Source organism: Saprospiraceae bacterium, assembly GCA_026129545.1.
Classification (GTDB): Bacteria; Bacteroidota; Bacteroidia; order Chitinophagales; family Saprospiraceae; genus M3007.
This window is the reverse complement of the sequence record JAHCHX010000001.1, coordinates 1,342,754-1,400,424: the sequence shown is the minus strand read 5'-3', so window position 1 is coordinate 1,400,424 and position 57,671 is coordinate 1,342,754. Positions and strand designations below refer to the sequence as shown.

At 48.6% G+C, this 57,671-nt stretch carries 50 protein-coding genes (2 of these 50 running past the window's edge); 10 read left to right on the top strand and 40 right to left on the bottom strand.

All coding sequences use genetic code 11. The features are described from left to right. Together KIS77_05180 and KIS77_05175 are read right to left on the bottom strand one after the other, a co-directional pair. A protein-coding gene (locus KIS77_05180) for an SLC13 family permease (protein ID MCW5921715.1) crosses the window boundary here: on the bottom strand, positions 1-1,640 show its 5' portion. Its footprint begins 133 nt before the window's first position; the window shows 1,640 of its 1,773 coding nt (coding positions 1-1,640); it begins with the start codon at positions 1,638-1,640; its stop codon lies off the left edge, out of view. Positions 1,641-1,642: 2 nt separating this feature from the next. After that, positions 1,643-5,110 carry a hypothetical protein gene (locus KIS77_05175; GenBank protein ID MCW5921714.1) on the bottom strand — a complete coding sequence of 1,156 codons (3,468 nt, stop codon included), beginning with the start codon at positions 5,108-5,110 and terminating at the stop codon, positions 1,643-1,645. A 110-nt stretch (positions 5,111-5,220) separates the two neighbouring features. On the opposite strand from KIS77_05175, the gene KIS77_05170 reads away from it, so the two are divergent. Then, positions 5,221-6,150 (top strand): hypothetical protein, encoded by a 930-nt coding sequence (locus KIS77_05170; GenBank protein MCW5921713.1) that lies wholly within the window; start codon positions 5,221-5,223, stop codon positions 6,148-6,150. Positions 6,151-6,218: 68 nt separating this feature from the next. Next, positions 6,219-6,770: a cytochrome c oxidase subunit 3 gene (locus KIS77_05165; protein MCW5921712.1), complete on the top strand. Its 552-nt coding sequence runs from the start codon at positions 6,219-6,221 to the stop codon at positions 6,768-6,770. A gap of 151 nt (positions 6,771-6,921) precedes the next feature. Here the strand turns inward: KIS77_05165 and KIS77_05160 are convergent, their stop codons facing one another. From KIS77_05160 to KIS77_05055, 22 genes are all read right to left on the bottom strand, one after another. Further along, entirely contained in the window at positions 6,922-15,957 is a 9,036-nt protein-coding gene (locus KIS77_05160) for a hypothetical protein (GenBank protein MCW5921711.1), read from the bottom strand. A gap of 389 nt (positions 15,958-16,346) precedes the next feature. Next, positions 16,347-18,758 carry a TonB-dependent receptor gene (locus KIS77_05155; GenBank protein ID MCW5921710.1) on the bottom strand — a complete coding sequence of 804 codons (2,412 nt, stop codon included), beginning with the start codon at positions 18,756-18,758 and terminating at the stop codon, positions 16,347-16,349. Positions 18,759-18,833: 75 nt separating this feature from the next. Next, positions 18,834-19,373, bottom strand: a complete 540-nt coding sequence (locus tag KIS77_05150; GenBank protein MCW5921709.1) for a hypothetical protein — start codon at positions 19,371-19,373, stop codon at positions 18,834-18,836. Then, positions 19,280-19,708 (bottom strand): hypothetical protein, encoded by a 429-nt coding sequence (locus KIS77_05145; protein ID MCW5921708.1) that lies wholly within the window; start codon positions 19,706-19,708, stop codon positions 19,280-19,282. The genes KIS77_05150 and KIS77_05145 overlap by 94 nt, the downstream gene beginning before the upstream one ends. Before the next feature lie 12 nt (positions 19,709-19,720). Further along, positions 19,721-20,242, bottom strand: a complete 522-nt coding sequence (locus KIS77_05140) for a hypothetical protein (protein ID MCW5921707.1) — start codon at positions 20,240-20,242, stop codon at positions 19,721-19,723. A gap of 11 nt (positions 20,243-20,253) precedes the next feature. After that, positions 20,254-21,117, bottom strand: a complete 864-nt coding sequence (locus tag KIS77_05135; GenBank protein ID MCW5921706.1) for a hypothetical protein — start codon at positions 21,115-21,117, stop codon at positions 20,254-20,256. Further along, the gene (locus KIS77_05130) at positions 21,104-21,490 is read right to left on the bottom strand and encodes an IS1 family transposase (GenBank protein ID MCW5921705.1); all 387 of its coding nucleotides are present in this window, start codon (positions 21,488-21,490) and stop codon (positions 21,104-21,106) included. Before KIS77_05130 ends, KIS77_05135 begins: the two co-directional genes overlap by 14 nt. A gap of 11 nt (positions 21,491-21,501) precedes the next feature. Continuing rightward, on the bottom strand, positions 21,502-21,816 hold the full coding sequence (locus tag KIS77_05125; GenBank protein ID MCW5921704.1) for an IS1 family transposase: 315 nt from the start codon (positions 21,814-21,816) through the stop codon (positions 21,502-21,504). Between the two features lie 21 nt (positions 21,817-21,837). Further along, on the bottom strand, positions 21,838-22,356 hold the full coding sequence (locus tag KIS77_05120; protein MCW5921703.1) for a hypothetical protein: 519 nt from the start codon (positions 22,354-22,356) through the stop codon (positions 21,838-21,840). A gap of 103 nt (positions 22,357-22,459) precedes the next feature. After that, positions 22,460-23,083 (bottom strand): hypothetical protein, encoded by a 624-nt coding sequence (locus tag KIS77_05115; GenBank protein MCW5921702.1) that lies wholly within the window; start codon positions 23,081-23,083, stop codon positions 22,460-22,462. After that, positions 23,070-24,353, bottom strand: a complete 1,284-nt coding sequence (locus KIS77_05110) for a hypothetical protein (GenBank protein MCW5921701.1) — start codon at positions 24,351-24,353, stop codon at positions 23,070-23,072. The genes KIS77_05115 and KIS77_05110 overlap by 14 nt, the downstream gene beginning before the upstream one ends. A 109-nt stretch (positions 24,354-24,462) precedes the next feature. Then, positions 24,463-24,945: a hypothetical protein gene (locus KIS77_05105; protein ID MCW5921700.1), complete on the bottom strand. Its 483-nt coding sequence runs from the start codon at positions 24,943-24,945 to the stop codon at positions 24,463-24,465. A 127-nt stretch (positions 24,946-25,072) separates the two neighbouring features. After that, complete coding sequence (locus KIS77_05100; GenBank protein MCW5921699.1) at positions 25,073-26,014, bottom strand: hypothetical protein; 942 nt, start codon at positions 26,012-26,014, stop codon at positions 25,073-25,075. Between the two features lie 373 nt (positions 26,015-26,387). After that, entirely contained in the window at positions 26,388-26,972 is a 585-nt protein-coding gene (locus KIS77_05095) for a hypothetical protein (protein MCW5921698.1), read from the bottom strand. Positions 26,973-27,183: 211 nt separating this feature from the next. Next, a complete protein-coding gene (locus KIS77_05090) occupies positions 27,184-28,116 on the bottom strand; it encodes an RHS repeat-associated core domain-containing protein (GenBank protein ID MCW5921697.1) in 933 nt (310 codons plus the stop codon). A 346-nt stretch (positions 28,117-28,462) separates the two neighbouring features. Continuing rightward, on the bottom strand, positions 28,463-29,047 hold the full coding sequence (locus KIS77_05085) for a hypothetical protein (protein ID MCW5921696.1): 585 nt from the start codon (positions 29,045-29,047) through the stop codon (positions 28,463-28,465). A gap of 69 nt (positions 29,048-29,116) precedes the next feature. Continuing rightward, positions 29,117-30,436, bottom strand: a complete 1,320-nt coding sequence (locus KIS77_05080; protein ID MCW5921695.1) for an RHS repeat-associated core domain-containing protein — start codon at positions 30,434-30,436, stop codon at positions 29,117-29,119. A gap of 1,049 nt (positions 30,437-31,485) precedes the next feature. Further along, positions 31,486-32,097, bottom strand: coding sequence for an RHS repeat-associated core domain-containing protein (locus KIS77_05075; protein MCW5921694.1), 612 nt, complete (start codon positions 32,095-32,097; stop codon positions 31,486-31,488). Positions 32,098-32,325: 228 nt separating this feature from the next. Further along, complete coding sequence (locus KIS77_05070) at positions 32,326-32,805, bottom strand: hypothetical protein (GenBank protein ID MCW5921693.1); 480 nt, start codon at positions 32,803-32,805, stop codon at positions 32,326-32,328. Positions 32,806-32,807: 2 nt separating this feature from the next. Continuing rightward, entirely contained in the window at positions 32,808-33,695 is an 888-nt protein-coding gene (locus KIS77_05065) for a hypothetical protein (protein MCW5921692.1), read from the bottom strand. Positions 33,696-34,102: 407 nt separating this feature from the next. Next, positions 34,103-34,540 carry a hypothetical protein gene (locus KIS77_05060; GenBank protein ID MCW5921691.1) on the bottom strand — a complete coding sequence of 146 codons (438 nt, stop codon included), beginning with the start codon at positions 34,538-34,540 and terminating at the stop codon, positions 34,103-34,105. Between the two features lies 1 nt (position 34,541). Further along, complete coding sequence (locus KIS77_05055; protein MCW5921690.1) at positions 34,542-35,558, bottom strand: RHS repeat-associated core domain-containing protein; 1,017 nt, start codon at positions 35,556-35,558, stop codon at positions 34,542-34,544. Between the two features lie 463 nt (positions 35,559-36,021). On the opposite strand from KIS77_05055, the gene KIS77_05050 reads away from it, so the two are divergent. Together KIS77_05050 and KIS77_05045 are read left to right on the top strand one after the other, a co-directional pair. Further along, positions 36,022-36,336: an IS1 family transposase gene (locus tag KIS77_05050; GenBank protein MCW5921689.1), complete on the top strand. Its 315-nt coding sequence runs from the start codon at positions 36,022-36,024 to the stop codon at positions 36,334-36,336. 11 nt (positions 36,337-36,347) lie between these two features. Next, on the top strand, positions 36,348-36,734 hold the full coding sequence (locus KIS77_05045; GenBank protein MCW5921688.1) for an IS1 family transposase: 387 nt from the start codon (positions 36,348-36,350) through the stop codon (positions 36,732-36,734). Between the two features lie 59 nt (positions 36,735-36,793). Here the strand turns inward: KIS77_05045 and KIS77_05040 are convergent, their stop codons facing one another. The 14 genes from KIS77_05040 to KIS77_04975 all read right to left on the bottom strand — a co-directional run bounded on the left by KIS77_05040 (position 36,794) and on the right by KIS77_04975 (position 49,374). Beyond that, positions 36,794-37,228 carry a hypothetical protein gene (locus KIS77_05040; GenBank protein MCW5921687.1) on the bottom strand — a complete coding sequence of 145 codons (435 nt, stop codon included), beginning with the start codon at positions 37,226-37,228 and terminating at the stop codon, positions 36,794-36,796. A 10-nt stretch (positions 37,229-37,238) separates the two neighbouring features. Continuing rightward, complete coding sequence (locus KIS77_05035) at positions 37,239-38,276, bottom strand: RHS repeat-associated core domain-containing protein (GenBank protein MCW5921686.1); 1,038 nt, start codon at positions 38,274-38,276, stop codon at positions 37,239-37,241. A gap of 320 nt (positions 38,277-38,596) precedes the next feature. Continuing rightward, positions 38,597-39,217, bottom strand: a complete 621-nt coding sequence (locus tag KIS77_05030; GenBank protein MCW5921685.1) for a hypothetical protein — start codon at positions 39,215-39,217, stop codon at positions 38,597-38,599. A 12-nt stretch (positions 39,218-39,229) separates the two neighbouring features. Further along, positions 39,230-40,231 (bottom strand): hypothetical protein, encoded by a 1,002-nt coding sequence (locus KIS77_05025; protein ID MCW5921684.1) that lies wholly within the window; start codon positions 40,229-40,231, stop codon positions 39,230-39,232. Positions 40,232-40,540: 309 nt separating this feature from the next. Next, on the bottom strand, positions 40,541-41,140 hold the full coding sequence (locus KIS77_05020; GenBank protein ID MCW5921683.1) for an ISAs1 family transposase: 600 nt from the start codon (positions 41,138-41,140) through the stop codon (positions 40,541-40,543). A 245-nt stretch (positions 41,141-41,385) separates the two neighbouring features. Further along, a complete protein-coding gene (locus tag KIS77_05015; GenBank protein ID MCW5921682.1) occupies positions 41,386-42,153 on the bottom strand; it encodes a hypothetical protein in 768 nt (255 codons plus the stop codon). Between the two features lie 20 nt (positions 42,154-42,173). Next, positions 42,174-43,238, bottom strand: coding sequence for an RHS repeat-associated core domain-containing protein (locus KIS77_05010; protein ID MCW5921681.1), 1,065 nt, complete (start codon positions 43,236-43,238; stop codon positions 42,174-42,176). A 212-nt stretch (positions 43,239-43,450) separates the two neighbouring features. Next, positions 43,451-44,170: a hypothetical protein gene (locus KIS77_05005; GenBank protein MCW5921680.1), complete on the bottom strand. Its 720-nt coding sequence runs from the start codon at positions 44,168-44,170 to the stop codon at positions 43,451-43,453. Continuing rightward, positions 44,170-46,008 (bottom strand): hypothetical protein, encoded by a 1,839-nt coding sequence (locus tag KIS77_05000; GenBank protein ID MCW5921679.1) that lies wholly within the window; start codon positions 46,006-46,008, stop codon positions 44,170-44,172. The genes KIS77_05005 and KIS77_05000 overlap by 1 nt, the downstream gene beginning before the upstream one ends. Next, complete coding sequence (locus KIS77_04995; protein MCW5921678.1) at positions 45,983-46,612, bottom strand: hypothetical protein; 630 nt, start codon at positions 46,610-46,612, stop codon at positions 45,983-45,985. The genes KIS77_05000 and KIS77_04995 overlap by 26 nt, the downstream gene beginning before the upstream one ends. 57 nt (positions 46,613-46,669) lie before the next feature. Then, the gene (locus KIS77_04990; protein MCW5921677.1) at positions 46,670-47,317 is read right to left on the bottom strand and encodes a hypothetical protein; all 648 of its coding nucleotides are present in this window, start codon (positions 47,315-47,317) and stop codon (positions 46,670-46,672) included. After that, positions 47,268-47,813 carry a hypothetical protein gene (locus KIS77_04985; protein ID MCW5921676.1) on the bottom strand — a complete coding sequence of 182 codons (546 nt, stop codon included), beginning with the start codon at positions 47,811-47,813 and terminating at the stop codon, positions 47,268-47,270. Before KIS77_04985 ends, KIS77_04990 begins: the two co-directional genes overlap by 50 nt. 302 nt (positions 47,814-48,115) lie before the next feature. Then, on the bottom strand, positions 48,116-49,027 hold the full coding sequence (locus KIS77_04980) for an IS3 family transposase (GenBank protein MCW5921675.1): 912 nt from the start codon (positions 49,025-49,027) through the stop codon (positions 48,116-48,118). After that, entirely contained in the window at positions 49,024-49,374 is a 351-nt protein-coding gene (locus tag KIS77_04975) for a transposase (GenBank protein ID MCW5921674.1), read from the bottom strand. The genes KIS77_04980 and KIS77_04975 overlap by 4 nt, the downstream gene beginning before the upstream one ends. 361 nt (positions 49,375-49,735) lie before the next feature. Here KIS77_04975 and KIS77_04970 point away from each other — a divergent pair, with 361 nt between their 5' ends. From KIS77_04970 to KIS77_04955, 4 genes are read left to right on the top strand one after another with little or no spacing between them, the layout of a single operon-like run. Continuing rightward, a complete protein-coding gene (locus tag KIS77_04970) occupies positions 49,736-50,257 on the top strand; it encodes an RNA polymerase sigma factor (protein MCW5921673.1) in 522 nt (173 codons plus the stop codon). Positions 50,258-50,296: 39 nt separating this feature from the next. Next, positions 50,297-50,914, top strand: a complete 618-nt coding sequence (locus KIS77_04965; protein MCW5921672.1) for a hypothetical protein — start codon at positions 50,297-50,299, stop codon at positions 50,912-50,914. Positions 50,915-50,961: 47 nt separating this feature from the next. Next, entirely contained in the window at positions 50,962-51,510 is a 549-nt protein-coding gene (locus KIS77_04960; protein ID MCW5921671.1) for a DUF4252 domain-containing protein, read from the top strand. An 8-nt stretch (positions 51,511-51,518) separates the two neighbouring features. Further along, positions 51,519-52,040, top strand: coding sequence for a DUF4252 domain-containing protein (locus tag KIS77_04955; protein ID MCW5921670.1), 522 nt, complete (start codon positions 51,519-51,521; stop codon positions 52,038-52,040). Positions 52,041-52,273: 233 nt separating this feature from the next. Here the strand turns inward: KIS77_04955 and KIS77_04950 are convergent, their stop codons facing one another. Beyond that, on the bottom strand, positions 52,274-52,870 hold the full coding sequence (locus tag KIS77_04950) for a TraR/DksA family transcriptional regulator (protein MCW5921669.1): 597 nt from the start codon (positions 52,868-52,870) through the stop codon (positions 52,274-52,276). A 266-nt stretch (positions 52,871-53,136) separates the two neighbouring features. Here KIS77_04950 and KIS77_04945 point away from each other — a divergent pair, with 266 nt between their 5' ends. Next, entirely contained in the window at positions 53,137-55,524 is a 2,388-nt protein-coding gene (locus tag KIS77_04945; GenBank protein ID MCW5921668.1) for a transketolase, read from the top strand. Positions 55,525-55,761: 237 nt separating this feature from the next. Continuing rightward, positions 55,762-57,243, top strand: coding sequence for a DUF1501 domain-containing protein (locus KIS77_04940; GenBank protein ID MCW5921667.1), 1,482 nt, complete (start codon positions 55,762-55,764; stop codon positions 57,241-57,243). A gap of 156 nt (positions 57,244-57,399) precedes the next feature. On the opposite strand, the gene KIS77_04935 is transcribed toward KIS77_04940, so the two are convergent. Further along, positions 57,400-57,671 carry the 3' portion of a DinB family protein gene (locus tag KIS77_04935; protein MCW5921666.1) on the bottom strand. It continues 250 nt past the right edge of the window, so the window shows 272 of its 522 coding nt (coding positions 251-522); its start codon lies beyond the right edge, outside the window — the gene reads right to left on this strand; the stop codon is at positions 57,400-57,402.

Genomic DNA, 57,671 nt, shown 5'->3' with positions numbered 1-57,671 from the left:
CCGATGGGTGTTAGGAATGCGCAAGATGCGCCCAGTGCCACCGTCATCAGAAATGGGTCAACCGACGCGCCCAAGCCATTGGCTACACTGACGCTGACGGGTGCCATGAGCACCACAGTTGCCGCGTTGTTGATGATGTCAGACAGGAACATGGTGACCACCAAGAGCACGGCAATCATGCCCCACACGGGAATTTGGTCACCCAATCGCAGTATTTGGGCGGCTATTAGGTTGGAGCCGCCTGTCGTCTCCAACGCAGTGCCGACAGGCAGCAATGACCCCAGCAATACGACTACTGGCCAGTCAACACTCGTGTATATTTCCCTCACAGAAATTACTTTGGTCAAAACCATCAGCAAGGCGGCCAGCGTGAAGGCTATTTGCACCTGTGTGACATTGGTGATGATGAGAAAAAGCGCCAAGGCAAAAATGGACAGCGCCAACACGATTTTTTGCGGCTTTTCGATGATGTACCCCCGGTCGGCCAATGGCAGACACCCCATATCGTTCAATGTGTCGTGGATTTTGTTCGCGTCGCCCTGAAGCAACAACACATCACCAGCCCTGAATATCACATGGTCGAGTCGCCGACGGATTCGACTACCCTGACGGGATATGGCCAGCAAATTCACACCATAGCGCGAGCGCATCCGAAGCCCAGCGGCTGTTTGGTTGAAAATGGGCGCGTTGGCCATCACCACCACTTCCACGGTAGTGATATGCTCTCCTCCAATCGTCTCGTCGTCACTGCTTTCCCCTTTGCCTACCAATTTGCCCTTGCTTTTTTCCACGAAGGTTTTTAGTTCCTCCGAATCCGCTTCTATCGTGACGATGTCGCCCGGGCGTAGCACCATGCTCATGTCCGGCGCGTGGATGAGGTGATTGTCGCGCACAATGCGCAACACTTGAACATCACATTCGGTGAGACCGCCTATTTCGCTGAGGGGATGTCCATTGAGTTTCGACTCTTCTGTTATTTCTATCTCTGTAATATAGTCTTCTATGTTGAACTGTCCTTTGTCTTGTTCCTTGCTGCCTCTTTCAGGCAACAAGCGCCAACCTATTACTGAGATAAATGCAAGCCCAGCAACAGAAAGTCCCACCCCAACGTAAGCAAAGTCGAACATCTGGAAAGGTGTCCCTAATGTCTCTTGTCTAAAAGCGGCTACTATTATGTTCGGTGGTGTGCCTATCAAAGTCGTCATGCCGCCCAATAGTGAGGCGAAGGCTATTGGCATCAGGATATAGGAAGGGGAATGCTTGCTTTTGTTGGCTATGTGTATGGCTACTGGCATCAATACTGCCAAAGCGCCCACATTGTTCATAAACGCAGAAGCAACACAAACTATGGCGGATAGCACAGCAATTTGCAGCACAAGGCTATCGCCCAATTTCATTACCCAATGGCCTATTACATCTACGAGGCCGGACTTCTGCAAACCATTGCTTACTATCAATATAACGGCAACTGTAATGACAGCCGGATGCGCAAAGCCCATGAACGCTTCGTTGGCAGGCACCACTTGCGTGAACACCAATACCAATAGACAAATAATAGCAACGATATCGTGACGAATTTTACCCCACGCAAACAAAATCAGTGCGAGGGCCAAAGTTGAAAAAACGATTGTTTGTGCCATTATTAAGGAGTATAGACGAGCTTGCCGTTTATTGTTTTTTCACCAGTTATTTCATAAAAATAAGTGCCAGCGGCGGAAAAAACATCTGCCGCAATGAATATCCTTTCCGCACCTGCCACAGTGCGTTGCAACACAAGGCGGCGCTCTTGGTCAAAAACGCTTAGGGTGGCATCAGCTTCCATGCCTTTTGTTTCAAGCCAAACGCCTGTGGCACCAAAAGGGTTGGGCCACACACGCACGGATGGCGACTGCAAAGTAGGGGCGACTTGCATTTCCAATACGGGCTTTAGGCTCGTCCCATCTGGTTGGAAAGCAAGCGAACGGGTGGGGGACTCGTCCAGTTGCAAGCTGCGGTGCATGGTTCCATCGGATTTTGCTTTGAAGACGACCCTGAAAAGGGGCTTGGGCGCTTGGTTTGTATGCAAAGGCTTTTTTATTGCGCTCATGTTTTCAAAGCAGGCTGTCAAAATACCATCGGCTACTCGGTGAGTGCCAAAATTTTCGCTCGTCAATCCCGGTAGAAGCGGTTCCACTTTCAAAAAATCCAACTTATCGGTGTCGAAACAGAGGGTAAACTGTATGCCAGCCAATTCGTCAACGGCTCCGCTTAATTCGGCCACCGCGATTTTATCTTTCTCGAAATCAATTGTTTGATAGTAAACAGGCCACTCGCCCGAGATGCGCTCCTCCGCCGCGCCGGACAAGTTGGCAATGGCCGAGCCGTTCACGTCGCCGACCTTGATGGCCGTAAAATCCAGCCCGTTGACAGATGCGTCTTGCACAAAGACTTCGAGGTTTTCGGGAAAATGGGTTTGGAAAGGGTTGGCTTGGTTGGGGAAGAGGAAGGACTTGGGCACAAAACGCCAAGAGGTGTTGTTTGAGATAACCGTGTCAATGCCAAGAATGAGTTTGCGCAACGTCACAATGTCGAACGTCGTCACGGAATTGCTTTTGTTTGCATCGGCGGCAATTATTTTATAGGGCGAGTTCAGGGGTTCCAAACCGAGTATGTGCTTGGAAATCAGCACTAAGTCAAACGTGCTGACCCCATTGAGCGGAGTGTCGTCTCTGTAAGGGGCAAGCGTGTAGGATTGGCAGCCCGGCACGTTGGCGAGGCCGAAAACGCCGCTTGCGTTGGTCGTTTGGCCATTCACGTCCGTGAAAGCCACCCCTTCGCCTGCTTCTGTTTGTATAGCTCCGCCTACGTTGACCAATGCGGCGGGTGTTTGCAGAAAGACCGAGTCGAGCGGGAATGTCCAAATACCTCGCGCATATGTGGCTGCCACGAGTTCCTTGCGCACGGGGTTATGTTCCAAATCGAACACGGGGACAAAGGGTATATTGCCACCCAATCGTCCCCATGAGCCACCCCCGTTAAGGGTGAAATATACGCCCGCATCAGTTGCCGCAAAAAGGATAGAGTCGGCGTGTTGGGGCAGGATGAGCAAGTCGTTGACCGGTATTTGGGGAAGGTTGCCGGAAATGTCCTTCCACGACTGCCCGTTGTCATCGGAGCGATGAACGTGGGGTATATAGTCGTTGTCGCGGAAGCCGGAATGACTGACAAAAATGCGGTTGGGCAGGGTCGTGGAGCCATGCACGGAAGTGACATATCTGTCTGGCAGGCCGTCGGTTATGTTGACCCAGCCTGTATTAGGCTCGCGCCGCCACACATTGCCATCGCTTGTGCCCGCATAGAGTTTTTGCGGCAATACGGGCGATTCGTTGAGGGCAGAGATGGTATGGAAACGCGGCCCATAAATGATGCCATCGGTCAAATCGCCAGAGATGGGCGACCAGATGTTGCCATCGGAGGAAGCATAGACACGAAAAGTGGCGGCATATTGGATGTCGGGATTATGGGCGCTCATGAAATAGGGGGTGTCCCAGTTGCAGCGGTCCCCCGTGCCAAGACAGGTTTTGCCTGTTTGCCATGTCGCGCCGCCATCGGTGGTTTTGTTGATGCTGCCATTTTGAATTTCCACCCAGTAGGTGTTGGGGTCGCTGGGGTGAAACACGCTGCGAAAGCCATCGGCAGGATAGACACTTGCCCAGTTGTTGATGGCCGTGCCATTGCCTTTGTTGATGCCGTTGTCCTGCGCACCGCCCCAATAAACGTTAGGTGTGTGAGGGTTGTAGTTGGTGTGGTAGAATTGCGTGGTTGGCAGGTTGTTGCAGCGTATCCAATAGGGTAGGTTGAGTTCTTTTCGATACACACCCCCGTCGTTGGCCCAATATCGCCTGCCGGAAGGGGTGAACGCGAGGTCGTGGCTGTCTGCGTGTCCGCCAGCTGCTGTCATCCAAGCGGAGCCGTTGGCGGCTTTCCGCCACATGATGATGGCATGAAAGTAGATTTCCTCGTCGTCGTCGGGGTGTAAGTCTATTTTGCCAAAATACCAGCCAAAATCGGCGCATTTGTCTTCCAAGGCATCAATGTTGACAGATGTCCACGACGTGCCGCCATTGGTGGTTTTGTAAAGTCCGCCCGGCGTGGAGAGCGAATCAATGTAAACGACGTACAATTTGTCGGGGTTTTGAGCGGACATAGCCAACCCGGTGCGGCCCATGATGCCAGTAGGCAACCCGCCGCCGAGATGCGTCCAAGTAGCGCCTCCGTCGGTGGTTTTATAGACACGGGCATGAGGGCCATAAATGACCGACTCTTGATTGTTGCGAATGCGGTCCCAAAAAGAAGCGTACAGTATTTGCGGGTTGTTTGGATTGATGACAAGGTCGCTCGCGCCAGCCTGATTGCTCACAAAAAGCACCTGTTGCCAAGTGAGGCCGCCATCCGTTGTTTTGTAAATCCCGCGCTCGTTGTCGCGCATAAAGGGGTTGCCCATGGTGGCGACGTATATGATTTTGGGGTTGGTGGGGTCAATCTGAATTTTTGACACGATGCCCTGTTGCTCCAATCCAAGATATTGCCAAGTATCCCCCGCGTCGGTGCTTTTGAACACGCCATCTCCGTTGAACACGATGGAAGGGATATTGGGGTCGCCGGTGCCGGCGTACACCACGTTTGGATTGGTGGGGTCAAAGACAATGTGACCAATGGAGAGTTCGATATGTTCGTCGAACACGGGTTTCCAGTTGATGCCGCCATCCGTGCTTTTGAAAATACCCCCGGCGGAAAAGCCCGCCAACACTGTGTACTCGTCGTCGGGTTTTACGGCAAGGGTGTTGACGCGCCCTCCGATATTGGCAGGCCCTTGCAGGGTCCAGTTGGTGGTGTTGCCCACGCACCCCGTGCCATTGCGTTCCTGCACGGCCCATTCTGCTTCGCGGGCAGCGTTGATGGCTTTTTTCCAGCCTTTCCAATCAAAATCGCGGTCGGGGAAAGAACGCTGAAAGGCAAATTGGTCATAAGGTTCCGACTTTTTTTCAAGTCTGCTGCCAACCGGAACACTCGATTTTTGACAGGAAAAAACACACAGCAAGATGAAGACGTAGCAGTAAATGTGTCGCATGGAACGGATTTTTTTGATTAATGCTTCGCAAACCTACATAAAAGCCCAAATATGCGCTCGACAAAGCGCAAAAGCATAACATACCTTTACCCGTCCAAAATTTTCGAATCATGTTTTATTTGCTGTTGGCGGTGGCCTGTTCGGTGTTGCTTGGTTTCATCTTCAAACTTTTCGTCCGCTTCCGGGTGGATGGCTTCCAAGCAATCGTGTTCAATTACGTTACCTGTGTCTTGTGTGGATGGCTGCACATCGGGCACTTCCCGCTCTCTTTTGCCAATGCTGCCAAACCTTGGTTTCCCTATTCAGTGGTGTTGGGTTTGGTGTTCATAGGGGGCTTCAATGGGGCGGCGTTGACTGTGCGCTATTTCGGGGTCATGGTCAGCCAAATCATGCAAAGAATGTCCATTTTGATGACCGTGCCATTTGCGGTTTTGGTGTATGGCGAATCTGCTGGCACGGGGAAAATTGCGGGCTTTTTATTGGCCTTGGCCGCGATTGTCTTGGTGAACTGGCCCCATGCGAAACCGCCCGTTCAGTCGCATAATGATAGCACCCTGCCGTCGGTTGAACAACAACCAAACACGCTGACTTGGAAGGGGGAAAAAGTGTTGTTGTTGATTCCGTTGCTCACATGGCTGCTGGCGGGGGTTATCGAAATACTGTTTATAAGGGTTCAAAAAGAGGGGATGGCCGACCCGAACGACCCTGCGTTCATCAGTGCCGTGTTTGGCATGGCAGGTATCATAGGGCTGTGCGCCGCCATTTACGGCTGGTGGAGCGGGCGATTGATTTTTTCATGGCGCAACGTGGCGGCGGGCATTGCGCTTGGTATCCCCAACTACGGCAGCATGCTTTTTTTGTTGATGGCGCTAGGTAGTGGGTTGGAAGGTTCGTTCCTGTTTCCCGTTCTGAATGTGTGTATCATTTTCATCACAACCATCGGCGCGGTTTGGCTGTTTCAGGAGCGGCTTTCGCGGCTTAATTGGCTTGGTATAGTCTTGGCTTTGTCAGCCATTGTCCTCATGTCTCAGTCTTTTTAATTTCTCACATCGTGCAGCAAAATCAAACACAACAAAGAGACGAATTCATTTTTCATCCCAACAACGTCATGTTGTTCATCCTGCTGTTTGGCCTTTCGGCGCTATTTTTGGCGCTCACTGTGTCATACGTTTACACGCGGGTGACAATGAACGTGCCGCCAGTTCAGATACCCTTTTTGTTTGTTTTCAATACGCTAATTTTGCTGAGCAGCAGTTGGACCATGATTCGCGCCAAACGTTGCTACCTCAATGATGACACCGAAGGTTATCAGCAAAACTTAAAACACACAATATGGCTCTCTTTGCTCTTCATGCTGATGCAGACCGTCGCTTGGTGGTGGTTGTTTAGCCACAATGTCGCCCTCAATACTTCTACCACGACGGCTTATCTCTATGTCATTTCCTTTGTTCATCTTGCGCACGTGGTGGCGGGGCTGCCATTTCTAATGCTGTTTTATCGCACCGCAAAAAAACGCATGGTGGACCCCGTCACGGTATTGGTCTATTTTTCCGACCCGGAAAAAAGGCTGAAGCTCCGCTTGTTGACCCTTTATTGGCACTTTCTCGACGGGCTTTGGATTTATCTCGTTTTGTTTTTCGGCATCAATTATCTGATTTGAAACGAGCATTCGCCGGACACAACAATAGCCTGTTCTTCCAATACAAATGCCCCGACCGCGTCACCACGAAGTCGGGGCATTTTCTTTTGTGCATTCGTCGGACGATTTCAATTCGCCCGACGAATCAGGTATCCTCCCAGCCCATTCAACCTCACTTCGTCTGCACCATTTTCTTGGTTGCCGAGTCGGTGGAGGTCTCCAGTTTGTAGTACATCAGGCCGCTGGTGCCCAGCAGGGCGCGGTCGACGGCGATGGCGTTGTGACCCTTGGCGAACGAGCCTTTCTGCACGAACAGCAGGCGGCCGCTCTCGTCGAACACCGTCAGCGTGGCATCCGCCGCCTCTGGCAGGTGGAAGCCGATGACCGTCTTGTTCACGAACGGGTTGGGCTGGTTCTGGTACAGCTCGAAGCCGACGCCCGCGATGGTCGCGCCGCCCGCGCCGTTGAAGCGCAGCGCCACCTCCATGCGGTCGCTCGACAGCGAGTAGGCCTCCGCCCGCGTGATGCGGCTCGAAACGCCCAGCATCTCGCTCAAGCGGCCGGCCCTCGCGGCGCGGAACGTCACCGAGAACTCGGCCGCGTCGCCGTCAACAGAAGTGGTCAGCGCGTCGGCGAACACGCCGAAGTTCGACGCCCGCACCTTCTCGCCCTCCTCGATGGAGGCGACCTCGAGGCCCGACAGGTTCAGCGTGAACTGCCAGCCCTGCACGCGCTCGGCGGCGCGGAACGTCACCGTCGCCAACTCGCCCGCGCGCAACTCGCGGTCGTCCACGTCGAACAGCAGCGTGCCGGCCGTGCGGTCGTCGCCTGACAGCAGCGAGCTCGGTATCGCCGTGCCGTTCACGTCGCCAACCTTCACCGCCACGAAGTCCTCGTTCAACTGGTCAACCGCGGAGCCGCTCACCGTCTTGATTTCGGGGAACTGCGTCTGGAACGGGTTGGCCTGGTTGGGGAACGCGAACGACTTGTCCACGAAGCGCCAAGAGGTGTTGTTCGGAAGCTCGGTGTAGATGCCGAGGATGAGCTTGCGCAGCTCCACGATGTCGAACGTCGTGATGGAGTTCGACTTGTTCGCGTCCGCCGCTATCATCTTGTACGGGCTGTTCAACGGCTCGAGGCCCAGGATGTGCTTCGAGATGAGCACCAGGTCGAACGTCGAGACCCCGTTGAGCGGGTTGTCGTCCTTCGTCGGCGTCACCGTGTACGGCGCGTTCTGCGCCACCAGGCCGTTGAACTGGTACTTGCCGTCGGCGTCCGTCATCGCGAAGTGGCTCATCGCGCCGCTCTGCAGGTTCACGTTCGCGTCCTCGAGGCCTTGCGCGTCCTCGGTCTTCAGCGCGCCGGCCACGTTGATGTTGTTGTTGCCGCAGTTGCCCGCGTTGTCCTGCACGTCAAGGTACGTCAGGCAGAAGTCGGCGTTGCCCGCCAAATCCTGCACCCACAGTTCCACCGGCTGCTGGCCCAGCTCCGCGCAGGTGAACGTCACCGACGTGATGGGGTTGCCCTGCGCGTCGACCGGGAAGCCCGTGCCCTGGCCAGCCTTGCGGATGCCGTACTTCAACAGGTTCGACGGCGTGCAGTTGTCCTCGCCGTACTGCAAAAAGTCGGATGCCCACAGCGTTATCATCTTCGTCGGCATGATGTTCACCGACAGGCCGTGCAGGCACACCACCGTCGGGGCCTTGCAGTCCTTCACCACGAAGTGGTACTCGCAAGTCTCCTCGTTGCCGCAGCCGTCGGAGATGGTCCACTTGATTTTGTGCGTCCCGTAGGGCAGTTGCGGAACCACGCCGGACGTGCCGTTCGGGTTGGCCGGCGTCGGCAGCTGCGCCTGTGTCTTCCACTGCACCGCAGCCGTGCGGGACGTGCCGCTCGTCGTGTAGTGCACCGCCCAGCGGTACACCTGCGCGGCCGGAACCGGGCGACCGTCGAACACCCGCGGCGTGCCGCCAGAGTAGTTCGGCGTGCCGAGGTTGTTGTAGTTCACCGTGCCGGGAGCCGGCGGGTTGTTGCTCGACACCACCGTCTCCATCGAGCCGTCGCCGTCCAAGTCGAGGAACAGCAGGTAGGTGATGTTCACGTTCGCGCCGGAGCAGGCGTCCGTCGCCGTGATGCTCAGCGGGGCGTCGCCCTCGCAAAGGTCGTGCGACACGCCGTCCCACCAGTACGACTGGTTCCACAGCAGCGGGTCGTTCGCCGACAGGTCGCAGTACTCCACCGGGGAGGCCGGGCAGTCAACCGTCGGCTTCTGGTTGTCTATTATCTTGATGATTTGCTTGTACCGGTAGCAGTTCGCCGTCGCGGACCAGAACGTGCAGAAGTTCGTCGGCGCCTGGCCGGGGGCGATGGCCACGTTCGTCGGAGCCCACGGGGCGGGCGTGCCGCACGGCGACACCGTCGGGCCCGTCAGGTTCTGCGGTGAGTTCGCCGTCGCGTTCGGCTCCGGGTTCGGAACCGTCACGCAGTTGGCGTTCGGGTTGTAGGTGCACCAGTTGATGATGGTCCACGTCCGCTCTATCTTGAAGCAGGCGTCCGGAACCACCGTGAACACCTGATCCTCGAACGACACGCCCAGCAGCTCGCAGTCCTGGGCGCCGTTGAACGTCGGCGCGCCGTAGTTGCCCGTGCCGTCGCACACCGTCACGATGACGTCGTTGGGGAACCGTATCCAGTAGTCCTGCTCGTACGTCACCACGATGCGCTGCGTGCACTGCGTGGACTGGCCGTGGCAGTCGTACACGCGGAACGTCCGCGTGATGGTGCCCCGGTTGCACAGCGTGTCGAACAGCGCGTAGCTCGCCGAGTGCTCAAGGCCGCACTGGCCCTGGTACACCCGGTTCTCGTCGAGGCAGCAGTTGTCCTGCACCGTCGGCTTGCCGTACGCCCACAGGCTCGGGTCGAAGGCCTCGCACGAGACCGTCACGTTCGCCGGCGAGATGCACACGGGCTTGATTTTGTCCTGAACCAGCACGTCTATCATGCAGGTGTTGTGTATCGGAGTGCCGTCGGGGCCGATGGCGAAGTTGCCGAAGGCGTCCAACTGGTACACGCGCAGTATCACCGTCTGCGTCGTGCCTACCTCGCAGCAGTAGAACTTGATGGAGTCCTGTTCCGCCACCGCGCGCTCGAACTCGCTCGGGAAGTCCGGGAACTGGTCGTCGCACGGCAAAAAGCCGTTGATGGAGTTCAGCGAGTTGATGCAGTCAGAGTACGGCGCCATCCGCTGTATCGTGAACTTGATGTTGTTGCAGTTGTCGTACGAGCCTTGGTCGAACGTCGAGGCCTTCACCCACGTCACGCCGCCAAACTCGCAGTCGCCCAGGGCGGGCGGCACGCCCAGGAAGCCCCCGGGGCCGTAGCAGTCGTACGGGTCGTCAACACCGATGCTCACCACCGTGAACTCGGTGCAGGCCGCCACCGGCGGAACGTAGTCGCGAACCGTCAGGCGGAACGAGCACGTCGAGGTGTTGCCGCAGTCGTCCTCGGCCTGGTAGATGACCGTGTGCGTGCCGGCGGGCAGGCACGGCGTCAGGCCAAAGGCGCCCAACGTGTCGAGGTCCCACAGGTTGTTGCCCGGGAAGTTGGTCAGCTGGCCGCCGATGGGGAACATCCCGATGGTGTCCAGCGTGAACGGGTCTATGCCGATTATCATCCCGCCGATGTTGTTGATGCGCGAGCAGTTGTCGCGGATAATCACGTCGGGAAGGTTCACGATGGCGCAGCACGAGAACGGGTCGGTCGAGACCGTCAGGTCGGCTGGGCACGAGATGGCGGGGCCGGCTTCATCCACTACTTTTATCAGCTGTACATGGAAAATGGGGTTTGATGCGCCCATTGGGTCGCACCAGTCGAGAATGGTCCATGTGCGCAAAATTTTGACCGTTCCATCGCAGATTTTGATGATTTGGTCTGTGAAGATGGCGTTCAATTCGCAGTAGCCTGCATCAGGATAGAGTGGAAATTGTTGGCCAAACGCATTGATAAACGGCGCACCTGTGACGGCAATGTTTCCACTATTATCGTTGGTACAGCTTACTGTCACATCGGCCGGCAGATTGATGCTGGATGCATTGATGCGGGGGAAGTAGATGTACTGAATGCAGGAGGATGTGTTGTTCCAGATGTCTTTGGCTGTCCATTTGCGTGTGATGTAGCCGCTCAGGTTGTTGAAGCCGTTGAAGCTTTGGTTGCAATCCAAGTTTGTCCAAGTATCAATATAGGAGGAACTGGCCGGGGAGCAATCAATGACATTCGGGAAGGCGGTCACGATGCCCAACACGCCCGCCAAATAATTGGGGGAGGCGTTGGTGATGGCGCAGTTGAGGGTAATATCCGCGCATTGGATGGTGGGAGGTAACTTGTCTTCCACCTTTATGTTTCCCCAACATTTATTTCCACTCACCAAATGGGTCACGGTGGCGACGAGTGTTTGACCCACGTTGGCAGATGTAACGGTGTTGCCCACATTTTGACCAGTTGTGGTTTTTAGGGAAACGGTGTAGTCGTCGAAGCATCCATAAGTGCCGTCCAGAATCATGTCTGGCGTGACTTCTGTGACACAATCCGGCCCCAACGAGACATACACCAAGTCGTTGCACGCCAGATTGCCGGGCGTTGCCACTACGTTGACAAATACCGTTATTTTTTGGATGCAGCCGGGGTCGTCGGGGCCTGCTGCTTTGGGTACGCCGCCATTGACCGTGTATTCTATGACATAAGGCCCTACGCCTGCACCGGGGTTGAAAACGGTGGCTGGCGCGCCATTGACGGTGAAGCCTTGGCTGACAATGTTGTTGTCGCCGGGTATGCCTGTTAGATTGACTGGCTGGGAGTAGAGGCAGAACGGCCCGCTCAAATCAGCGGTGATTTCAGGATTTGGGTATTTGCAAGAGTTGCCGACGGTAAGCACTTCGCCGCTCTCGCTCTGGACGGTGATGGAATAACCGAGGTCGTCAATGTGTACGCCGCTCAGGAAATAGTCGCCGCTGTTCAGCGGGTTTTCGACGAACTGTGTGCCGATTTGAATGGGGAAGGGGGCGGAAGGCGGCGGCGGGCTGTTGGCTGCGAACAAGCCGTTCACCGCGATGATCGTCCAAGTTTTTCCAGCTAAGGATTCGATTTTGAGTGTTTCCCCAAATTGGCCGTTAAACAACGTGGTTGCGTTGTTTTTGCAGACACACGGGTCGGAAATCAGGATTTTTGGAACACAGCGCGGGAAGGGCAGTATGGTCACTTGCGCTGTGCAAACGCCGACATTGCCGCATGGGTCTGTCACTTGCAAAACGTATGGCTGGGTGGTACCAGCCTGTGCGCAGGTGAAAGTCACCGGGTTGGCCAACACGTTGAGGTTGGCTGGTGCCGCGCAATTGTCCGTTGCCGAAAAGCCAACCGAAGCGCCCGTGATGGTCACGGTGCCGAAGTTGTTGAGGCTGACCGTGATGTTCTGACAATTGACGACGGGGGCTTGATTGTCCTGCACCGTGATGATTTGGGTGCTTGCGCCCACGTTGCCGCACACGTCGGAGGCCGACCAAGTGCGCGTGATGGTGTAAGAGTAAAAATTGCAGTTGGCGGGGTTCGCGCCTTTTGTGCTGACTTCGTTGAAAATCACAGACGAAGTGGCGGAGCAATTGTCGGAGGCGGTTACGTTGGTCGGGGCAGCGGGTATGGGTTGTGCGCAGCTAAGCGTCACGTTGGCCGGAACGCCATTGAACGTCGGCGGCGTAATGTCTTGAACGGTAATCACTTGGACATGGGTGTTGCCGTTGCCGCAATCATCCTCCACCGTCCAAGTGCGCGTGATGGTGTAGTTGTAGAAATCGCAGGATTCAGGAGAGTCGCCTTGGGTATTGGTTTCCTCAAAATTGACTTGCAGGCCAGTCTGCACCGGGGTAAAGAATTGGCCGGTGTTGATGGCGTTGGGGGTTGCGGGTGCGGGAGGGTTCCAAGTGAAGTCTGAATACTTGTTTCCGGTGCCGCTTAGTCGGAGTGAAAATCCAATCGGGGTGTTGCCGTCTTCTTCCACGCCAATGTCGGTGGAAAGCAGGCCATTGGCCGGGCCACCTACTGCCACGAACGTACCTTCATAACTCAAAAATTGCACGACCATGCCACCCGTCACCAATGCCATGCCGTCTGGCGAGCCATTTTGCAGGCCGTTGACGGGGTAGAAAAAGGCGACTGTGCCAAATCCGTTGCTTTGGTTGGGAATGATGCCGCTCAGGGTCATGGAGCCGTAGGTGCCGCCGCCCGCGCCGTTGTAGAGGAACAAAGAGTAAGCGGAGAGGTCAACACCTGCCGTGCCAGCGATTTCGATAAATTCATTCACGTCGTTGCCCACGTTGTCGTAGTGAATTTCATTTATCCAAACCATCGCCGGAGCGCCGGAGCCGTCGTCGCAGAAATCGGTGGCGAGCAAATCGGCGGCGGGTGGCACGGGGTCGCTGCAGCTAATCGTAATATCCTGTGGTATAGGGGGGACAAAATTCGGGGCATCGTTGTCCGACACGAAAATCGTCTGCGTGTGTTGGGCGCTGTTGCCGCAAGCATCGGTGGCCGTCCATGTGCGCACCACGAGCATTTCGCCCGCGCAGTCGCCCATCATCGAGGTTTCTTCCAACGTGGCCAGAATGGTGCCCGGCAGGGGTTCGAGTGACTGGCCTGCATTGAGCGAGCCGGGGGATTCGGCTACTGGGCCAACCCAATTGAAATCGCCATATTGCTGGCCTGCGCCCGTGAGTTGGAGTGAAAGGCCGATGGCAGGGGGCGGCTCTTGGGCCACACCAATGTCTATTGAGGTGAGTCCGGCGGCTGGGCCGTTGGTGGCGACGAACGTGCCTTCATAACTCAAAAACTGAATCACGGTGTTGGGCAGTTTGATAAGCGCCATGCCATCGGGTGAGCCGTTTTGGATGCCGTTGACGGGATAAAAGAAGGCCACCGCGCCGAAGCCGTTGCCCTCGTCGTCAATGATGCCGCCCAATGTTCTTTCGTCGTACACCACGCCGCCGTTGCCGTTGTACAGAATGAGTTGATATTGAGACAAATCAATGCCTGCCGTGCCAGCGATTTCGATAAACTCGCCCACGTCGGTGCCGACGTTGTCGTAGTGGATTTCATTAATGAAAATTACTTCCGGCACCGCGCCTTGGTCGCAATTGTCGGATGCGGTCACGGAGGGTGGGGTAGGGAGGGGGTCGGAGCAGGAGACGGTGATATCCTGCGGCAAGGGAGCGTTGAAAATGGGGGCTTCGTCGTCGGTGACGGTGATGGTTTGAACGAAGGAAGCCATATTCCCGGAACAGTCGGTTGCCGTCCAAGTGCGCGTGATGACTAATGGGCACGCTCCGTTGTCGGTTTCAGAAATAGAAACTTGAACATCCGGGTCACAATTGTCGGTAGCTGTCACTCCCGATGGGGTGGGCAACGGTTCGTTGCAGTTGATGGTCAAGGAAACATCGTCTGGGAGGTTTTCCAAAGTGGGCGGGGTGTCATCGTGAATGGTGATTGTTTGGGTGTGTTGAGTTGAATTGCCGCAGTCGTCGGTAGCAGTCCATGTGCGGACGATGGTAGAAGTGCCATCACACGACCCCGGTATTTCATTTTCCGAAAACGTTACTTCAACGTCTTGGTCAACATCGTCTGATGCGGTAAGCGTAGCGGCATCTGGCACAATGTCCCCGCACTCATAGTTTTCATCTTCAGGCAAAGGGCCGTTAAAGACGGGCGGTACGCCATCCCCGGCGTTCACCGTCGCTATGCCGACATCCGTGCAATCGGGGTCCGCACTATCGCGCACTTTTACATTGTAAGTATTAGGTGAGAGGCCTGTGAAAACATTGTCCGGTTGATAATTGATACCGCCATCTATAGAGTATTCAATAGACTCGCAAGTAGTGCAGACGGCATTAATCGTTATAGAGCCATCATTGTCGCCCGGACAGGTTTCATCAATTGTTTCTATACTGACTATGTCAATATCGCAGTTGCAACCTTGTGCTTGTTCCAATGTGACAGATGCGTTCGCTTCACACCCATTCACATCCGTCACCAACACTTCGTAGGTGCCCGCTCCCAAGGTTGTCTGGTCTTCGTCGTCGGGGTTCAGGCCACTGCCTCCATTGGTTGTCCACAAATAATCATAGGGGGACGCCCCTCCTGTCACGTTGATATCAATAGTCCCATCATTGTTTGCGCACGATGGGTCGCTTTGGGTGACAATTTCAATCTCCGGCAAAGTTTCCGACACATATCCTATTGCGTTGCCACTCAAGTCACCCGCCGCGCATCCGCCCGCATCCTCCACAGAAACCAAAGTAAAGGTTGTGTTGATGTTGACGGTCTGAACGGGGGTGGTGCCGCTGATGAAATCTGTTTCAGTAAATTCATTGACTCCATCTGTGTAAACCACTGTGTAAGGGCTAGTGCCGCCCACTATATCAATAGTGATGGGCAATTCGCCCTCTATGCAAAAATTGCCCAAACCGCTAATAAGCGCCACTATCGGGGTTCCGTTGATTTCAATATCATCTATGCCTACCCATTCGTCGCTACCCGCCGCGTCGGTGGTCATAATGCGCAGATAAACAACAGATTGGTTGTTCGCAGCGGCAGGCAGCACCACGCTGATGGGTGTAACAAGGGTTGCCATGTTGGGGCCAGTGGTGGCATCTGGGATGTAGGCTTCGGGTATGTTCGTGTAGTTTCCGCTATTGCCCACGCGGTAGTGCAGCGCCACTTGTTGCACCGCGTTGTCCGCCGAGCCGTCTATGTCGCGCACATTGTATGACACGGTGATGTCGGAGAGACAAAGGGTGTTGATGGCGATTAGGATATAAGGCGCTCTGGCCGTGCCGGAGCCTTGCAATGCCACCACCGGGTTGATGATTTCAAATTCCGCGACCCCGCCCGTGGTCAGGCCGTTCGGGTTGGTTTGGTTGGCGATTACGTTGACCACGCCGGGGTTGTTGTCCACCAAAATGGTTTGGGGGTCAACGCCCGTTGCGCCGGCAAGTCCATCGCCCCGAAAGCCAATGATGCCGGGCACCCCCGTCCAGTCATTGTTGGTGGTGATGAGGCTGGTATTCGACCAGTTTTGCGAAAAAGGAAGCGGTTGCGCCGAAGGCAATTGTCCAAAAATTCGGAAACAAACGACAAGGGCGGTGACAAGGAGTAAGGCTCTTTTCATGAGAGAAGTGTGATTAGGATGTTCGTTTTGTGTTGTTTGAGCATTAAAAGGGGCTAAAACAGAGATGGCCGCAAGCGTGGCAACGCGTCGCTACATCGTTTTGAAAAAAAAACAGACTTGGGATGTTCGGATACTTCGAGGGGAACGGGAACCTATGCGAGGAGAGCCTGTTCGGCCAAAGCCGAAGTATTCATGAGATTAGGATTAAAAATTCTTGCGCTGCAAAAATAGCATCGCGTTGCCGAAACCGAAAAGGCATTTTGGGTTTTTCCCAAAAACTTAACGTTGGGAAAAACGGGCATCGAAAATTAGGTGTGGCATGACCACTTTGGGTCAATAATATAGTAGGATTCCCATGAGCGGTCATGCCACGCCTAATTGGTTATGGCCTAAAACTTGGCTCGCAGCGAAAGAATAAAATTCCGCCCCGCTGCCACCAACCCCGAGCTGTAGGGCCGGTATCGCTGGTCGGTCAGGTTTTCCACGCCGCCGCTCAGTGACCAATTCTCGGAAAATTGGTACATCGCCTTGAAATTCAGTGTGTACCACCCCGGTGAGAAAGGGTTTCCTTCGCCATCAATGGCGTAGATGTATCCTTTGCCCCGCTCTTCTTGCGGCATTTCGGTGAAAGGCACTTTTCCGCTGTACATGGAGTAAAAATCAAGGCTAAGCCGCGGCGCGGTATAGGTCAGGTGCGTGGCCCCAAACCATGGCGCTGCATGGCGCAACGGACTGATGGTGCCGTCGTCCAACTCTTCCTCGCCTTTCTGATAGTTGATTTGAGAACTCAAACCGAACCCGCCCGTCAGTTTGAGTTCCATGCTGGCTTGCAAGCCATACACCGTTGCTTTGGCCGCATTCTGAATGGCCAACACTTGGCTCAACTCGCCCGCATAAATAATGCTGTCTTGCCCGTTCAACGTAAAGGGGCGCCGCACAAGCGCGTTTTGGAGTATCGTGTAGTAGCCTGTCACGTCAACTTTCAACCTTTTCCCAAACACTTTGGCAATGTCAAACTCAACATTGTAGGCATACTCGGCATTCAGGTTGGGGTTCGGCACCATGACCGCTCCCGGCTCGGAGTCGAACACTTTTCCCAAATCGTCCACATTGGGCGAGCGAAAACCCGTGGAGGCGTTGAGCGCCAGCGACCACGATTCGGCAGGGTCGTAAACCATGCCGACGCTACCCGTGAGCGCCCCATTGTTCAGGTTTGCCGTGGTATAGGGAAATGGGTAAAAAGTAGTGTCGAAGGTGGCGTTGAGCGCAAATTGATTGTACCGCGCTCCCGCTTGGAGCAGCAATTGCTTGGAGAGCCGATGCTGATAAGTGGCAAATGCCGCGTACGATGCCCAGTCGGAACGCGGATAGCGTGCTGGCCCTGCCACTTCCTCGTTGGTAGTGATGTTTTTGTCTGTCCCTGTCGAACGGACATCGTTGTACACGGCCTCCAAGCCATAAAACAACTTTTGGCGTTGGCCTATTTCCTTGAAAAAATCAAGGTTGGCGGAGTAGGCTTGCACCTTTTCCACGCGGCTGCGCCGTAAGGCATTGCCGAAGTTGCGGTCAATGCGGCTTTCCTCAAAAAATTGATGCGCGAGGCGAATGGTCATGCCATCAAAAAGCCGATTGCCAGTCCCATAGTTGGCGGTCAGGTTGTTCATGGCCCAAGTTTGGGGGCCGTAGAGCCATTCGGCGCTGTTCGGCAGCCCGTTGGCACGCACGCGCAGCAATCGGTCGTAGCGCGAATAGTCGGTAGTGGTGGAATAGTGGAAGCCGTAGTTGAAATCCCATTTGTCGTTTGGCACAAACCTTACTTTTTGCATCAGGTTGATTTGCTCATAACCAGTCGGGCGCTGCACGAGCGGGTCTTCGTTCGTGACCATCACATCCGCATTCGCTTGCCGCTGGACAAAAAAGGCTCGCAGATACTCCCTCGGCCCATGTGTGCCCATGCGCAAATCGCCAAAATCGTGGTGCGAGAAGCTGCTGACGAAAGCCCATTTCTCCCAGCCGACATTTATGTCGAAATGTCCGGTGCGCTCATTGTTTGCCGATGCCATGCGGGCCACGGCGTTTCCGCTCACAAAGGTTTTATCCTCCGTTGCCAATTGCGGCGTGAGGGTTTGGAAATTCATGGCGCCACCAATGGCATCGCTCCCAAACACCACCGAGCCGGGGCCAAAAAACACCTCCGTGTTTTCGATGGAAAACGGGTCGAGCGAGATGACGTTCTGCAAATTGCCGCTGCGAAAAATGGCGGTGTTCATGCGCACGCCATCCACCGTCAGGAGCACGCGATTGGTGGAAAACCCTCGAATCATGGGGCTTCCCCCGCCTTGCTGACTTTTTTGGATAAAAACCTCACCCGAACCGCCGAGCAAATCGGCGGCGGTTTGTGGGTTTTGCAAGGCCACTACCCTCGGTGCGATACGGGTGATTTTCGATGGCACCTCTCGCTTCGATTGGTTCCATCGGGTGGCTGAAATGACGACCTCTTGATTGAGGGACAGACCTTCAGCGGAGAGATAGACCAAGAAACCGGCGCTTTCCAACTCGACAAAGCTATATGCGGCGGACTTGTAGCCGAGCAACCGCACTTCGATGCGCGCTGCCCCACGAAATGCCGACAAGTCGGCCTGCCCGGCGGCATTGGTTGTCCGTTGCGCTTTGGGTGCCTCACTGATGATGGTGGCTACTTCCAAAGGCTGTCCAGAGTCGCGGTCTTTCACGGTCAATATCTGTGCATAGCCAAGGCTACCCGCACACAGGAGCAGCCCCAGCAAGAAAGATTTTTTCATGCTGTGATAGTGATTGGATGAGAAAAAATGAGCAAACTGAAAAGATGAGGTTGGCGGGCGCTCATCGGCGCACGATTAGCCCATTTTCCCATCGGGCGGCGGCGACGGTGGCGGCGACTCCATGATGCTTTGCAAAGTGTCGCGTTCTGGTGGTGTCCTCACATACTCCATGAAGATGCACGGGAGATGTGCGTTGAGTATTTCCACGAAAAAAAGGGAGAGAAAAAAACACACCAAACGCCGCTCTTTTTCATGGCGGCGTGGGTCGTTGTTTTGGCTTTTTGCGAGCAGTTGTCGGAGTTGTTTGTTCAATGCTGTTTCCTCATGGTCCCACCAGCACCAGAGCAGTATGGAGTCGCCTTGCTCGATTTTTTTCACCACGTCGTACATTTGTTTTTCGTACTCAAATTCCCGCTCATGTTCCCAGCGAAGGAGTGTTTCGCTATCATGTTTGGAAAACTGGAAAAAAACGAGGTCGGCGCTGTCCACCCCTGCCATCAATCGTTTTTTGACTTCTTTTTTCACACGGCGTTTTTCCTGACGCAGGCTCGCATACGTCCCGACAAGCGGGGCGGCCAATACGAACAGAAGCAGGATGCCAAGAATGGTGCGCATGTGGTGTGGTATCGTCTCGAAGGGCACAAAGAAACTGTGTTTAAACCAACCTGATGCAGTGTGGAACGGACTTGTTGCGGTGGAGGGCCTAAGCGCTCGATGCCGGCGACATAGTTTCTTGTTTGGCCGCTGGCGACTTTGGTGAGTTTTTCTCCGCCGTCGGTGTAAGTGAGGGTGATGTAGGAGTCAGCGGAGTTGTTGATGGAGTTGGGGAGGTTGAGGTGGTTGTGGCGGGAGGTATTGGCACGCGGGTGGGCTTGGTCAGAAGGCGCAAGTACGGCGGTGGGAAGAACAAGCAAGGCGGACTCGGGACGGCGGTGGGGAAGACCAAGCAAGGCGGAAAATTTTCATTTCTTAATAAAATTATCATCATCCCCCATACTATTTGCCCGCAAGCAAATTATCCTTTCTACGGATGCACTATCAATTTTTATACAGAAGATGTATTCATATCTGACATTTTCTTCCATTATGCTTGGAGCATCTACAAAGCATTTTGTAGATGCTCCCTTTTGAAGCGTTAATATCTTGTCTGGGCCGCCCAAAAAGATAGTCTCAGAATAAATAACCTTGAAGGTGTCATTTTCCATTAAGTATTTAGTTATTAGCGAAGGGCGCATTGCGAACAATGAGTCGCAATTTGTTTTATACAATCCTATGAAGAGGGTGTCATATAAATAGTTTTTCAAGGTTGTGGTAGAAAAATCTCGAAAAAATGCATTATTAGTTGTATCATAATGACAGGTGGGTGCTGGAGTATTTTCGTTAATTTTATTTAGAGTTAAATAATGAATCTCTGATGCAACTTTAACTCTGGCAGTATCGCATCCTATCAAAATTAAAAAAATAGCCATGGCAAATGTTTTCATATTCCTAAGTTTTAATCGTTTAGAAAAAAGGCATCAATATAATTCTTTCGGCTCACGGGGATTGTTTCTGCTGGGTGTAGGCCCTCTTTTAGCAATCCATTGGGAATGTTGACCCATCCTCCGGGAAAGCTTAAATTCTGCCCCCCTTCAGAAGTATGCCCTACATCACCCCAATATTTTTCGTACGGGGCACCGTATTGATAATAATTCGCCATTGCAATCATTTGATGTAGAATCTCATGTGCCATAATATACCCTGCAGCATAGGAAGGATTAGCGTGGAACTTTATTTGGCTATGGCCGACATTGACATAAGACAACCAACCCTTCTGTCGCTCATTATCTTTGTCAAAAACTCCTACTCTTCCATTAGGTGAAACCGTAGAAATACCGGGCGGATAAGGCGATGGGCGATTTGGATCTTTAGGTGTTTTGTCTGTAAAAGCAATGAAGAGTTGATACTCATAAGCTTCTTTGTGTTGTTTGGCGATACTTGTTGAAACGGGTCTAAATTTGAATTTTTCATAACCTTGTCTCGCCCAAATTGTCGTCGCCGTGAGTATTGCCTTTACGAGTTGTTGGGTAGTTAATGCATCATTTGTGTACCAAACATCGGGCAATTTTTTATTATTACTTTTTGCATTTTCGATTTCTTTTCGGCGATTCTCTTTCTTGTACTCGCCTGCTTTGTTTCTATCTCCCGGCTTGGATGACTTAATCCATTGTTCATTTGTCAACCCATCGGCGCCAACGGCTGACATACCATTAGGATCTACTAAAGCCATCGGATTATTCAAGACATACGCATACGTTGACACACTTACTGTGCCACTTGCCAACGGATCCAGGTAGTGGAAATATTTAACTGATGACATTTAAGTTGTAGTGGTATGCGAATAGTTTGAAGTGCAGATTGAGCATATACTCCTTTTTGGAGAAGGAGAGGGTTTTTCGGACGAATCGGCTGATACGCTGGCGCAAGGTGTTGTTCAGCCTTTCAACATGGTTTGTCAGACCGGTCTCCTTGCCGACCATGTAGTGTGTTTCGTTGGGCAAGCATTGGTACGCCGTCCAAAAATCGCTGAAACTCAAGCATTTTTGGTACTCGTAGGGTAGTTTTCGCCAAAGGCGCTTGCAGGAGTCCATCGAGCCATCGCCAATGAAAAAGGAAAGTATCTGCCTAGTTCTACAGCACTGGACAATCCAGACCCGTACTTGATTGATTTTCACGGCGATGTAAGTGAACATTTCGTCCGCCTCTAACTGGTCGTCGGCTTGTCCTTCCTCAATGGTGGTTTTGAATGGGGGGAGTTGCCGGGCTTTTTTTTTAACCAATTGAGTACCGTCCGATGCGAGACATTCAACAAGCGCCCCGTGCCTCGAAGGCTTTGCCGCTCTTGGTAGGCACGCTCCACCAGTTCGGGGTCCATGTTCCTGCTGGGTTGCTTGCTGTCCAATACCCGGCAGCAACCACAATCTTTGCACTTGTAGGTTTGGGTGCCGGAGCGGTTTTTCCCGTTTTTGACGATGTTGCTGCTTTCACAGCGGTGGCAACGACGAACTTCCGTTATCATGGCGCAAAATTACATTGTCAGTTAAATATTTCCACTACCCGGATCCACACTCCACCACCTTCCCAGCGCTGCATCGTACCACCGCGCCCCATAATCACTTAGATTCAACCCCAAGTCATCGTTCAACTCCTTGCCGTTGTACTTGTTCACCGTCACCGCCGCTGTGCCGATGCCTTCCATCAGCATCCCAAAAGGATAGTAGTGCGTTTCTTCGAGGAAAGTCACCGCCGTCCCGTTGGCGCGGAAATTCACCCTTGCGTTGCCCAAGTGGTCTTTCAGCGTGTACTCGTAGTGGAAGGCTGTGGTGCTGCCGTTGGGAGTACAGCGCCCTTCGGCGTGGTAGATGGCGTCCAAGTTCGCGCCAAGATACTCGATGCCGGCGACGTAGTTGCGGGTTTCGGCAGGACTTATTTTGGTGAGTTTTTCCCCGCCTTTGGCGGAAGTGTAGGTCAGGGTGATGTGGGAGTCTGCGGAGTTGTTGATGGAGTTGGGGAGGTTGAGGTGGTCGGGGCGGGCAGCGTCTTCATAATGATAGGTCAAAAAATCAATGTTCCCATAACTTGAGACGCTGAGCCAGCCGTGAAGTGCGGTGACTTAGCCGAGGCGTTGTACTTGAAGCCTTTGGTGGCACTGGCGGCAAAATTCAGTCACAAAGGGATACGTTCTTAAAAAAACCAATTATATTTTGGATGTTTTCAGAGTATGGAGGTTTCTCTACAACCTTTATATGTTTGTAAAAAGTTTTTATTTCAATGTAAACGTATTCCCCATCAATGTCGGAAGAGAATTCATATCTATTCTCTTTAATTTTATCCATTCGAAAAGTGTCCATTAGATAAACCCAGTTTTCATTACTAATTTCTTTTTTACAATAATTGTATTTCATTATCACGTTATCAGAACGTACAAGAGGGTTATAGTATTGATGCGGTATTACCTTTGTAGTTAAAAAGATTGAGGGGGCGCTTTTTTCAAAGAAAAAAAACAAAACATTGTCAAACGATTTGTTGTGTATTACCCTAATCAAGGTGTCGCTTGATGAGGCCGATATATTCTCAAAATGTTGTTCTTCCAACAACGAAAATGTTATTGAGTCGTGATTAACCCAAGCACTTATTCCAAGATTGCCATTCTCTTTATGACGATTAATTGTTTTATCATCCATGCATTTAATGAAAAACATCAATGCAAAAAACAATAAATATTTATTAATTTTGTAGGCTATGCCCACCTCCAAAACGATTTGCGTTGAATTAGTTCTCATCATCAGACAGGTTAAAAATTTTCTTCCCAGAAAAATTGTAAATTGCAGGACTAGGGCCTCCTTCATAAGTATCTGGGCTGTAGGAAGGGTCAGCTGTGGTATAGATCACATACCCATATCTAGTTGCCAAGATGCTAGGATTATTACCTACCCCACCATCAATAGGGTTAACAATGCCTAAGCTATTATAATCACCCGGGTATGAAGGACTGTGTAATCCAGGCATATCAAAATTCGAATTTTTATCATTTCTCTCTTGAGGGTGGGTATGACCAAATCCAATTATACTTAAATTTGAATTGTCTTTTATAAGACTTGTAACAGCAGCTTCGGCCTGACTCGAATTCAGATGCTCACTAGACCTATCACTAATCTTTGAGGTAAGGTCAGTGGCTCGTAATTCTTTATTGCTCGAAGTATATGAGAGGGCAAATAGCCTTTCTTTTTTTTCAGAGGCTGATACTGATGAGATTTTGTTAAGGTCTTTTCTTGTATTAGCTCCTATAAAATACTTTGAGCCACCTCTTACAACTGTCGCTGCTTTGTTAGCGGTTTCCTTGGACTTGTTTGCTTCTTTAATCAATCTCTTTTGTTCGCGGACACCTTTTCGCTTTAGACTGACAAAGTGTTCTTGGTTTTCCTCTGAATCATTAATTGTCCCTACATACTTGCCATGGGTTGTATAAACTCTTGTTGTATCTCCGAGGGGGTCTGAAAGAGAAAGCGGATTATTCGCCAACCCACTATAACAACTTGTAGAAAAATTAGGCTTAGGATCAACCTGCCACCACCTGCCCAATGCGGTATCATACGACCTGTAAAAAGCCAAGCCCAGATTCAACCCCAACTCTTCGTTTTGCTCGATGCCATTGAAACGATATTTGTTCGGGTTTATGGTTGCTACTGTGCCTATGCCCTCCATCAGCATCCCGAAAGGATAGTAGTGCATTTCTTCGAGGAAAGTCACCGCCGTGCCGTTGGCGCGGAAGTTCACCCTTGCGTTGCCTAAGTGGTCTTTGAGGGTGTATTCGTAATGGAACGCCGTCGCGCCGTTGGGCGTGCAGCGCCCCTCGGCGTGGTAGATGGCCTCTAAGTTGGTGCCAAGATACTCAATGCCGGCGACATAGTTGCGCGTTTCGGTGGGGCTTATTTTGGTGAGTTTTTCTCCGCCTTTGGCGGAAGTGTAGGTCAGGGTGATGTGGGAGTCTGCGGAGTTGTTGATGGAGTTGGGGAGGTTGAGGTGGTTGCGACAAGAGACATCACGCACGAGCACGCTTGGTCAGAAGACATCCCGAAGCCTCGGGACGGCGTAGAGGAAGACTAAATGAGGCGGAAAAATCGACATCGTCACTAACCTTGACACAATTCCGTGAACACAACCTTTAATCACCACTACTCATAAATGAGTATATGCTATTTTCTTGTTCAATAGTAGGAAATAACACAGCCTTAACCCACATATTTTCACCATTAATCTCGGTAAATATAATTTCACCAAAACTGGTATAACCTTTATTACATAACGTAGACATTCGCTTCAATTTAGTATAATCATGTTTAGATTTCTCAAAAGGACGAAGATCCCCTTTTACCCAGAATGCGCCAATATACCTATTGTGTTTTAGCCAAAAAACTATAGTTTCATTACTGTATACTTCACCGGAGGTTTCACTTGTAATAATACATATTGTTGCGTTTTTTGGTTTTTCTCCAACAAATTCAAATACTTTTTCAAGAGAAAATTCATCCCATGCAGGGTTTTGTCTCTCTGTTTTTAAAGCAACGCTATCAATATATTCCTTAAATTCTGAACAATTATTATTTTTTTTATATTTAGAATGCTCTCCTTGAGAAGGTGCCTCCATTGTTGTAAATTGAATTCAACAGTCGGTATAATATTGCTCTCATGTCGAACAATTCTGCGCGTACAGCCTGTTTCGGAAAAAAGGATTGCCGAAATAAAAAATAATATCAATTTTGTCATCTCAATTCTCAATTGTTGTAGTTATTTGGTGTAGGTATAATAACTCTTGGTGCCTCACCTTGCTCTGATCTAAGGTTGTTTTCAAAAAACCTTACATCAACTTCTGTTTGATTAATCGGTTGTTGAACTAAACTCCCTTCTTTATTTCTGGTCGTTTCGACTCCTGCATTTGTTGAATTATTAAGTCCAAGCAAATTAATTGCAGCGTGAATCAGCTCGTGCCCTAAGCCTATGTGGGTTGGTCGCTTCTCATTTGAATCAATATCAACGCCTCCTATTTCATCGTTTATATTAAACCTAATAATTGAGCCTTGGCCTAAACCAGGACTACCATCTGGCTTCAGATTAGCATCACTAGTGTTTACTGTGTAAGTGAGATTTCCTTGTTTTTCCGAATCTTTCGGAGCGCCTATGAAAATATTTTTATCTCCTGAATTCACTAATAGTCGAACTAATCCCGTTCCAAAGGTTAGGTCTTTATTGGAATTGTGCGCATCTTTTTCCCCGATTACAATTATAGTATTCCCAGACTTATCCTTCCCCCAAGCGAGCTTATCGTTGGTTAATTTTTGAATACTGTTGATAATCGTTTTTTGGTACGCTTCAGTATTTACTCCGCCATTTCTATTTTTGCCTAATGGCACAACAATGCTTTTGCCATCTGGATCGGTGAACCGAATCGCATTATTTATTCCATAATTATAGGGTGAACAACTCCAATATTCCTCCGCCAACGGATCCACGCTCCACCACCTTCCCAGCGCTGCATCGTACCACCTCGCGCCATAGTCCGACCAGTTCAGCCCCAAGTCATCGTTCAATTCTTTGCCGTTGTAAAGATATTTGTTCGCAGGGTTTTGTGTACCCATGCCCTCCATTTGCATTCCAAACGGGTAGTAGTGCATATCTTCAATAAACACCACCGCCGTCCCGTTGGCGCGGAAATTCACCCTTGCGTTGCCTAAATGGTCTTTGAGGGTGTACTCGTAGTGGAAGGCTGATGCGCCATTGGGCGTGCAGCGCCCTTCGGCGTGGTAGATGGCGTCCAGGTTCGCGCCAAGATACTCGATGCCTGCGACGTAGTTTCTTGTTTGGCCGCGTTGTTGATGGAGTTGGGGAGGTTGGAGTGGTTGTGGCGGGAGGCATCACACGCGAGTGCGCTTGGTCAGAAGACATCCCGAAGCCTCGAGACGGCGGTGGGGAAGACGAAGCGAGGCGGAAAAAGCGGACACAGCCCGATGGATATTTTGTCAGGATGCCGTAGCATCGCGCCAACGGGATAAGGAAGACCGAGCGAGGCGGAATGGGAATGAATAAAGCCTGCTAATCACAAAAATTAACATTAAAACTGTCAACTGATGCTTTGTAATAATTATTATCTTTAAGCCAGTTATTTGGGGCAAAGTAACAGGAATCAATTTTAATTATTTTATAGAACGGAATGTTTAATGTATCAAGTGTAATAGGGCATGAATAATTACTATAAATCCCGTATTTTCTATCATTTGGCACCTTATTTATCTGCAAAACAGTCCCTTTGAAATTGAAAATAATAGATATTTCATCTTTGTCGGAAAACCAATTGTATATGTATGGCGAATAATATACTTTTTCGTTACTCGACTTGCTATAAAATGCACATATAGAAAAAGGCATATCCGTATAATCAATATATTTATTAAGCATTAAATCTAATTTCGAATTAGGAGCAATCCAGTCAATCAAATCCAATTCCTTTTTGCCTATTAAGCATTTCTGAGATTTCAGATAATATAAATTATCATTAGATTTTACATCCCTTTCATAACAAATAATAGCTGTTCCCTCCACTATTTTTTTTGTGAAATTTGTGTTAGTTATTTTACAAGAAAAAATAAAAGCCATAAAGATGAAAAACGTTTTTTTCATTGTCGCGTCTGATTTTCAATTACAGGATATTGATTACTGTTAACCGTTGTTTTCCCTTGTTTGAGGTTTACAGTGTTTACACCAGATTTATTTCTATCTGTTGTAAGAGTTATTACACTTCTTGAATTACTAGACATTATTTACTTTTAGTGCTTGAGTCGAAATTTTGGGATTTTAGTTCTGATTGAGGCTTGTTTTTGAGTTTTTAGCCTTAGCTACGGACGAAAAAATAACCGAAAAGCAGGGCAAAAAGACCAAATTTGGACCAAGTGACTAAAAGTAAATAATGTCTACTATTGCTGCCAGCCAGTTGGACGGCACCTTCGACAGAATTAATGACATCTTGTTGAATTACACTACGATCGGTAGTATTTCCAGCAGAAATAGAGGTCTGCCCCTTTTCGTTAGTTAATTCATCATTATGACCAATTCCCATCACATGTGATAGTTCATGACCAAAATTCGTATTCTGATTAAGTTTTTCTTGGCTTGCCCGATACTCTAAAATTCCCTCACGATAATTAGAACCGTTCGTTTTTCCATCTGAAATAATGTTGAGAATATTTTCCCCTTCACCTGTGGCAGATAAGACGTTATCTGTACCATTTAGAACAAGCTGATAAGTCACATCATACTTTTGGCCATCTATTTCAATATCCGTAAAAGCTTTCCCCTGATAGACATCTCCCGAATTCATTATTTCCCCATTCCCCCATGTATTCTTAAATGACCTAGTGGCAGACTCTACAAATGAATTTCCTTTACTTTTCTCATAATTGAAAGTAAGGATTACAGATATCGTCCCATTTGCTCCGTTTACACCAGGCTTTATGACTAAAATCGCATCCATGCCATTTGGGTCGACATATTTTATCGGATTGTTGAAGGTAAAATTATACGGCGACCAACTCGGATACTCTGCCGCCAACGGATCCACACTCCACCACCTCCCCAGCGCAGCATCATACCATCTTGCCCCGTAGTCCGAAAGATTCAACCCCAAGTCATCGTTCAACTCCTTGCCGTTGTAAAGATACTTGTTCGCAGGGTTTTGTGTACCCATGCCCTCCATTTGCATTCCAAACGGGTAGTAGTGCATTTCTTCGAGGAAAGTCACCGCCGTGCCGTTGGCGCGGAAGTTCACCCGCGCGTTGCCTAAATGGTCTTTGAGGGTGTATTCGTAGTGGAACGCTGTGGCCCCGTTGGGTGTGCAACGCCCTTCGGCGTGGTAGATGGCGTCCAGGTTCGCGCCAAGATACTCTATGCCGGCGACATAATTGCGGGTTTCGGCAGGACTTATTTTGGTGAGTTTTTCTCCGTCGGCGGTGTAGGTGAGGGTGATGTAGGAGTCAGCGGAGTTGTTGATGGAGTTGGGGAGGTTGTAGCGGGAAGCATCACACGCGAGTGTGCTTGGTCAGAAGACATAAGCGCGGCGGGGGGAAGACCAAGCAGGGTGGAAAACAGGAAGAACGGAGAGGCAGCAGGGTTTGCTACATCCCTTGCAGCCCATAAGCAAAGAAGGACGTATTCAAATTGAGCGTTAGCGTAATTGAATGACCTTTAAAAGTGTAGGTATCATATTCTTTTATTGGAAAACTGTAACCATAATATAAGTTAACAAGACTAAAAAGAGATAACCCAAGTTCGCATTTTAATCCAAAGTTGTCAAACAACGCGCCATCTCCATTTAATACTGTAATGCCCTTTAATCGTGTAGATATACCCAAACCGTAAAAATCTGTTAGTTGGGTATATGTTAACCCTAAGCACATCCTCCACTCACGCTCATCCATTACTTTTATTGGATTGAAAGTTAAAGATGGACCAAATTGAAATGTTCCAAAGTAGTACTTATTAAAAAGCAAGATATTACTTAAAGTATCAGATTTCGTGTAAGCTCCTGTAAATAAATAATTTACTCCAAAATCGAAGTTGTCTTTTCGATTTATTTCAAAATTGGTGTTAACCTCTATCCCGGGTCTAGAAAATTCCAATAGATCACTTTGGCTCATAAGTTGAGGAGATGGCAGAAGAATTGCCAGCGCAGTCCAAACGAATGATCTAATTTTATTCATGTCAAAATGTATTGAGCAGTACGGTTGTGTTTGGCTTTGCAAGGCGAAGACCTTGATAAAACGATTGATTTATGCTTGATCAGGTATGGGCTTAGGTTTGGGATTGGGGTCGCTACCGCCTCCAGCACGATATTGGGTGCCCGGCCCTTCGGAACCCCTCATTAAAGTGTTGATAATTATTTCGTCAGTTCGGGAAGTGTTTTTCCTCGCTTTATTGTGCGGATGATTTGGAAACGCAATTGAAGGCCAATTCAATATCAACTTACCCACAGACCTGTTTCCTGAAGATCCAGTTACATTGTCGCCCACATTAGGGTGCCATATTATATTTCCGATCAATCCATTCTTTTCCAATTCAAGGAGTTCCTGTCCAAGTTCCGAGTTAGGGTCTATCGGTGAGGCAGAAAGCGTTAACGTAGTTATTCGAAGCCCTTTTTCTTTTATGAGGTGTATCGCCGATTGTGCCACAATGACGCTGCCGTAACTAGAACCGATTAAATTTAGGGGTTCTTCGGTTTGTTTCCCTTGATAATCAATCCCGCCAGCGTCCTGATATCTATCTGTAATTTCATTGATGGTTCGATTTAACGCTTTGTGCCTCGCAACATTTTTGATAATTTTATCACCATGTCTGATACTCCATACACTATTTGAAACCATGCCCAAAAATCGCTTGCTTCCCCGTGCCACATGAAAATCGTCATCTCCTAAAATGCCTCTGAATTGGGCAATTAGATTCTGGGTGAAATCGTCATTAATTTTGTTGGGCTTTATTCTGCCACCAAATGCTGCACCACCTACGAAAATTGTTAGACGGCCATCTGGGTCAATAAAAACCATCGGGTTGTTCATTCCATAAGCATAAGAGGTAAATGGCGAGTATTCCTCCGCCAGCGGATCCACGCTCCACCACCTCCCCACAGCCGCATCATACCACCGTGCCCCATAGTCGTACCAGTTCAGCCCCAAGTCGTCATTCAACTCCTTGCCGTTGTAATGATACTTGTTCGCAGGGTTTTGTGTGCCCATGCCTTCCATCAGCATCCCAAAAGGATAGTAGTGCATTTCTTCGAGGAAAGTCACCGCCGTGCCGTTGGCGCGGAAGTTCACCCTTGCGTTGCCTAAGTGGTCTTTGAGGGTGTATTCGTAATGGAACGCCGTCGCGCCGTTGGGCGTGCAGCGCCCCTCGGCGTGGTAGATGGCCTCTAAGTTGGTGCCAAGATACTCAATGCCGGCGACATAGTTGCGCGTTTCGGTGGGGCTTATTTTGGTGAGTTTTTCTCCGCCTTTGGCGGAAGTGTAGGTCAGGGTGATGTGGGAGTCTGCGGAGTTGTTGATGGAGTTGGGGAGGTTGAGGTGGTTGCGACAAGAGACATCACGCACGAGCACGCTTGGTCAGAAGACATCCCGAAGCCTCGGGACGGCGTAGGAAGACTAAATGAGGCGGAAAAATCGACATCGTCACTAACCTTGACACAATTCCGTGAACACAACCTTTAATCACCACTACTCATAAATGAGTATATGCTATTTTCTTGTTCAATAGTAGGAAATAACACAGCCTTAACCCACATATTTTCACCATTAATCTCGGTAAATATAATTTCACCAAAACTGGTATAACCTTTATTACATAACGTAGACATTCGCTTCAATCCTTAGTATAATCATGTTTAGATTTCTCAAAAGGACGAAGATCCCCTTTTACCCAGAATGCGCCAATATACCTTATTGTGTTTTAGCCAAAAACTATAGTTTCATTACTGTATACTTCACCGGAGGTTTCACTTGTAATAATACATATTGTTGCGTTTTTTGGTTTTTCTCCAACAAATTCAAATACTTTTTCAAGAGAAAATTCATCCCATGCAGGGTTTTGTCTCTCTGTTTTTAAAGCAACGCTATCAATATATTCCTTAAATTCTGAACAATTATTATTTTTTTATATTTAGAATGCTCTCCTTGAGAAGGTGCCTCCATTGTTGTAAATTGAATTCAACAGTCGGTATAATATTGCTCTCATGTCGAACAATTCTGCGCGTACAGCCTGTTTCCGGAAAAAAGGATTGCCGAAATAAAAATAATATCAATTTTGTCATCTCAATTCTCAATTGTTGTAGTTATTTGGTGTAGGTATAATAACTCTTGGTGCCTCACCTTGCTCTGATCTAAGGTTGTTTTCAAAAACCTTACATCAACTTCTGTTTGATTAATCGGTTGTTGAACTAAACTCCCTTCTTTATTTCTGGTCGTTTCGACTCCTGCATTTGTTGAATTATTAAGTCCAAGCAAATTAATTGCAGCGTGAATCGAGCCGTGCCCTAAGCCTATGTGGGTTGGTCGCTTCTCATTTGAATCAATATCAACGCCTCCTATTTCATCGTTTATATTAAACCTAATAATTGAGCCTTGGCCTAAACCAAGACTACCATCTGGCTTCAGATTAGCATCACTTTAGTGTTTACTGTGTAAGTGAGATTTCCTTGTTTTTCCGAATCTTTCGGAGCGCCTATGAAAATATTTTTATCTCCTGAATTCACTAATAGTCGAACTAATCCCGTTCCAAAGGTTAGGTCTTTATTGGAATTGTGCGCATCTTTTTCCCCGATTACAATTATAGTATTCCCAGACTTATCCTTCCCCCAAGCGAGCTTATCGTTGGTTAATTTTTGAATACTGTTGATAATCGTTTTTTGGTACGCTTCAGTATTTACTCCGCCATTTCTATTTTTGCCTAATGGCACAACAATGCTTTTGCCATCTGGATCGGTGAACCGAATCGCATTATTTATTCCATAATTATAGGGTGAACAACTCCAATATTCCTCCGCCAACGGATCCACGCTCCACCACCTTCCCAGCGCCGCATCATACCACCTCGCCCCGTAATCCGACCAGTTCAGCCCCAAGTCGTCGTTCAATTCCTTGCCGTTGTAAAGATACTTGTTCGCAGGGTTTTGTGTACCCATGCCCTCCATTTGCATTCCAAACGGGTAGTAGTGCATTTCTTCGAGGAAAGTCACCGCCGTCCCGTTGGCGCGGAAATTCACCCGCGCGTTGCCTAAATGGTCTTTGAGGGTGTACTCGTAGTGGAAGGCTGATGCGCCATTGGGCGTGCAGCGCCCTTCGGCGTGGTAGATGGCGTCCAGGTTCGCGCCAAGATACTCGATGCTGGTGATATAGTTGCGCGTTTCGGCTGGACTTATTTTGGTGAGTTTTTCCCCGTCGGCGGGTGATTCGCGTCGACATTCTCATTCTTGATGAAAATTTATTAAAATTCAGTAACCGCTTTCATCATCAAGTCTTGTTGAAATATTGAAAGTGAACAATTTGTCTATTATTGCTATTTTTTCATCTTCGCTTACACTTTTTTTAATGAAACCATTTTTAAAATAAATATCAATAAATTTTGAAACTTCATTTTGAGCATTATCATCAACAGTTCTAATTTTTGATACTTTCAGAAAGCCTATTTCCATGATATCATTGTCTCCAATCAATAGGGTATCGGAATGTATCAAAACTCGTTTTATTTCTGCGCTATACTTTGAGAGAGAGCCGTCATATTTTTCATATAAAAAGCGAAATAAATCTACATTTTCAATTATTGCTTTTCCGGTAAATTCGTTAGATTTTATGTTTACAGCAATATAGGCACTACTTGTATTTATATCTGTCAGCACAGAATCTATAAATTGGGATTGTGCTTGGCAGGAAACCAATAGTAAAATCATTAAAAATACTAAATAGTGTTTCATATTTATTGTTTGTGAGTGTCGTGAAGCATTTCTTTTGGGATTGCTTTCCCTCCATAACTTGTCCTTTTTTCATCTCCTGTTGCTGCTCTTGCCTTATTTTCCACATTTATTGCATCAACTTCTGCTTTTCTAATGCCATTGTTAGTTTTACTCCAATCGGTAGTTCCTTGATCATAATCATATCCGTGCCCAAGTAACTCATGAGCCAACCCAGCCCTTGGGTTTCTCTTTCCCTCTCCGTACTCATCTTTTGGGTCAAAAAAAACATTTGATCCAGTAGGTTCATTCTTCGCAGCTTTCTCTTTATCAACTGGCTTTGTTATATTATTAGGATTTTCCCATTTGTCTGTTGTCGTAATTGTATGAATATTCTCACTTTTCTCAAGGACATTAATTCTACAAGCTAGTTCTTCATTATCTTTTGAAAGTTGACTTAATTGTGATGAAACTTGGGCTACATACTCATTTTCATCAGTATATTCATTTCCGTCCTCTCTATAGACTTTCCCTTCTTTATATTGAACCTTTTGGGCTTGAATCTCAATGCTTCCATCATCTTTTTTCACAGAAACTTGAAAGGAAATCCAAATTTCTGTTCCGTCTGGGTCAATAAATATCAAAGGGTTATTGGCCACATAAGCATATGGAGTGGTTTCTTGATATTTTTCCGCCAACGGATCCACGCTCCACCACCGTCCCAGTGCCGCATCATACCACCGCGCCCCGTAATCGGACAAGTTCAGCCCCAAGTCATCGTTCAATTCTTTGCCGTTGTAAAGATATTTGTTCGCAGGGTTTTGTGTACCCATGCCCTCCATTTGCATTCCAAACGGGTAGTAGTGCATATCTTCAATAAACACCACCGCCGTCCCGTTGGCGCGGAAGTTCACTCTTGCGTTGCCTAAAGCCTGTCCCGTACTTTAGTCGGGATGGTCTTTGAGGGTGTATTCGTAGTGGAAGGCTGTGGCCCCGTTAGGCGTGCAGCGCCCCTCGGCGTGGTAGATGGCGTCCAGGTTCGCGCCAAGATACTCGATGCCGGCGACATAGTTTCTTGTTTGGCCGCTCGCGACTTTGGTGAGTTTCTCTCCATCGACGGTATAAATCAGGGTGATGTACGAGTCGGCGGAGTTGTTGATGGAGTTGGGGAGGTTGAGTCGTGAGGCTTTGCGCGCGAGTGCGCTTGGTCAAAAGACACAAGCGCGGCGGCGGGGAAGACCAAGCGGGGCGGAGACTTGTCAGAACGGGAAGAACGCCGTCGTTATTATTTTAGGAAGACTTGTCAGAACGGGGTGGAATTTTATTCATTGATTTTTTTCCATTCTTTCATGGCTTCCTCAAAAAACAATTTTACTTCCTCTTTACTTCCGTTAACACTAACTTTAAATTGCGTGCTGTCATTTTTTCTTATAAGCATATATGGAGTATGTGTGATGCCAGCATAATATACTGTATCGATATGCACAATGTCTGTATAGAAAGCAAATGATATCTCATTCTTTTCTTGATTCCTTTCATCAATCCAATAAGTCGCTATCCTTTTATTTGTGAAAAAATTACCTGCTACCCTCTTTTTGTATTCACTATAAAATCTATAAATCTGCTCATCGCGGTCAAGCAGATTTATAGTGCGTAAGTATTCGATATCTTTTTGGTTAAATCTATTATTGCCTTCTATGCGATTGCATGACAGAAGTGCAATTGACAGGCAATTGGCAAGCAAGATAGTAAGTTTCATTTTATTGCTTTATTGTTATTTGCCATTCGGCATTGACTTTCATATTGATATTGCCTCCAGCGGCATCATGATATAGAAAACCTAAAGCAGAGCTAATATTGTTATACGCTTCCGACCTGCCTTTCTGCGCACTTAAATCAAGTACGTCGCTTAAATGAAAGTAAACCACGATTGTCCCGTCAGTTTTTGCTGTCGCAGTATAGTCAATAGTTGCATGCCGCGTTGCCCATGTCAACTCTCTGCAGGCGACCGCCCAAGTTTCACCATGCATTAAAGGATTATTTTGGTTCAAGGCTCCCCAGTTTTCATTTTGGCTACTCCATCTTTCTCCTCCAAACCTTACTTGATCTCTTCCTTTAGTAATAAAGGATATGTTTTTAAATCGAGGGTCCAATTTTAATATTTTAATGATGTTATTTTGAAACTCAATCATAGCTGGATCACTTTTTACTTTATCTAGTAATTGCCCACTAAAATTTACTTGTGACGATTGGAGTTGAGAATGCAATACTAGTTCAAACACATTATTTGCAGTATTACCTAAGCCCAATTGTTTGCTTAACCATCTTCTTGGTCCGTGCCCCCAACCGGAACCCCTATACCCAACGTTAACGCCATTAAACCAGTCAAAAATCTGGTTGCGCGTTTTATTAACTTTATCTATTGCCTTAGCAACTACAGTTACTACGGGTAATACTATTGAAGTGTCGCCTTGTAGGCCTAATGGGTCATTAAAAAAAGCAGGATTATTATTTGAGAAAATATATGAAGAGAAATTTGGGGACATATCGGCAAGTGGGTCTGTCTGTATCCAGCGCCCTATAGCAACGTCGTATCCACGGAATAAACTTAAGTTAAGATTCAGTCCCAAGTCTTCATTTTGCTCAACTCCGTTGAAACGATATTTGTTCGGGTTTGATGCTGCTATCGAACCAATTCCTTCCAGTAACATCCCAAATGGGTAATAGTGCATTTCTTCGAGGAAGGTCACCGCCGCACCGTTGGCGCGGAAGTTCACCCTTGCGTTGCCTAAAGCCTGTCCCGTACTTTAGTCGGGATGGTCTTTGAGGGTGTATTCGTAGTGGAAGGCTGTGGCCCCGTTGGGCGTGCAGCGCCCCTCGGCGTGGTAGATGGCGTCCAAGTTCGCGCCAAGATACTCGATGCCGGCGACATAGTTTCTTGTTTGGCCGCGTTGTTGATGGAGTTGGGGAGGTTGAGGTGGTTGTAGCAGGAGGCATCAGGCGCGAGTGCGCTTGGTCAGAAGACATCCCGAAGCCTCGGGACGGTGAGAGGGAAGACCAAGAGAGGTGGAAGAAACCTGGCTTGACACAGTTATTTGAACATACCCCCGGGGCGGTCACAAGAACACAGCGCGGCGGACGAACCATTGAACTGTATCACAATAGTTTTTTATTGTATAATTTAAGGACTGACTCGAATTCGGTAGTGGAAATATTTAACTGACAATGTAATTTTGCGCCATGATAACGGAAGTTCGTCGTTGCCACCGCTGTGAAAGCAGCAACATCGTCAAAAACGGGAAAAACCGCTCCGGCACCCAAACCTACAAGTGCAAAGATTGTGGTTGCTGCCGGGTATTGGACAGCAAGCAACCCAGCAGGAACATGGACCCCGAACTGGTGGAGCGTGCCTACCAAGAGCGGCAAAGCCTTCGAGGCACGGGGCGCTTGTTGAATGTCTCGCATCGGACGGTACTCAATTGGTTAAAAAAAAAGCCCGGCAACTCCCCCCATTCAAAACCACCATTGAGGAAGGACAAGCCGACGACCAGTTAGAGGCGGACGAAATGTTCACTTACATCGCCGTGAAAATCAATCAAGTACGGGTCTGGATTGTCCAGTGCTGTAGAACTAGGCAGATACTTTCCTTTTTCATTGGCGATGGCTCGATGGACTCCTGCAAGCGCCTTTGGCGAAAACTACCCTACGAGTACCAAAAATGCTTGAGTTTCAGCGATTTTTGGACGGCGTACCAATGCTTGCCCAACGAAACACACTACATGGTCGGCAAGGAGACCGGTCTGACAAACCATGTTGAAAGGCTGAACAACACCTTGCGCCAGCGTATCAGCCGATTCGTCCGAAAAACCCTCTCCTTCTCCAAAAAGGAGTATATGCTCAATCTGCACTTCAAACTATTCGCATACCACTACAACTTAAATGTCATCAGTTAAATATTTCCACTACCCGGAAGACTTGCGGGAACAGGTATTAAACACCACGCAATGTGAAATTATAATATGGGCCCCTCCATGATGTTTTTAATAAAATTATTTTTTCGTTCAGTATCATTAATAATATTTGATACAAAAAGCCCCCAATCAAAATCCTCATCGTCAATGTACTCAAAGGGTGTAACATTAGAATAGTTATCATCTACATTATAATCAAATTGAAAAATTAACATTGCTGGTTCATAAAGTTTAAGTGTTTTTTTATTTAAATCTTTCAAATCGTCAATTTTAATGTAGGTGTTATTAGTAATTAATTTTTTTTTATTATTCCAAATAAAATATAATCTATTGGCTGTTACTAACAACGCCGATGGTATATTGTCAATTAACTTGTACCAACCATTGATTTTTACTTGAGAAGAATATTCCATTATCTTGTTTGAATCCAAATCAAGATATTTGTTTGCTGAGTCGAAATTTTTTAAAAGTTCCATTTTTTTCGATTTAAAATCCAAGGTCTTTGCCTCCTGGCCTCATAGCGCTTTCAATTATTTGTTCCCAAGATTTACCTTGTGCGCGAAGGTATTCAAGGGTAGGGCCAAGCCTATCTCCGTATTTTTCTAAATTTCTTTGATAAAATTCTTTCAGCTTATCAGCGGGCGACATATTTTTATATTTAACTCCTATTTCTCGCCTTAACTTATGAACAACTTTTGCAATCTCTTCTGCTGTCTTGCCACTTGCCCTCATTTGGTTAACGATAGAAGACAAGGCTCTTACTTCAGCTTCGTATGCAGCTCTTAAGGCAGGTATACTATATGTACTGCTAGTGCCTAATGACATACCAACTCCACATTCGATTACAAGTCCTACTCCAAACAACGCCGCAATCGTACCCGTCAAAACTATTGGTGCTTTATCAGCAAAGTCGTACATATGGGTAGGTGGGCCAGTCCTACTTGGGTTATTTTGAGTTGCAACAGTTGCATTCGTCAACCACCCATTACTCCCGCTGCTCCCGTTGCTTGTACTTGATTCAGATGGTTCAAGTTTAGTTGCAGTAACCAAGGCAGCTGTGACAACTCCGCCAAATGTGGCATCATTGTATGTAGAGGACCCCTCATTCTTGTTGTCAATAGAATAGGACCCATCAGATTGTTTAACAATCTTATTATTGCTAAACCACCCCGTTTTTATACCGTGCTCTTTCGCATACTCTTTTGCTTCTTTTTTTGTCTCAAACGCCCCAAATTGGTCAAAAAACAATACTGGATTATTAAAGCCATAACGATAAGGAGTCCAATTTAATGCCATCTCCGCCAACGGGTCCACGCTCCACCATCTACACACCGCTGGATCATACCACCGCGCACCGTAATCCGACCAGTTCAGCCCTAAATCATCGTTCAACTCCTTGCCGTTGTACTTGTACTTGTTCACCGTCACCGCCGCTGTGCCGATGCCTTCCATCAGCATCCCGAAGGGGTAGTAGTGCATCTCTTCGAGGAAAGTCACCGCCGTCCCGTTGGCGCGGAAATTCACCCTTGCGTTGCCCAAGTGGTCTTTCAGCGTGTACTCGTAGTGGAAGGCTGTCGCTCCGTTGGGTGTGCAGCGCCCTTCGGCGTGGTAGATGGCTTCTAAGTTCGCGCCAAGATAATCGATTCCGGCGACATAGTTGCGTGTCCCGGCGCTGCTTATTTTGGTGAGTTTTTCTCCGTCGGCGGTGTAGGTCAGGGTGATGTACGAGTCGGCGGAGTTGTTGATGGAGTTGGGGAGGTTGAGTCGTGAGGCTTTGCGCGCGAGTGCGCTTGGTCAAGAGACACAAGCGCGGCGGAAAAAGAGGGCCAAGCTCACGGAGGAAACTATTCAGTTATCTTTATTTGAGGCACATCATATAACACCATCTGTTTTAATTTTTCATCGTGAAATACTAAAAACCATATCTTTTCCTGCGAATCTTGTTTCGTTGTCGCCAGTTGAATAAAGCCATTCCATACATTTCCTCCACCTCGGGACAATTTCCCTGATTCAGGGAATGCTTTCTGAATATCACCCGGTTTAGTATCAATGTCTAAAATAATCCTCGGGTGAGTCAGTTGAATCTTAGTAGTGGTAAAATCAATACTTTGAAGAAACGCGTACTCCTTCGAACACTTGAACACTGTATTTTCATAAAAATATAAGCTATCTATCTCTTCTTCCCAATTATCCCAAACCAACCCGTATAAACAATTGCCTTCCATTGCACATTTCCGAGTGGGTTGCCCCAATAATGACATTAATTCTTTTTTAGTAGTTTTTAGTGGCAAAATATTATTAATAGTTAAAGAATCGTCGCAAAGACATTCTCTCATTAACGATCTTATATTTAATTGATTCGCAGGATTTCCCGATCCGATAGGAATGTGTTTTTTAGGACTCTCTTCCTGGCAAGCGAGAAACGATATGATGAAAAAAATTAGACAAGCGATTTCGTTTTTCATAATTCTATTAATTTAGTTTCGCCATGGAAAAATAATACTGGGGTCTATATATTGAGGAATTCCTGTAGGGTTTGGATGATCGCTGAAACCATGATCTTTGCGGTAATAAGAATAACCTTGTGCCTTCAAGAACAGATTCCCTGCTTGAATGGCTTCTTTTTGGCCATCACCTAAAAAGTTTTGAATTCCCAAGCCATGCCCAAGAAGTTCGTGCGCTAAAAGTTCTCCAGGTTTTGATGGTCTTATAACTCCGTCTGAATAGGAACCAACTTTGCCCTTAGAGTATTGGACAATAGCGACATAAGACCCGTTATTTTCTCCTCTTTCACCAACTAATCCAAGTCCTTTATGTGAATTTGCATTTGTTCTTCTTCCACCTCGATCGGCCTTATCAATATCAGCTCCCATAGTGTATCCTGTCCCCAAAGACTCTTTACCGTATTCACTTATTTTTTCTTCCCTATTCACAACTTCTACAATATTTGTCTCGGTATCATTTATCGTGAGATAATATCCAATAGCCAATGCTTGTTGTTCCGTACTCAGCCCCTCTAAAGCCTCTAAAAATTCTCCTGAATCAATACTTGAAAACGTTTGTCCATCGCTAGAAATTTGAAAAAGATCGGCCATGCTTGATTTTTTAGGTCCATTGTTGAATGTTCCTCGTATTATCTCCAGTGTTCGTTGGGCTGATTGAGCATTAACACCACGTAAGGTATCTCCTAAAAAGTCCGAATATCTCAAAGGATTATTATTAACCATATTATACACACTTTGCCCGGGTGTATGCTTAGGATCTACCTGCCACCACCTGCCCAATGTGGCATCATATGACCGATAAAAAGCCAGCCCAAGATTCAATCCCAACTCTTCGTTTTGCTCGATGCCATTGAAACGATATTTGTTCGGGTTTATGGTTGCTACTGTGCCGATGCCCTCCATCAGCATCCCGAAGGGATAGTAGTGCATCTCTTCGAGGAAAGTCACCGCCGTGCCGTTGGCGCGGAAGTTCACCCGCGCGTTGCCTAAAGCCTGTCCCGTACTTTAGTCGGGATGGTCTTTGAGGGTGTACTCGTAGTGGAAGGCCGTCGCTCCGTTGGGTGTGCAGCGCCCTTCGGCGTGGTAGATGGCATCCAAGTTCGCACCAAGATACTCGATTCCGGCGACATAGTTGCGCGTTTCGGTGGGGCTTATTTTGGTGAGTTTTTCTCCGCCTTTGGCGGATGTGTAGGTCAGGGTGATGTAGGAGTCTGCAGAGTTGTTGATGGAGTTGGGGAGGTTGAGGTGGTTGTAGCAGGAGACATTACACGCGAGTGTGCTTGGTCAGAAGACACAAGCACGGCGAGAAGGGAAGACCAAGCAAGGCGGAAAATGCCCAGCGCCAATGCTTCTTGATTGTCTTTCACCCCGATGAAATAGTCGGCTCGCGCGCAGATGATTTTTTCCGTTATTTTTTTCTGGCAGCCGATGGCGTCTATTGTCACAACACAACCTTGCAGTTTCAGAAGGTCCGAAAGAGCGGATGGCCGTGATTTCATTCGATTTGCTGCTGACGCGGCGCTGCCCCAGACAGATCTGCAGTTCGCTGCACCACGCGTGAACGATGTGTTTTGCCAATTTGCCGCCGTCGGCGTGCGCCGTTTGCTGTTCTTTCTTGGTCGCGCTGCCCCGTATTTTTTTGCCGTCCACGCTTATCACCGCGCCGCTCGGAAGCGAAATGTCCATCGTCGCCCAGTTGATAAAACACTGCTCGAAGGTTCGATAATTGATGATGGACATCACCCGATTGACCGTGTCGTGCGATGGTATGCCCGATTCATAGGCCAAGTACTTGCGCAGCCGCGCCAATTTCTCCTCGCCAAAATCAACGATCTCTTCCCATGTCGTCAGCCCGCTTGTCACCGCGCTGACGACCAAAAACAAAATTTCAATCAACGGATATTTCTTGTGCCGCTCAATGCGAGGGTCGTCCAAATTCTTGAAAACCTCGATCAACTTGGGGTGGGCAGCCTTGTCTTGTGCCATGACCAGATTTTTTCTGGAAAGGTACTCTGCCCGCCGAAATGGACCGGAGTTTTAATGCGTCTGCCCTGCCGGTCACCCCCACGCAAGTGTGAAGATAAAAACATTGACAACCAATAATCTGCTGCGCAACAAGTCTAAAGATATCAAAACCTTTTAAGGGCCTCTATCTTACCATTAAGTATTCCATAAAAAGTTCGATTCAGAGGATTGTAGAAAACAAGCGAAGAGTTGTGGATTTTAGCACAAATCGCCTCATCTATTTCAATAAGTTTTTTTTTCTCAATGTCATAAAAAATTGGGCGAAATTTTCCTTTGTCCAACTTCATCGTATAGATTATGTCCAAACCTTCTAATAAAAGAAAATCATCTTCAGAAGTATTAGTACATAGATTTTCAATTGTCTTAGTTTTAATGTGGTAGCGAAAATCTGTCGCATCTGGATGAATAGACTCTTCATTGCTTACTTTATAGTAGATATATTCTTGATCAACCCAGGTAACGTATCCATTAATATTCCCGTCAAACGAGTTGTTGAGACTCTTTATCTTTCTGCCTTCATCAATATCGGTATAATATATACATCCATTTTGGTCGATAGACGCATAAATTGAAAGACCATTTATAGAAAAAGTATCTCTATGAGTATCATTCTCTAAGATATATCTGTAATTTTTTTTATTGCCTTCTATAAAAAGAAAATATTTGTCTCTAATTATTTGCACACTTAATCCTTTTTCATATGAGCGATACGGGCATAATGAGTCACGTTTATATAAATATATGATTCCGTTAGAGTAATCACTTAAGGCCGGATACCCTTGATAATAGCCAACAAACTCTAAGTTTGAAGACGGATTTTGATATGCCATCAAAGCGGAAATACAAAGGAGATGAAAAAAAAATCTATGCATTGTTTATTTTTTATGTGAAATTAATTTCTTTTATCCGTTGCATAATAGCGGATTATGCTAGTCCCTTTAGGAAAAGTTCGTGTCGATGTTACAGTTGCTTGAGGCAGAGAGACAGGATTAGAATCGTTTACGGGCGGTTCAGGTGTGCCACCACCAATATAATGAAAAAATTTAACATCCCCTTGTTTGCCTTTGCCAAAAGACTGGTTGGCAGGTTGACTTTCCGCACGCATATCTCTACCTGTATCCATAAGATTGGGTATTCCACCTTCCATATCCTTAGATTTCTGTCCATTCCAAGTTCCGCCTGATTTGAGTGCCTCGCCAGGTACCGCTAATGCGACATGGCCTGATGAAATCTCAGAATCAGGTTTTTGTTGGTCATCCAGTAAACTTTTATTTTTTAAATAAGAAGAACTTTGATATCCCGCGACCACTATTTCACCTTGATTAGCTAATTCTTGAACTTGATCTATCGTCACTTCTGTAAAATTAGAAGAACTTTTCATGTAATCTATCATTTGATTAGCACGCATACTACTTAATTCGTCACTACCAGTCAATTCTTTGAAAGCTGCACTCACACCGACATTACATCTTGCTGGCAGAGATCCAGAAGGATCATTTGTCGTAACAGTCGAAACCGCATTTTTAGCAGCCTGCTTTAACTTTTCTGGATCGCCTGGTTGTGCTCCATTTGGGTCAATAAATCTTAAGGGATTGTTAAAGGCGTAATTATATACTGCCCAGTTGGGCATCTTCACCGCCAACGGATCCACACTCCACCACCTCCCCAGCGCCGCATCATACCACCTCGCCCCGTAATCCGACCAGTTCAGCCCCAAGTCGTCGTTCAATTCCTTGCCGTTGTAAAGATACTTGTTCGCAGGGTTTTGTGTACCCATGCCCTCCATTTGCATTCCAAACGGGTAGTAGTGCATTTCTTCGAGGAAGGTCACCGCCGCACCGTTGGCGCGGAAGTTCACCCGCGCGTTGCCTAAATGGTCTTTGAGGGTGTATTCGTAGTGGAAGGCTGTGGCCCCGTTAGGCGTGCAGCGCCCCTCGGCGTGGTAGATGGCGTCCAAGTTCGCGCCAAGATACTCGATGCCAGCGACATAGTTGCGCGTCCCGGCGCTGCTTATTTTGGTGAGTTTTTCACCGTCGGCGGTGTAGGTGAGGGTGATGTCTGCACCGCCGGAGTTGAAGATGGAGGGCAGGTTGAGGTGGTTGTAGCAGGAGACATTACACGCGAGTGTGCTTGGTCAGAAGACACAAGCACGGCAAAACGAGGGTGTCTTTATTTTTCCCAAATTTCTCCCTGCCATAACAATTTGTTTCTACCTTTAACATAAATCAACTCCTGATTGTAGGGCTCAAACTCAAAAAAACATCTGTCAAAATTTGGAAGCATAATAGTGAGGTAGTTATACTTTTCTGTATCTATGTACTCATCAAGAATCTTAAACATTATTCTGCTTTTGTATAGTATGGTTCCTGATACATTAGCATTTAAACTAAAGATGATTTTATTAACATTCGTTTTCCTATCCCACAGATGCCTAGATTTAGGGACAGATATATGGGTGCTTTCTGTTGTTACTGATTTGACATTGTTATAGTTGAATCCAAAAGTCAGACTGACAGGATGAAAATCTGTTGGAAAAACCACTTGGATGTACAGGCTGTCTTGTGAAAATCTATTCTCCTTTCTCAATTGATAATCAAACCCTATTTGCTTTGTATAATGATCTTCGCTTGTGATCTCTATTATATTGTTGGCAGCGACAACCGACCATCTACCCTTTGAGGCATATTCACACTGCTCTACAACCGGAGTGAACTTAATATCTGGTTTATACAGAATATAAGTGCCGTCTGCATTGAGTTCCAACTTTTCAGTTCCTTCCTTTAGTTTATATGAGCCTGCAAGGTAAACAGATTCAATATCCCTTTTCCTTTGCGTTATACAGCAAGCCAGATGGCAAGCAGCCAATATCAAAAAAAACGACTTTCTCATTACTTCTTGTCTTTTAGATTTTCATAAATTGCGGTTCCATCAGCCGATTTGATCTTCATCAGAGATGTGGGATTGATATCGCTTAGAGAACTTGCACCGGCTGGATATGAACCGTCATAAGAGTATTGAACTTGGTACGCATTAACCTCGTTGTTTCTCGCTTCCTCTAACGTAGTAGCGGCATTTATCAGTTGACCATTTTTATTGAATTTAAGGCCTCCTGCCTCAATAGACTGGCCGACGTGTCTAATTTCGTGCAGGTGCAGACCTGTACTGCTTCCCTCAATTTGTATAACGCCTTTATCATTCTTAATAACTCCATGGGTGCCATCACTCTTACTCGGACCTGTCAGATTAAAGGTTTCTGATGCCTTACTAATTGCTTCAATATCAGAAAGTGATTGATTTAAAAGTTCTGTCTTTTGGTTATTCTCTGCTAATTGACCTTCAAGTTTAGCCAACTTTTTATCGCTCAAACTACCTTTATTTATCTTGGCCTGAATTTTTATACTGTTCTTCTCTATCTTTTCTAATCGTTTATTTACAGACTTAGTCAGCCTTTCAGCTTGCTTAGGATTCTCCCAAATCATTCCCGTTGGGTCAACATACTTAATCGGGTTATTGGCTGTAAAGGTATATGGAGAGATCCCAACCTGTTTCGGATGGTCGCCCAACGGATCCACACTCCACCACCGTCCCAGCGCAGCATCGTACCACCTCGCCCCGTAATCGGACAAATTCAACCCCAAATCATCGTTCAATTCCTTGCCGTTATACTTGTACTTGTTCACCGTCACCGCTGCCGTGCCGATGCCTTCCATCAGCATCCCGAAGGGATAGTAGTGCATTTCTTCGAGGAAAGTCACCGCCGTCCCGTTGGCGCGGAAGTTCACCCGTGCGTTGCCTAAATGGTCTTTGAGGGTGTACTCGTAGTGGAAGGCTGATGCGCCATTGGGCGTGCAGCGCCCTTCGGCGTGGTAGATGGCGTCCAGGTTCGCGCCAAGATACTCGATGCCGGTGATATAGTTGCGCGTTTCGGCTGGACTTATTTTGGTGAGTTTTTCCCCGTCGGCGGTGTAGGTCAGGGTGATGTAGGAGTCAGCGGAGTTGTTGATGGAGTTGGGGAGGTTGAGGTGGTTGTAGTTGAAGGTGAGGTCTTTGTGTTTGTCGAGTGTCAGGTTGCCGTTCAGGTCGTAAGTGTAGTGCGGCGAGGTGGCCGAGGCGTTGTATTTGAAGCCTTTGGTTGCGCTGGCGGCGTCTACTACTCTTGTCAACCTGTCGGGACGAGCGACATCATCGAAGTAGTAGGTCAGGTTGTCAATAGTGCCGAAGGTGGCGGTGCCGCTGACAAGCCCTTGTCGGTTGTAGGATTTGATGTTGCCGTTGAGGTCGTAGGTGATACCCGATTCGTTGTAGCGGGCGGGGTCGGTCCAGGCGCTGCCGCTCCAGGTGCGGTGAGCAGCGGCGGTGAGGCGGTTGGCGCCATCGTAAGAGAAGCGGTAGAGTTGGCGCGTACCACATGTGCCATTGATATGGGTGTTCCATTGCATGGTGGCGATGTTGCCGTTGTACTGCTCCGTGCCGCCGTTGGCGTTGGTCTCGTAGGTGAGTTGCATACGGAACATATCCACGAGGTTGTCGCCGCTTTGGGCGCTGCAAGTGGCGATGTCGTTGATGCCCGTAAGCCATCCCCTTATATTATAGGTGTAGTCGAGGGATTGCAGGTAGTTGAAGTTGGAGGCAAGGGTCACCGCCGAGGTGCCGTCGTAGTTGGAGGCGTGGAGGCGTTTATCGGCGAGGCGGTTGAGTTCGTCATAAACCGGGGCGGAGGTGACCACCCAGTTGTTGGAGTTGATTTTGTGGCGGGTGAAGCGTGGGTGGCTGGTGTGTCGGGTGTTTTTTGGAGCGCCACACGCGAGTGCGCTTGGTCAAAAGACACAAGCGCGGCGGCAGGGGAGACCAAGCAAGGCGGAAGACCAAGCGAGGCGGAAAGATGTAGTTGGGCAGGTTGAGGTGGTTGTAACTGAAGGAGAGGTCTTTGTGCTTGTCGAGCGTCAAGTTGCCGTTGAGGTCGTAGGAGTAATGGGGCGAAGTGGCCGAAGTGTTGTACTTGAAACCCTTGGTCGAACTGGCGGCATCTACTACTCTTGTCAATCTGTCAGGACGCGCCACATCGTCGAAGTGGTAGGCCAACTGGTCTATGTTGCCGAAAGTGGAAGTGCCGGAGGTCAGGCCGCGCCGGGTGTAAGATTTGATGTTGCCGTTGAGGTCATAAGTAATCCCCGATTCGGTGTAATTGTTCGTGAATGTCCACGAACCGCTGCTGTTGGTGTAGTGGTCGGCGGCGAGCATGCGGTTGGCGGCATCGGTTGTTAAGGCCGGGCAAAAGCCCGAAGGATATTCTGTCACGATGCCGTAGCATCGTGCCAGCAGGGGAGCCATAGCATCGCGCCAGCGTTTCGGTCTTTATTTTGGACAACTTCGCGCTAGCAAGGGGTACTACTTTCTAAAAGATTTGTAAGAATTAGGCAAGGGCAAACAATCAAACCAATTTGAACGAATGACTACTTTTTTATTGTTTTCCCCAGTATATGTATAGTATAATCTTATTCGTTCGCTCTTTTCGACAGGGTAAAGCACTTCAATAGGCAAAGTATTTCGAGATAATTTTGCCCTGCTATTGTTTAAAAATACTGTATCAGGTTTAATGTCAGCAGGATAGCCTCCAACCATTTTTCCTGAATGTGGGCCTGTAGTTGGATAAAATGCTAAATTGTGAAGGGTATTAAAATTTCCATCTGAGTCTTCGAAGATTAAAGCCTCATAGGGACAAGTTGACATGGATAATAGTACCGTTTTGTCTATTTTCTCACTTTTTATGCCCTTGGTAAGAATACAAGGTTCTTGAAAATAAAGCATTTTCCAATCAAAAACAATGGTCTTTTTTTGAGTGCCCCAAAATTCAATATTCAGATAGATTAAGGATGAATCGATGTTTGCATAAGAAGGACTTGCGTAAAACTTTACGTTTTCGCTGACGGGCAAAGTGCGACATCCGACTGTCCAAATAAACAATGAGCCAATAATAAGCAATAGTTTATTGGCCGCGAAGGCGCTTGATTCTATTTTGATACGTTTGAATATCATGATTGACACCTGTAGAGAATGGAGTTTCAGACAGTTTATCAAAAGAGATATGCCCTTTTTGATAATTGTAAGCATCTATTTCGTTTTGATTATACCAGATAGAATAACCTGTCATGTTATTAAAGGTAAATCCATTTGGATTTTGCAAGGCATACAATATATGCTGAAGCTCATGGACAGATGTATTCCAAAACTGATAAAAAGCAAATCGCCCAACATATACGGATGATTCTCTACTATATCCAACATAGCCTTGCGTGAAGGGAACAACAGAAATTGTCCCATCTTGATTTGCTGTTGGTACCCCCCAAATTCCTACCCTCATTGCTACTAAAGCTGGGGCGTCTGGTGCTGCATGTGTAATAGCTGTGGTCGGGACTCCTTCTTGGCACGCAAAAGCGGTAAAGCAACGATGAAAAACTTCAGGAGTCGAGACCCATCGCCCCCCTGATATTACTGTAATATAGTCTATTCCTTTTGATTTGACATCTTTCATAGACTTAAGTTTCGGCCCTGTATAATTTGGGAAAAAATACACATTCCCATCAAGTGAGCCATCGTCATATATAACTTTACCCTCGTCATTAAACCCTACTCCTCCTCCGCCCAAACTGCTGATATATTCTTCCTGAGCAGCTTTCCTTATGCGTTCCCATCTCTTTTCTCTTTCCTGCTCTCTCTCCCTATTCTTCTGAGAAAATTCTTCTGACCCGTCCTAAAAAAAGTTTACAGATACATGAATCACTGTCATCATGTATTTTTTCTTTTTTGCTTCTTTTTTCTTTTTGTTGGCAAATGTTAGTTTGTGGAAAAACCCAACTTGGTTTCCTCTGTCTGATTGGAAGTCCGGTAGTAGTTTTTCCAACGTTTTTTCAGTTTTTCGCTCATGCTGTGCGCTACGTTTGGGGTCAACATATCGATGCTCAGGTGCGGGCGTTCGTCGTTGTAAATGTGGATGATTTGTGGAATGATCTTGCGCATGGTGGACTTGTCCATTTTGCCCATGTCATATAGCCACTCATCCTTCAGAATCCCGTTGACACGCTCTGCGATGGCGTTCTCCAGCGGGTCCCCGTTTTCCGTCATGCTGATCAGGATGTTGTGCTTGTTCAGCAGTTTCACATACTTGTCAGAACAATACTGCACGCCGCGGTCCGAGTGATGGATCAAGCCGGAGCAGTCCTCTTTCATCGTTTTGAGGGCCATTTTCAGTGCCTCTACTGCATTGTCCGCATCCAGATTGTCCGCAAGTGCAAAGCCCAGTATCTTTTTGGAGCACGCATCTGTTATCAAAAACAGGTACAGATAGCCTTCCTCGGTCTCCAAATACGTGATGTCGCTTACCCAAAGCCGGTTGGGGCGCATGGCCTCAAAGTGCCGGATCAGGTTGGGGTATTTCCGCAACCAATGGCTGCTGTTGGTGGTTCTTGTCCCGTTCCGGCGCCGCCTTACCAGCAGCCCATTGTCCCGAAGCATGTCAAAAAGCGCATCGCGGCCTATCTCGATCCCTCTTTCTTCCAACTTCACCAGGAGTTTCCGACAGCCTATCCGAGGTTGCCGTTTGCGGATGCTGCGAACCTGGCTCAGGACAAGGTGCTCCTCCAGCGCCCGTTCATATATGACCTGTTGCCTTTGGTAAAAGGCTTGGCGACTCTTGTCAAACAACCCACACAAGTGCCCCAGCGGTACTTGTGGATGCAGGTCCTTCATTTTTTGGGCTGTTTGACACCAAACTTTTTTTCGATCGGGATGTCAAACTCCTCCTCCGCTATCTTGACCATCAATTCATAAGCCTCTCTGCGAAGGCGCTCATCCGCCAACTCCCGTCGCAATAGGGCCAACTCGGCCTTTAGTTCGGCCACTTCTTCGCTGTCTTTTCTTTTTGTTGACATGGGTACGAGTTCTTCCGTTGCAAATTTATCAATCCACCTGGATATCGTCATACTTCCGCCTATCCGGTATTTCCGACGATAGTACTCCAGGCTCTCTTCGCCTGACAAAACCTCGTTTACTACCCGCTTTTTGAATTGATCCGAGTAATGGTTTGCTTTTTTCATCTTTGTCCTGTTTTTAGTTTACTTTTTGTGTAAACCTATTTTAGGACAAGTCAGGCAGGAATGAAAAATCAAATTATTGACGACGTATGGCGCTTAATAACTCTGGGCCGTATCGAAAATGGAGAGAAAGGGATGTGCCGCCGTAGGTTAACCTCTGGCAATTGAAATGAAAAGGCGGGCAGCCACAAGCATCCAGAAAGAATTTCATCGGTCGAAGTGTTGATTCGTTTAACAAATTATGACATCCAAATATCGTGTAGCGAAGGTAAAATGCACTCAGAATATTTCTCACACTTTTTTCTACCCACCTGTAACATAATTTTTCCCTTTGCGTCTTGCTTCCATAAGCGCAGCAATCTGGATGACTCAGGCAATTTTCCAACAACATATATTCCCTATCCGCGACAAGCTCTTCCGATTTGCGTTGCGCATCACAGGTAGCGTGCATGAGGCGGAGGATGTGGTGCAGGAAGTGATGGAAAAAATCTGGAAATCCTCAGAAGAGCAGTCTGGCAGCGTACAAAACTGGGAGGCTTGGTGCATGACTTTGACGCGCAATCGCTCGCTCGACAAAGCCCGAAGTCAGAACCTGCGCCGCACCACACCTCTCGACGGCGTGGCCGAACGCTCCAACGGAACAACCAATCAGGCCCACACTATCGAAAACCGTGACCTGGCCGACCAAGTAAAACAAATGATGCAGGCGTTGCCGGAAAAACAGCGCCTCGTGATGCACCTGCGCGACATTGAAGAATTGACGTACGACGAAATCGCGGAAGTGCTCAACATCAGCCTCGACCAAGTGAAAGTCAATTTGCACCGTGCCCGTAAATCTGTCCGCGAACAATTGCTCGCAACGCTCAACCACATAACCATACCCTAACCACACCCAACCAAGTCGAACTATTCAACTTAACGCGACATGAAAGACTTCAACGACATTCAAACCTTGCTCGACCGCTATTGGGAGGGCGAAACCACGCTGGAAGAAGAGCGCGAGTTGAAGGCTTATTTTGCTTCCGGCCATGTAGATGAGCAATTCCAAACGATTGCCCCGCTTTTTCAGGCATTCCGGGAAGAGCAAAACGTACGGTACGGGAAAACGCCAGTAGTGGCACTTCGCCCCGCCATGCTCTCTTGGCAACGCATGGCAGCAGCGGCCTCGGTGGTGTTGGCTTTGAGCGCCGGTTTGTGGTGGCAGTTGCGCGACGTAGCCTATGTGCAGCAGCCAATCACGCAAGAAACACCAGCCATCTCCTCGCCAGCCCCAGCAGCGGAAACGCCACTTGTCGAAGCCCCACAGATAGCGCAAACGCTCGTGGCAAAAGAAAATCCGGGAGCGATAAAGAAATCAAATCCCAAGCGCAAAAAAGCAAGCGACACCCCAACCCTCGACCCTGAGACGGAGCAAGCGATGGAGGAAATTATCGCCGCGTTGGCACTCGTATCTTCCAAAATCAAAAAAGGGAAACAAGAAGCCGCCAAAGGCACCATATATCTTGACAATGTGGAAAAGGTCTTCAAGAAAAAAGAAGGATAGCCCTTTGTCGCACTGTCGCCATCTCATCGCAACTAAAACATTAAGTCATGAATAAGTCCATTTTGCTTCTGCCCCTCTTCTTGTTTGGGGCCATTTTCAAAATCGCGGCACAGAACGATGCCATCACCCGTTTTTTTGACAAATACTACGAAGACGAGCGTTTCACGGTAGTCTATGTCAGTCCCAAGATGTTCCAGTTGGTTTCCAAAATAGAAACTGACGACGAAGAGTGGAACAAGGTGCGCGAAATCGTGAAAGACCTCGGTGGCTTGCGCGTGCTTGTTGCAGATAGTATTGAGGACGGCCTCTCCTTTTACAAGGACGCGCTCAGCAAAGTGCCCGCCAACGAGTATGAAGAATTGCTCACCGTCCGTGACGGCAAGGAAAACGTCCGCATCTGGGTCAAGGACAAAGGCAACATCATCGAAGAGTTGTTGCTCCTTGTGGGAGCGCCGGACGAATTTGTCCTCTTGAGTTTCACGGGAAAAATTGACCTCGACAAAATCTCTGAACTCTCCAAGACCCTCGATATTGACGGTGCCGAACATTTGGAAAAGGTAAAGTCCAAAACCGCTAAAAAAACAACCAACAACTAAGGCTAACCATGAAAGCAATTACCATGCTATGCCTGTTTTTCAGCGGCTTAGCCGTTCAGGCGCAGGACTACGGCCTGTATTGGAAGTATAAGGATTATGACGGCATTGCCTTCACCGTCCCCTCCGCTTTGATAGACATCGGTTCGTGGTTTGTGGACGAAAAAACCGACCGAGTCTTGTTGCGCAAAATCAACAAAGTGCGCATTCTCTATTTCGAGGACGGCAGCCCCGTGAGAGTGCGTGATATGCAAAAGTTCGACCGCAAGGCGAAGCGTAAGCATCTTGAAGACATGGTCTATGTGCGGGAAGGGAAAACGCGCGTGCGGGTGTTGGCAAAAGAACGGCGCAGTGTCGTGCGGAAAGTCGTGGTGTTGGTGCAGTCGCCCGAAGAATTTGCGCTCGTCAGCGTGAAAGGGCGCTTGCGGCTCGACGACATCAATCGCGTCATCGAAAAATACGGCAAGGAAAAAAAGAAAGACGGCAAACAGATTGTGCCGCCAGCCGTGAAGGTACCCGTGTATCGAATTTGAGCTTCCCGTCAAGCTATATCCGAAGTTCGAATTTCGACAGGATTGAAATGATTCACAGTTTTTTCCCAAAAAATAAAAGGCGCTAAACCTGTCAATCATTTCAATCCTGTCAATCCTGTCGAAATTTGAACTTGTGAGACGGCCTCTTTCTTGAAGAAGAGCGGGTTAAATATTTTTGGGTCATCGTCCAAATCCCCGATTCACCCCTCCAACACCCTCCCAATATCGCTCCTTCACGATTCGTCGTCGTCGTCGAATTTGCGACGGTCGTAGCTGGCATCTTCCAGCGTTTCGTTGTCAATTTCCCAATCTTCGTTGGTGTTGCGAGGCGGAACCTTTCCGCTGGGCAAACGCACCTTGTCCCCGATTGGCTTGCCCGATGGGCGTTCGGCTTCGTCGGAGGTGTTGAAAGCATCGGAACCCGACTCGCCCGACAAGTTTTCGCGGTGTCCCGCATTGGCGATGTTCTTGCCGTCCACGCTTTTCGTGGCGTGCGGCACAAGGCGGAGGCGCTCCTTGTCAATCAAGTTGCCGGTCACGGTGCAGATTCCATAGGTCTTGTTTTGAATGCGCAACAAGGCATTTTTCAAATCCTGGACGTGTCGCTGCTGACGTGTGAGCATTCGTTGCAGCATTTCCAAATCAGTGTGGGCTGTCGAGTCGTCGTACCAGTCGCCGCCTTGCTGGTTGAATCCGTTTTCGTTCAAGTCGTCAATTTGCCGTTGCGTCGTGTTCAGCTCCTCTTGGGCGAGGGCCAGTTTCTGCTCAACCAGCGTCTTGAATTCCTGAAGCTCCTCGTCGCTGTACCGTACTTTGAGTTCTTGTGACATAAGTGGAGGTCATTTTTATATGAGAGGAATGAAGCAGGGTTTCTTTCGGGGGGCAAAATTAGGGCAAAAAAAACTCTGGCAATCAAGGGGTTTCAAAAATTTAATACGCGACATGAGAATTATTTTCAAAAAATCCTTTTTCGGCACTCGTTGTTGATTTTGAAAATCAGGCGCTTAAAAACAACTGTCGCACGCGTGTCAAAACCTGAAAGCGGGAAAAATGACGTAGCTTTGCGCCAACGAAATGCTTAACCAAACAGACAAGAATGGCCGCAACCATCACTACGCCGCGTCGCAAAAAACAGCCCGCCCAACTCACCGAAGCCTATCGCAAGGAAGTGCTGAACGATTTCAAAATTTGCTGCTTGAGCCGCGAAGCCAGCGTCATCGCCCGCAAGGAAGTGCTCACCGGAAAAGCAAACTTTGGCATCATCGGCGACGGAAAAGAAGTCGCGCAAGTCGCCATGGCCAAAGCATGGCGAAAAGGGGATTTCCGCTCCGGCTATTACCGCGACCAAACACTTATGCTGGCATTGGGTTTAATGAATCTCGACGAATTTTTTGCCCAACTCTATGGCGACCCCTACAATGACCCCTTTTCGGGTGGCCGCCAAATGAATTGCCATTTTGCAACACCCTTCGTGGATGGCGAAGGCAATTTTCTCGATTTGAAAAACCGCTACAACATCTCCTCCGATGTCGCGCCGACGGGCGGCCAAATGGCGCGCGGATTAGGGCTTGCTTTTGCCTCCAAAAAATTCCGCGAGCTGCCCAACCTCTGCGGCGACCTTTCCGACAAGGGCAACGAAGTCACTTTTGTTACCATCGGCGATGCCTCCACTTCTGAAGGCCCTTTTTGGGAAACCATCAATGCGGCAGGGGTGATGCAGGTGCCGCTCGCCGTTTCCGTGTGGGACGACGGCTACGGCATCTCGGTGCCAAAGAAATATCAAACCACCAAAGAAAGCATTTCAGAGATACTTGAAGGGTTTCGACCCGACGGCAAAAAAGATAGCACAGGCCTCGATATCTACACCGGCAAGGCTTGGGACTATCCGGGTCTTTGTCAGCTCTACCGCGACGCGGTGGACAAAATGCGCGTCACCCACCGCCCAGCTCTTTTTCACATTCAAGAGGTAACGCAACAACTCGGCCACTCTACCTCTGGCGACCATCGCCGCTACAAAAGCCCCGAACGCTTGGCGTGGGAAGAAGAATTCGACTGCAACCGCCGCATGGCCGAATGGATGCTCGCCAACGGCATCGCCACACCCGAAGAAGTGGAACACATCAAGGCGGAAGCCAAGCGCGAAGCCACCGAGGCTGCTCAACGCGCCTATCGTGCCTATCACGACAAAGTGGCAGACTTGAAAAAAGAATTGACCTCGCTCTTGCAAAAACTGCCTGCCGAACCCTCGGTGTCCGCGCTGCTCAAAGAACTGGAACAAAGACGCGACCCCTTGCGCTACGAACTGCTCGAAATAGCGCGTCGCGCCCTGCTGTCAGCGCCTGATAAAAACAGCGCCGAAGCAACAGACTTGCGGTCGTTCATCCATGCCGAGCGGGTGGAAGGCGATATGATTTACTCGCACAACCTGCTCAGCGAGTCGCCCAAGTCGCCGCTCGAAGTGCCCGTGGAGCCTGCTGTCTATTCCGGCGAGTCGCCGCTCAAAGACGGCTACGAAGTGCTCAACGCCTGTTTTGACAAGAATTTTGAAACACATCCCGAACTCATTGTATTTGGCGAAGATGTCGGCCACATTGGCGACGTGAATCAGGGCATGCGCGGGATGCAGCAGAAATATGGTGAGGAGCGTGTGTTCGACACAGGCATCCGCGAGTGGACCATCATGGGGCAAGCCATCGGCCTCGCCATGCGCGGCCTGCGCCCCATCGCCGAAATCCAGTACCTTGACTATCTGCTCTATGGCTTGCCACCGCTTTCCGACGACCTCTGCACGCTCAGGTGGCGCTCCAACAATATGCAAATCGCACCAGCCATCATCCGCACTCGGGGGCACCGACTGGTCGGCGTGTGGCACGCAGGCTCGCCGCTCGGCATGATGCTTGGCTCCCTGCGCGGTATGCACATCTGTGTGCCGCGCAACATGACGCAAGCAGCCGGAATGTACAACACCCTGCTGCGGGGCGACGACCCGGCCATCGTGGTGGAAGTGCTCAATGCCTATCGCTTCAAGGAACGCCTGCCCGACAACATCGGCACCTTCACCGTGCCGCTTGGTGTGCCGGAAATCCTGCGCACCGGCGATGCCCTCACGCTTATCACCTACGGGGCTTGCGTGCGGGTGGCAGAAAAGGCTTGCGACTTGCTGGCGCAGCAGGGCATCTCCGTCGAACTCATTGACGTGCAGACTTTGTTGCCTTTCGATTTGCAGCATACTTGTGTGGAAAGTTTGAAAAAAACCAACCGCGTGCTCTTTCTCGACGAGGATTTTGAAGGTGGCGCATCCGCGTTCATGCTTCAGCAGGTGTTGGAACAACAAGGCGGCTATCGTTGGCTCGATGCCAAACCCGCCACACTCGTCGCCAAGCCGCACCGCCCAGCCTACGGTCAGGATGGCGACTATCACTCCAAGCCACAAGTGGAGGATGTGGTGGAGACGGTGATGCGCATCGTGCGGGAAGACTGGTAAGGCGGATGGCTTTTTGCGGCATAAATTTGCCAACCTTTTGTTGAGGAAATTGCATAGTATTATAGTCAACGCAAATCAGCCCCCTCCGCTTCACTTGGCCGGGCAGGCCCCCTGAGTATAGGGTCTGACAAGGTGGCTTTGAACAAACGGCGCTCGCAATCCTTTGAAAATCATACAAATCAATCAAGGGCATCCTAAAATCCTCTTTAATCTGGGTATAGTTACTAAGTTTGCCACATGGCAAATCCTTCTGTCACAGACTTTGAGGCACTTCAAGCCACGCGACGGCTGTTCTTGAAACAATGCGCGTTCGGACTTGGCTCTTTGGCCTTGGGCCAATTGCTCGGTGGCTGCGGGCCATCGGGTGGGGGAGAGGAGACCATCGCTTTCAACCCGGCCAACCCACTTGCCCCCCGCCCACCGCATTTTCCGGGAAAAGCCAAATCGGTGATTTATCTGCACATGGCAGGCGCTCCCTCCCAACTCGAATTGTTCGACTACAAGCCTGCCTTGGCAAAATTGGACGGGCAAGATTGTCCACAATCATTCCTCGAAGGCAAACGTTTCGCCTTTATTCGGGGGGTGCCGAAGATGTTGGGTCCCCAAGCAAAATTTCAACAACACGGACAATCGGGTGCATGGATTTCCGACTACTTGCCACACCTTTCCACCGTTGCCGACGAACTTGCCTTTTTAAAAGCCGTCCAAACCGACCAGTTCAACCATGCGCCCGCCCAACTGTTGATGCACACGGGCAGCCCGCGCCTCGGCAGGCCAAGTATGGGGGCTTGGGTCACTTATGGCTTGGGGTCTGAAAATGCCAATTTGCCCGGCTTCGTGGTGCTGACTTCAGGTGGCAAAGACCCTGATGCCGGCAAAAGCGTGTGGGGCAGCGGCTTTTTGCCTTCCGTTTATCAAGGGGTCCAATGCCGCTCGGTGGGCGACCCGGTGCTGTTCCTGAAAGACCCGGAGGGTATAGACCGCGCCTTGCGTAAAGCCTCTATCGAGGCCATCAACAAGGTGAACCAAGAGACCTACCACGAGTACGGCGACCCCGAAATCCTCTCGCGCGTCGCGCAATATGAGATGGCCTACAAAATGCAAATCACGGCACCTGAGGTGATGAATATCGAAAACGAGCCAATCTACATCCATGATATGTATGGAACCAAGCCGGGCAAGGCGTGTTTCGCCAACAACGTGCTGCTGGCGCGAAAATTAGTGGAGAAAGGTGTCCGATTCGTGCAACTCTACGACTGGGGCTGGGATACACATGGCTCCGACGCATATCTCTCCATTGATATCGGTTTGGTCAACAAATGCCGCGAAACGGACAAGGCCATCACCGCGCTGATACTCGACCTGAAACAACGCGGCCTGCTCGACGAAACGCTCATCGTGTGGGGAGGAGAATTTGGCCGGACACCCATGATGGAAAACCGCAACGGCGTGACCATGCCCTACAAGGGGCGCGACCACCACACCGATGCTTTCACGATATGGATGGCAGGCGGTGGTGTCAAAGCAGGTGTGTCACATGGAGAGACCGACGAGGTGGGCTACAACGCCGTGAAAGACAAGGTTTCGGTTTATGATATTCAGGCCACCATTTTGCACCAATTAGGCTTTGACCACGAAAAATTCACTTACCCATTTCAAGGCCGCCCCTTCCGACTGACTGACGTGGAAGGGCAAGTGATAGAGGCTGTGGTGGGGTGAATAGCACACTACTGGCAATTTTCAAATTTGCCACGAAGTCAAAAAGACGCAACGCAAAATATGCATTGATTTGCCGCATTTTGTGCCTTTGCGTCTTTGCAGCACAAAAACAATGTTCAGTAGTGTGGGTGAATAGGTATGGTGTGTGGGCATTGTTTATTGAAGTATCCTCAAAAATGCCGTCCAAGGCCCGACTTCTTCTTTGTACTGCTTGGCCATGATTCTTGCGATTTGTGATACATGGTTGAGGTCATGCACGACCCAAGTGGACAGCAACTGAGCAAGTGTCACCTCGCCAAATGTGGGGTGAATGCCGGTTTTTTGCAGGTCGGCATCCGAGATGTTTAGGCGGCGTAGTTCCGCCAGGCTCTCTTTTCGCGCATCACGAAATTCCTCCAACAGCGTCTGAATGTTTTTGCCCTTGCTAG

Bases quoted from the DNA above. Each gene is read 5' to 3' on its own strand.
- KIS77_04995 (MCW5921678.1), bottom strand. From the start codon at position 46,612: ATGGCTCCCCTGCTGGCACGATGCTACGGCATCGTGACAGAATATCCT.
- KIS77_04990 (MCW5921677.1), bottom strand. From the start codon at position 47,317: ATGATATTCAAACGTATCAAAATAGAATCAAGCGCCTTCGCGGCCAAT.
- KIS77_04985 (MCW5921676.1), bottom strand. From the start codon at position 47,813: ATGAAAGATGTCAAATCAAAAGGAATAGACTATATTACAGTAATATCA.
- KIS77_04970 (MCW5921673.1), top strand. From the start codon at position 49,736: ATGACTCAGGCAATTTTCCAACAACATATATTCCCTATCCGCGACAAG.
- KIS77_05050 (MCW5921689.1), top strand. From the start codon at position 36,022: ATGATAACGGAAGTTCGTCGTTGCCACCGCTGTGAAAGCAGCAACATC.
- KIS77_04945 (MCW5921668.1), top strand. From the start codon at position 53,137: ATGGCCGCAACCATCACTACGCCGCGTCGCAAAAAACAGCCCGCCCAA.
- KIS77_05115 (MCW5921702.1), bottom strand. From the start codon at position 23,083: ATGATGAGAACTAATTCAACGCAAATCGTTTTGGAGGTGGGCATAGCC.
- KIS77_04980 (MCW5921675.1), bottom strand. From the start codon at position 49,027: ATGAAGGACCTGCATCCACAAGTACCGCTGGGGCACTTGTGTGGGTTG.
- KIS77_05005 (MCW5921680.1), bottom strand. From the start codon at position 44,170: ATGAGAAAGTCGTTTTTTTTGATATTGGCTGCTTGCCATCTGGCTTGC.
- KIS77_05015 (MCW5921682.1), bottom strand. From the start codon at position 42,153: ATGCATAGATTTTTTTTTCATCTCCTTTGTATTTCCGCTTTGATGGCA.
- KIS77_05155 (MCW5921710.1), bottom strand. From the start codon at position 18,758: ATGAAAAAATCTTTCTTGCTGGGGCTGCTCCTGTGTGCGGGTAGCCTT.
- KIS77_04940 (MCW5921667.1), top strand. From the start codon at position 55,762: ATGGCAAATCCTTCTGTCACAGACTTTGAGGCACTTCAAGCCACGCGA.
- KIS77_05070 (MCW5921693.1), bottom strand. From the start codon at position 32,805: ATGAAACACTATTTAGTATTTTTAATGATTTTACTATTGGTTTCCTGC.
- KIS77_05165 (MCW5921712.1), top strand. From the start codon at position 6,219: ATGTTGTTCATCCTGCTGTTTGGCCTTTCGGCGCTATTTTTGGCGCTC.
- KIS77_05040 (MCW5921687.1), bottom strand. From the start codon at position 37,228: ATGGAACTTTTAAAAAATTTCGACTCAGCAAACAAATATCTTGATTTG.
- KIS77_05030 (MCW5921685.1), bottom strand. From the start codon at position 39,217: ATGAAAAACGAAATCGCTTGTCTAATTTTTTTCATCATATCGTTTCTC.
- KIS77_04950 (MCW5921669.1), bottom strand. From the start codon at position 52,870: ATGTCACAAGAACTCAAAGTACGGTACAGCGACGAGGAGCTTCAGGAA.
- KIS77_05105 (MCW5921700.1), bottom strand. From the start codon at position 24,945: ATGGAGGCACCTTCTCAAGGAGAGCATTCTAAATATAAAAAAAATAAT.
- KIS77_05170 (MCW5921713.1), top strand. From the start codon at position 5,221: ATGTTTTATTTGCTGTTGGCGGTGGCCTGTTCGGTGTTGCTTGGTTTC.
- KIS77_05045 (MCW5921688.1), top strand. From the start codon at position 36,348: ATGTTCACTTACATCGCCGTGAAAATCAATCAAGTACGGGTCTGGATT.
- KIS77_05095 (MCW5921698.1), bottom strand. From the start codon at position 26,972: ATGAAAAAAACGTTTTTCATCTTTATGGCTTTTATTTTTTCTTGTAAA.
- KIS77_05085 (MCW5921696.1), bottom strand. From the start codon at position 29,047: ATGAATAAAATTAGATCATTCGTTTGGACTGCGCTGGCAATTCTTCTG.
- KIS77_05175 (MCW5921714.1), bottom strand. From the start codon at position 5,110: ATGCGACACATTTACTGCTACGTCTTCATCTTGCTGTGTGTTTTTTCC.
- KIS77_04975 (MCW5921674.1), bottom strand. From the start codon at position 49,374: ATGAAAAAAGCAAACCATTACTCGGATCAATTCAAAAAGCGGGTAGTA.
- KIS77_04955 (MCW5921670.1), top strand. From the start codon at position 51,519: ATGAAAGCAATTACCATGCTATGCCTGTTTTTCAGCGGCTTAGCCGTT.
- KIS77_05060 (MCW5921691.1), bottom strand. From the start codon at position 34,540: ATGAAACTTACTATCTTGCTTGCCAATTGCCTGTCAATTGCACTTCTG.
- KIS77_05160 (MCW5921711.1), bottom strand. From the start codon at position 15,957: ATGAAAAGAGCCTTACTCCTTGTCACCGCCCTTGTCGTTTGTTTCCGA.
- KIS77_04965 (MCW5921672.1), top strand. From the start codon at position 50,297: ATGAAAGACTTCAACGACATTCAAACCTTGCTCGACCGCTATTGGGAG.
- KIS77_05150 (MCW5921709.1), bottom strand. From the start codon at position 19,373: ATGCGCACCATTCTTGGCATCCTGCTTCTGTTCGTATTGGCCGCCCCG.
- KIS77_05140 (MCW5921707.1), bottom strand. From the start codon at position 20,242: ATGAAAACATTTGCCATGGCTATTTTTTTAATTTTGATAGGATGCGAT.
- KIS77_05135 (MCW5921706.1), bottom strand. From the start codon at position 21,117: ATGTCATCAGTTAAATATTTCCACTACCTGGATCCGTTGGCAAGTGGC.
- KIS77_05130 (MCW5921705.1), bottom strand. From the start codon at position 21,490: ATGTTCACTTACATCGCCGTGAAAATCAATCAAGTACGGGTCTGGATT.
- KIS77_05125 (MCW5921704.1), bottom strand. From the start codon at position 21,816: ATGATAACGGAAGTTCGTCGTTGCCACCGCTGTGAAAGCAGCAACATC.
- KIS77_04960 (MCW5921671.1), top strand. From the start codon at position 50,962: ATGAATAAGTCCATTTTGCTTCTGCCCCTCTTCTTGTTTGGGGCCATT.